At 56.9% G+C, this 57,671-nt stretch carries 51 protein-coding genes and 7 pseudogenes (1 of these 58 running past the window's edge); 40 read left to right on the top strand and 18 right to left on the bottom strand.

The annotated features are described in order from the left end of the window. The 3 genes from ACD590_RS37595 to ACD590_RS37585 form a co-directional block, all read right to left on the bottom strand. A protein-coding gene (locus ACD590_RS37595) for a hypothetical protein (RefSeq protein ID WP_179874269.1) crosses the window boundary here: on the bottom strand, window positions 1–511 show its 5' portion. Its footprint begins 62 nt before the window's first position; the window shows 511 of its 573 coding nt (coding positions 1–511); the start codon lies at window positions 509–511; its stop codon lies beyond the left edge, outside the window. Window positions 512–830: 319 nt separating this feature from the next. Then, window positions 831–1,403 (bottom strand): toxin-activating lysine-acyltransferase, encoded by a 573-nt coding sequence (locus ACD590_RS37590; protein ID WP_096772207.1) that lies wholly within the window; start codon window positions 1,401–1,403, stop codon window positions 831–833. Between the two features lie 262 nt (window positions 1,404–1,665). Next, complete coding sequence (locus ACD590_RS37585; protein ID WP_143540782.1) at window positions 1,666–2,367, bottom strand: hypothetical protein; 702 nt, start codon at window positions 2,365–2,367, stop codon at window positions 1,666–1,668. Window positions 2,368–2,968: 601 nt separating this feature from the next. Between ACD590_RS37585 and ACD590_RS37580 the strand changes: the two genes are divergently transcribed. The 30 genes and pseudogenes from ACD590_RS37580 to ACD590_RS37435 form a co-directional block, all read left to right on the top strand. Beyond that, a complete protein-coding gene (locus tag ACD590_RS37580; protein ID WP_096772210.1) occupies window positions 2,969–3,694 on the top strand; it encodes a DUF2726 domain-containing protein in 726 nt (241 codons plus the stop codon). Window positions 3,695–3,785: 91 nt separating this feature from the next. After that, window positions 3,786–4,658 carry a PGN_0703 family putative restriction endonuclease gene (locus ACD590_RS37575; RefSeq protein ID WP_096772211.1) on the top strand — a complete coding sequence of 291 codons (873 nt, stop codon included), beginning with the start codon at window positions 3,786–3,788 and terminating at the stop codon, window positions 4,656–4,658. Window position 4,659: 1 nt separating this feature from the next. Beyond that, entirely contained in the window at window positions 4,660–5,157 is a 498-nt protein-coding gene (locus ACD590_RS37570; protein WP_096772212.1) for a hypothetical protein, read from the top strand. A 181-nt stretch (window positions 5,158–5,338) separates the two neighbouring features. Continuing rightward, window positions 5,339–5,605, top strand: coding sequence for a DUF982 domain-containing protein (locus tag ACD590_RS37565; protein WP_096772213.1), 267 nt, complete (start codon window positions 5,339–5,341; stop codon window positions 5,603–5,605). Window positions 5,606–6,071: 466 nt separating this feature from the next. Further along, the gene (locus ACD590_RS37560) at window positions 6,072–7,358 is read left to right on the top strand and encodes an SIR2 family protein (protein ID WP_239619774.1); all 1,287 of its coding nucleotides are present in this window, start codon (window positions 6,072–6,074) and stop codon (window positions 7,356–7,358) included. After that, on the top strand, window positions 7,355–9,058 hold the full coding sequence (locus ACD590_RS37555; protein WP_096772214.1) for an ATP-binding protein: 1,704 nt from the start codon (window positions 7,355–7,357) through the stop codon (window positions 9,056–9,058). The genes ACD590_RS37560 and ACD590_RS37555 overlap by 4 nt, the downstream gene beginning before the upstream one ends. Before the next feature lie 241 nt (window positions 9,059–9,299). Next, entirely contained in the window at window positions 9,300–10,220 is a 921-nt protein-coding gene (locus tag ACD590_RS37550) for a hypothetical protein (protein WP_239619773.1), read from the top strand. Continuing rightward, window positions 10,210–10,698 carry a hypothetical protein gene (locus ACD590_RS37545; RefSeq protein ID WP_096772215.1) on the top strand — a complete coding sequence of 163 codons (489 nt, stop codon included), beginning with the start codon at window positions 10,210–10,212 and terminating at the stop codon, window positions 10,696–10,698. The genes ACD590_RS37550 and ACD590_RS37545 overlap by 11 nt, the downstream gene beginning before the upstream one ends. Further along, on the top strand, window positions 10,695–11,909 hold the full coding sequence (locus ACD590_RS37540) for a hypothetical protein (RefSeq protein WP_239619772.1): 1,215 nt from the start codon (window positions 10,695–10,697) through the stop codon (window positions 11,907–11,909). The genes ACD590_RS37545 and ACD590_RS37540 overlap by 4 nt, the downstream gene beginning before the upstream one ends. 53 nt (window positions 11,910–11,962) lie before the next feature. Further along, window positions 11,963–12,727: a hypothetical protein gene (locus tag ACD590_RS37535; protein WP_239619771.1), complete on the top strand. Its 765-nt coding sequence runs from the start codon at window positions 11,963–11,965 to the stop codon at window positions 12,725–12,727. A 90-nt stretch (window positions 12,728–12,817) separates the two neighbouring features. Further along, window positions 12,818–13,840 (top strand): hypothetical protein, encoded by a 1,023-nt coding sequence (locus ACD590_RS37530; protein ID WP_239619770.1) that lies wholly within the window; start codon window positions 12,818–12,820, stop codon window positions 13,838–13,840. Next, window positions 13,794–14,654, top strand: coding sequence for a hypothetical protein (locus tag ACD590_RS37525; RefSeq protein ID WP_141399591.1), 861 nt, complete (start codon window positions 13,794–13,796; stop codon window positions 14,652–14,654). The genes ACD590_RS37530 and ACD590_RS37525 overlap by 47 nt, the downstream gene beginning before the upstream one ends. Window positions 14,655–14,729: 75 nt before the next feature. Beyond that, complete coding sequence (locus tag ACD590_RS37520; protein WP_096772344.1) at window positions 14,730–15,122, top strand: hypothetical protein; 393 nt, start codon at window positions 14,730–14,732, stop codon at window positions 15,120–15,122. Window positions 15,123–15,185: 63 nt separating this feature from the next. Then, a complete protein-coding gene (gene tnpA, locus ACD590_RS37515; protein ID WP_096772345.1) occupies window positions 15,186–15,596 on the top strand; it encodes an IS66-like element accessory protein TnpA in 411 nt (136 codons plus the stop codon). Then, window positions 15,593–15,751 (top strand): IS66 family insertion sequence element accessory protein TnpB, encoded by a 159-nt coding sequence (gene tnpB / locus ACD590_RS37510; RefSeq protein ID WP_096772346.1) that lies wholly within the window; start codon window positions 15,593–15,595, stop codon window positions 15,749–15,751. The genes tnpA (ACD590_RS37515) and tnpB (ACD590_RS37510) overlap by 4 nt, the downstream gene beginning before the upstream one ends. 186 nt (window positions 15,752–15,937) lie before the next feature. Beyond that, window positions 15,938–16,318 (top strand): IS66-like element accessory protein TnpA, encoded by a 381-nt coding sequence (tnpA, locus tag ACD590_RS37505; RefSeq protein WP_096772384.1) that lies wholly within the window; start codon window positions 15,938–15,940, stop codon window positions 16,316–16,318. Beyond that, on the top strand, window positions 16,315–16,662 hold the full coding sequence (gene tnpB / locus ACD590_RS37500; protein WP_003574550.1) for an IS66 family insertion sequence element accessory protein TnpB: 348 nt from the start codon (window positions 16,315–16,317) through the stop codon (window positions 16,660–16,662). The genes tnpA (ACD590_RS37505) and tnpB (ACD590_RS37500) overlap by 4 nt, the downstream gene beginning before the upstream one ends. A 72-nt stretch (window positions 16,663–16,734) precedes the next feature. Further along, window positions 16,735–18,300: an IS66 family transposase gene (tnpC, locus tag ACD590_RS37495; RefSeq protein WP_096772372.1), complete on the top strand. Its 1,566-nt coding sequence runs from the start codon at window positions 16,735–16,737 to the stop codon at window positions 18,298–18,300. Then, entirely contained in the window at window positions 18,300–18,605 is a 306-nt protein-coding gene (locus ACD590_RS37490) for a hypothetical protein (RefSeq protein WP_096772371.1), read from the top strand. Before tnpC (ACD590_RS37495) ends, ACD590_RS37490 begins: the two co-directional genes overlap by 1 nt. 27 nt (window positions 18,606–18,632) lie before the next feature. Continuing rightward, complete coding sequence (locus ACD590_RS37485; protein WP_439021072.1) at window positions 18,633–18,986, top strand: transposase; 354 nt, start codon at window positions 18,633–18,635, stop codon at window positions 18,984–18,986. Further along, complete coding sequence (gene tnpB, locus ACD590_RS37480) at window positions 18,983–19,336, top strand: IS66 family insertion sequence element accessory protein TnpB (RefSeq protein ID WP_141399593.1); 354 nt, start codon at window positions 18,983–18,985, stop codon at window positions 19,334–19,336. The genes ACD590_RS37485 and tnpB (ACD590_RS37480) overlap by 4 nt, the downstream gene beginning before the upstream one ends. A gap of 68 nt (window positions 19,337–19,404) precedes the next feature. Beyond that, window positions 19,405–20,820, top strand: a pseudogene (gene tnpC / locus ACD590_RS37475) (IS66 family transposase); the annotation flags it as partial. A 504-nt stretch (window positions 20,821–21,324) separates the two neighbouring features. Next, on the top strand, window positions 21,325–22,215 hold the full coding sequence (locus ACD590_RS37470) for a site-specific integrase (RefSeq protein ID WP_439020950.1): 891 nt from the start codon (window positions 21,325–21,327) through the stop codon (window positions 22,213–22,215). Next, the gene (locus tag ACD590_RS37465; protein ID WP_086083856.1) at window positions 22,212–23,135 is read left to right on the top strand and encodes a tyrosine-type recombinase/integrase; all 924 of its coding nucleotides are present in this window, start codon (window positions 22,212–22,214) and stop codon (window positions 23,133–23,135) included. The genes ACD590_RS37470 and ACD590_RS37465 overlap by 4 nt, the downstream gene beginning before the upstream one ends. Further along, window positions 23,132–24,133, top strand: coding sequence for a tyrosine-type recombinase/integrase (locus tag ACD590_RS37460; protein WP_096772358.1), 1,002 nt, complete (start codon window positions 23,132–23,134; stop codon window positions 24,131–24,133). The genes ACD590_RS37465 and ACD590_RS37460 overlap by 4 nt, the downstream gene beginning before the upstream one ends. 114 nt (window positions 24,134–24,247) lie before the next feature. Beyond that, window positions 24,248–24,370, top strand: a pseudogene (locus tag ACD590_RS37455) (transposase domain-containing protein); the annotation flags it as partial. Window positions 24,371–24,558: 188 nt separating this feature from the next. Then, window positions 24,559–24,894, top strand: a complete 336-nt coding sequence (locus ACD590_RS37450) for a hypothetical protein (protein ID WP_096772308.1) — start codon at window positions 24,559–24,561, stop codon at window positions 24,892–24,894. Window positions 24,895–24,966: 72 nt separating this feature from the next. Then, window positions 24,967–26,487, top strand: a complete 1,521-nt coding sequence (gene istA / locus ACD590_RS37445) for an IS21 family transposase (protein ID WP_141399585.1) — start codon at window positions 24,967–24,969, stop codon at window positions 26,485–26,487. Further along, window positions 26,477–27,271, top strand: coding sequence for an IS21-like element helper ATPase IstB (gene istB / locus ACD590_RS37440; protein ID WP_096772310.1), 795 nt, complete (start codon window positions 26,477–26,479; stop codon window positions 27,269–27,271). Before istA ends, istB begins: the two co-directional genes overlap by 11 nt. Window positions 27,272–27,654: 383 nt before the next feature. Further along, a pseudogene (locus ACD590_RS37435) lies at window positions 27,655–27,929 on the top strand (transposase); the annotation flags it as partial. A 104-nt stretch (window positions 27,930–28,033) separates the two neighbouring features. Here the strand turns inward: ACD590_RS37435 and ACD590_RS37430 are convergent. Then, a complete protein-coding gene (locus tag ACD590_RS37430) occupies window positions 28,034–28,468 on the bottom strand; it encodes a hypothetical protein (RefSeq protein WP_376766383.1) in 435 nt (144 codons plus the stop codon). Here ACD590_RS37430 and tnpB (ACD590_RS37425) point away from each other — a divergent pair. Continuing rightward, the gene (tnpB, locus tag ACD590_RS37425) at window positions 28,452–28,712 is read left to right on the top strand and encodes an IS66 family insertion sequence element accessory protein TnpB (RefSeq protein ID WP_376766382.1); all 261 of its coding nucleotides are present in this window, start codon (window positions 28,452–28,454) and stop codon (window positions 28,710–28,712) included. The genes ACD590_RS37430 and tnpB (ACD590_RS37425) overlap by 17 nt on opposite strands. Here the strand turns inward: tnpB (ACD590_RS37425) and ACD590_RS37420 are convergent. From ACD590_RS37420 to ACD590_RS37410, 3 genes are all read right to left on the bottom strand, one after another. Continuing rightward, complete coding sequence (locus tag ACD590_RS37420; RefSeq protein WP_096772313.1) at window positions 28,683–30,800, bottom strand: recombinase family protein; 2,118 nt, start codon at window positions 30,798–30,800, stop codon at window positions 28,683–28,685. The two genes, tnpB (ACD590_RS37425) and ACD590_RS37420, sit on opposite strands and share 30 nt — an antisense overlap. Window positions 30,801–31,092: 292 nt before the next feature. Continuing rightward, window positions 31,093–31,521 carry a helix-turn-helix domain-containing protein gene (locus ACD590_RS37415; protein WP_245424676.1) on the bottom strand — a complete coding sequence of 143 codons (429 nt, stop codon included), beginning with the start codon at window positions 31,519–31,521 and terminating at the stop codon, window positions 31,093–31,095. Between the two features lie 227 nt (window positions 31,522–31,748). Then, the gene (locus ACD590_RS37410) at window positions 31,749–32,009 is read right to left on the bottom strand and encodes a DUF5372 family protein (RefSeq protein ID WP_239621142.1); all 261 of its coding nucleotides are present in this window, start codon (window positions 32,007–32,009) and stop codon (window positions 31,749–31,751) included. Here ACD590_RS37410 and tnpB (ACD590_RS37405) point away from each other — a divergent pair. Both tnpB (ACD590_RS37405) and tnpC (ACD590_RS37400) read left to right on the top strand, forming a co-directional pair. Next, complete coding sequence (gene tnpB, locus ACD590_RS37405) at window positions 31,973–32,248, top strand: IS66 family insertion sequence element accessory protein TnpB (RefSeq protein WP_170961542.1); 276 nt, start codon at window positions 31,973–31,975, stop codon at window positions 32,246–32,248. The genes ACD590_RS37410 and tnpB (ACD590_RS37405) overlap by 37 nt on opposite strands. Further along, window positions 32,245–33,765 (top strand): annotated as a pseudogene (gene tnpC, locus ACD590_RS37400) (IS66 family transposase); the annotation flags it as partial. The gene tnpB (ACD590_RS37405) and the pseudogene tnpC (ACD590_RS37400), both read left to right, overlap by 4 nt. 140 nt (window positions 33,766–33,905) lie before the next feature. Here the strand turns inward: tnpC (ACD590_RS37400) and ACD590_RS37395 are convergent. The 3 genes from ACD590_RS37395 to ACD590_RS37385 are packed head-to-tail and all read right to left on the bottom strand — an operon-like array spanning window position 33,906 to window position 36,714. Next, a complete protein-coding gene (locus ACD590_RS37395; protein WP_096772358.1) occupies window positions 33,906–34,907 on the bottom strand; it encodes a tyrosine-type recombinase/integrase in 1,002 nt (333 codons plus the stop codon). Then, on the bottom strand, window positions 34,904–35,827 hold the full coding sequence (locus ACD590_RS37390; protein ID WP_086083856.1) for a tyrosine-type recombinase/integrase: 924 nt from the start codon (window positions 35,825–35,827) through the stop codon (window positions 34,904–34,906). Before ACD590_RS37390 ends, ACD590_RS37395 begins: the two co-directional genes overlap by 4 nt. Then, window positions 35,824–36,714 carry a site-specific integrase gene (locus tag ACD590_RS37385; RefSeq protein ID WP_439020950.1) on the bottom strand — a complete coding sequence of 297 codons (891 nt, stop codon included), beginning with the start codon at window positions 36,712–36,714 and terminating at the stop codon, window positions 35,824–35,826. The genes ACD590_RS37390 and ACD590_RS37385 overlap by 4 nt, the downstream gene beginning before the upstream one ends. A 475-nt stretch (window positions 36,715–37,189) precedes the next feature. On the opposite strand from ACD590_RS37385, the pseudogene ACD590_RS37380 reads away from it, so the two are divergent. The 3 genes and pseudogenes from ACD590_RS37380 to ACD590_RS37370 all read left to right on the top strand — a co-directional run. Beyond that, a pseudogene (locus ACD590_RS37380) lies at window positions 37,190–37,330 on the top strand (transposase domain-containing protein); the annotation flags it as partial. Window positions 37,331–37,338: 8 nt separating this feature from the next. Next, entirely contained in the window at window positions 37,339–37,614 is a 276-nt protein-coding gene (locus ACD590_RS37375) for a hypothetical protein (RefSeq protein WP_096772376.1), read from the top strand. Between the two features lie 38 nt (window positions 37,615–37,652). Further along, window positions 37,653–38,171 (top strand): hypothetical protein, encoded by a 519-nt coding sequence (locus tag ACD590_RS37370; protein ID WP_096772377.1) that lies wholly within the window; start codon window positions 37,653–37,655, stop codon window positions 38,169–38,171. A 597-nt stretch (window positions 38,172–38,768) separates the two neighbouring features. On the opposite strand, the gene ACD590_RS37365 is transcribed toward ACD590_RS37370, so the two are convergent. Together ACD590_RS37365 and ACD590_RS37360 are read right to left on the bottom strand one after the other, a co-directional pair. Next, a protein-coding gene (locus tag ACD590_RS37365) for an IS3-like element ISRle4 family transposase (RefSeq protein WP_096772380.1) occupies window positions 38,769–39,958 on the bottom strand; the annotation gives its coding sequence in 2 pieces (ribosomal slippage) (window positions 38,769–39,709 and window positions 39,709–39,958; 1,191 coding nt in all). A gap of 42 nt (window positions 39,959–40,000) precedes the next feature. Next, window positions 40,001–43,942, bottom strand: coding sequence for a B12-binding domain-containing radical SAM protein (locus tag ACD590_RS37360; protein ID WP_096772335.1), 3,942 nt, complete (start codon window positions 43,940–43,942; stop codon window positions 40,001–40,003). 500 nt (window positions 43,943–44,442) lie between these two features. Here ACD590_RS37360 and ACD590_RS37355 point away from each other — a divergent pair, with 500 nt between their 5' ends. Continuing rightward, on the top strand, window positions 44,443–44,739 hold the full coding sequence (locus ACD590_RS37355; RefSeq protein WP_096772334.1) for a hypothetical protein: 297 nt from the start codon (window positions 44,443–44,445) through the stop codon (window positions 44,737–44,739). A gap of 227 nt (window positions 44,740–44,966) precedes the next feature. Continuing rightward, the gene (locus tag ACD590_RS37350; protein ID WP_096772333.1) at window positions 44,967–45,692 is read left to right on the top strand and encodes a hypothetical protein; all 726 of its coding nucleotides are present in this window, start codon (window positions 44,967–44,969) and stop codon (window positions 45,690–45,692) included. Window positions 45,693–45,744: 52 nt separating this feature from the next. Here the strand turns inward: ACD590_RS37350 and ACD590_RS37345 are convergent. Then, window positions 45,745–46,803, bottom strand: a pseudogene (locus tag ACD590_RS37345) (RHE_PE00001 family protein). A gap of 204 nt (window positions 46,804–47,007) precedes the next feature. Here ACD590_RS37345 and ACD590_RS37340 point away from each other — a divergent pair. Continuing rightward, the gene (locus ACD590_RS37340; RefSeq protein WP_376766415.1) at window positions 47,008–48,159 is read left to right on the top strand and encodes a site-specific integrase; all 1,152 of its coding nucleotides are present in this window, start codon (window positions 47,008–47,010) and stop codon (window positions 48,157–48,159) included. Between the two features lie 185 nt (window positions 48,160–48,344). Here the strand turns inward: ACD590_RS37340 and ACD590_RS37335 are convergent, their stop codons facing one another. Further along, window positions 48,345–50,201: an endonuclease NucS domain-containing protein gene (locus tag ACD590_RS37335; protein WP_064843629.1), complete on the bottom strand. Its 1,857-nt coding sequence runs from the start codon at window positions 50,199–50,201 to the stop codon at window positions 48,345–48,347. Between the two features lie 394 nt (window positions 50,202–50,595). On the opposite strand from ACD590_RS37335, the gene ACD590_RS37330 reads away from it, so the two are divergent. After that, window positions 50,596–52,593, top strand: coding sequence for a YraN family protein (locus ACD590_RS37330; RefSeq protein ID WP_141098791.1), 1,998 nt, complete (start codon window positions 50,596–50,598; stop codon window positions 52,591–52,593). Window positions 52,594–52,943: 350 nt separating this feature from the next. Here the strand turns inward: ACD590_RS37330 and ACD590_RS37325 are convergent. From ACD590_RS37325 to repA, 4 genes and pseudogenes are all read right to left on the bottom strand, one after another. After that, a pseudogene (locus tag ACD590_RS37325) lies at window positions 52,944–53,889 on the bottom strand (IS481 family transposase). 64 nt (window positions 53,890–53,953) lie between these two features. Next, window positions 53,954–55,168 (bottom strand): plasmid replication protein RepC, encoded by a 1,215-nt coding sequence (gene repC, locus ACD590_RS37320; protein ID WP_064843808.1) that lies wholly within the window; start codon window positions 55,166–55,168, stop codon window positions 53,954–53,956. Window positions 55,169–55,353: 185 nt separating this feature from the next. Beyond that, window positions 55,354–56,391, bottom strand: a complete 1,038-nt coding sequence (gene repB, locus ACD590_RS37315) for a plasmid partitioning protein RepB (RefSeq protein ID WP_064843806.1) — start codon at window positions 56,389–56,391, stop codon at window positions 55,354–55,356. Beyond that, on the bottom strand, window positions 56,388–57,671 hold the full coding sequence (gene repA / locus ACD590_RS37310; protein ID WP_096764644.1) for a plasmid partitioning protein RepA: 1,284 nt from the start codon (window positions 57,669–57,671) through the stop codon (window positions 56,388–56,390). The genes repB and repA overlap by 4 nt, the downstream gene beginning before the upstream one ends.

Below are 57,671 nucleotides of genomic sequence, written 5' to 3'. Positions count from 1 at the left end.
TGCGTGGGCGCGAGACCCCTGGAGGATCGCGTGGAAAAATTTTTCCGGGCGCCACGGCGGTATCGAGCCAGGGGAGCCGTTCTCGCAATTTATTGGTGATAGGGTCAGTCGTTATTTCGATATCGAGACCTGTGAAGTGGATACCTGGGAAGTATCGACCGAAATCCGCGGACTGGATTTCAAATATCGTTTTGGGATCGGTTTCGTTCTTGAACGAGACAATCACAGGCAGTCTGCCCGTTTTTAGCTTGAAGGGACGGCGACCGCTCGCATCGCGTAGTGTTGCAAAGTCCGCTTCCGACAGCGAACCAATGCTATTCTTGATGCCAAGGCTCGTCAGTACTCCGGCTTCGTAAACTTGAGTCAGAGTGTTGTTCGGATCATGCTGGACCGGCAGGATATAGGCCGTACTTTTGTCTCCGAGATCGAAAATCAGCGCCTCGCCGTACAGACGTGTGACGCCACCATTTCCGATAAGGCTGCGCGTTACCTTGGAATAGGTGATTTCCATCACCGAGGAACTCTCAATCGGTCGGCCATCCACCGTAGCCGACGCAATAACCTTAAAGCGAACAGATGCACTCTCACCCTGGCAAGACGCGAGAGGCAGTGCGCAAAGTGATGCCAAGAGCGACCGACGCTTCATTAGCTGCCCATTTTTCAATCAAGAGTTTTTCGCTACGATGAGGGGCACAGCCTTCATTATAAGCGACGCGAGCACGCTCACTGTCTGCATGTTGGTGCCAAACCCACCGCAACGGATATCGCACACCCGGTCGAGGCGCGCTCAAAGTTGACATTTGTTGTTGGAGTTTCGGCGGCCAGCTCGATCAGTTCATCACGTTGCCAAACTCAGCGCTGCTTGCAGCCGCTGACGTGACACCGTTAGTCAGTTTTCCCAAGATTTCCCGATCGACTAAATGGGCGACCATCGGGTGGATCTTGATGTCTCCTCGCTTGGCAACCTGATGAAAATTCGCCAGAACCATCGTTGCCAGCTCGCGTGTGGGCGCGATCACGTCGAGCAACCAAACGACCTCACCGCTCTTCCAGTCTTCCGGCTTCAGGCGGGCCGGGAACACTCCCGCCTTAGCCTGCTCCGAAATACGAGCATCAACCTCGGCACTGACAGTCGCCCAAATGGCGATCGCCGGCGGCTCAATGCCAGTGACGGCCTTGGGTGTCGCGATGGCGATACGATCATTAATTAAGGGATCCACAACCAGATGATGGAGGTCGGATAACATCTGACTGCGGTAGCGTGGCACCGAGCTCATCGCTAGAACAACCTGCCCAAATGTTGATTGCAATGCCGCCTTAGCTCCGGCAAGCTTCTTTTTGGTTTCATCAGATAATGGGTTTTGACTTGATTTAGCCGACGCTTCCGTCGCAATGTTATTCATGTATCCCCAGCCCCATGGGTTTCGAGCAAAATGGCTCGATAGAGTTGCAATCGGTCTATGCGCGACTGCCAGATGGACATTACAAATTGAATGTACAATTGCAAGTGAAATTGCCGCGCTATGCTCTCTTTGGGTGAAAATTTCGTCCGTGTCCTCTTCCGGCCCTTGACGGATGAGGCATACCCTCTCGTCAACAAGTCAGCGACCGAACTCAGTCGACTAGTCGGGCCGGGTCCCGACTCGGCCGCACGAGCCGCTACGGCTATTGCGTGCCAAGTCGCCCGAACTGACCCGGCCGACGTTTAGCCGATGTCGGCTGGGCCAACTTGTAACGGGCGGGTGGGCTGGAGTCCTCACCGGGAATGAAGGCAAGAACGAGAAGCATGCCGTAGAAGAAACAGGTAATTCCCTGGATCGCAAGCGTCGGCAAGGGAATTGCGAAAAACCTCGGTAAGAAGACGGGCGCGAGCAGCAGCCAAAGCAGATATTGAGACCAACCAATGTCGCGAAGCCGACTCGATACCATGTAGAGCAGGCCTACAATGGTGATCGCTGTCATCGCAATCGCGGCAACCATGTAAAGCGTTTCGAAGAAGGAGCGGCGGGCAACGAGCTTGGCTGTTTCGGCATCGCCCGCTCCAGTTCCCATGGCCATCTGTATAGCCCCTTTGGCCGCCATAGCACGGAAATTTTGCATGTCCTCTGCCGTCGGCTTGCGGCCGGAGGCTGCAACCTGCTTCACCAACTCTTCTTGCCCTTTGAACATCAGCGGCATGTTTTTGCCGCTGACCTCTCCTCCGACGGCGGTCCCTGTGCGTGGCGCCATTAACTCACGCGCTGCCTGATCATGTTCGGCCATAATCAGGCGCTCGATCGGGTCCTTCGCAAAATCGAAGCAGAACATGAGCAGAAGCAGCACGGCGTAGGTGATGCGTGTTAGGCGCGATTGGCCAAAAATGGTCATCAAGTCCAGATCCATCTCGAGGTGAGCGGACGATGCTCGCTGCAGCTCAAGGATTCGCTAACGCAATACAACTAGTTTTACGGATATAGGTGAAAATCATCGAGTTTTTCCTTCGCCGCTTGGTCTGTTCTCAATTTTCGCATTTGGTCCATCGGCGTTGGACGCGGGTTTTGATCTGAAGTGACGGATAGCTGTTTGGATTGCGAGAGTCCTCTGCCTGTGAAGCTCTTGAACGGGTCGAAAGCGGTGAGAAGGATTGGCTGGTGCCGCGCCTTGAACGGTTCGAATACGAACTGCATCAATAGCTATGTGCCTGCCATGCTTTATCTTTTGTTCACCTGCCGGCGGGTTCCCTTCGATCCTTTATGCGATCTTCCTGGCCCAAAACGTGAACCCCATAGCAACAAGCCAAGTGCTGGCCTCGAAAATCTCTCGCCGCGCCAGCGACGTAGGAACGTCCTGGGCCGAAGCGGATGTCGACTGCGGGCCAATATCGGTTCCCCGGGGGAAGCTTCATGCGTGCGAGCCCCCATTCTTTTGGATAACTTTCCGCACATCGTAAAAGCGTCATACTATCTTGGCGGGGAATCCGGAGAGGGGCATGCAATATCGCCAGAGGTCGGTGCTGTTCGCAGCACCTTGGCTGATCATCGGAGCTGCCGCAGTCGGCGTTTCGGGCGGTATAACCGTTGCAGACTTCGAAAAGCCGGAACTGTTAGTCGCTGCGCTGTTTGTCGGCATTATCATTGGGATGGCCATTGAGCAGTTCCTAACCGCGACGAGCAAACAGCCGGGGCGTGAGAGGAGCAGATCACGCCGGGAAGAAAGGCGCTGGAACGAGCGCGTCATACAGGGCCCCTGGCTTCAGACCCCAGCTGCTCAGCTATCGCGGCCAATCGATGCCACGGATCAACTGCGTATCGTGATGCGTTCGAAGTTCACCATCCAACCATTGCTGAACAAGAGTGAAGCCCGGGTGTTTCGAGAACTCGACAGTGTCGTGATCGGCTGCAATTCGTCCTGGCAGGTGATGGCTCAGGTTTCATTGGGCGAGATCCTTCGAAGTGCCGACTCAGAGGCCTACAGCTGCATCAACTCCAAACGTGTCGACTTGCTGCTCGTGGACGGCAATTGCCACCCACGGCACGTCATCGAATACCAGGGCGGAGCGCATCACCAAGGCACCGCGGCCGCGCGCGACGCGGTCAAGAAGGAGGCGCTGCGACGCGCCGGGATCGGCTATTATGAGGTGGTGGCTGGCCAAACGACGCCGTCGGAACTCAGACAATTGGTCGAGAAGCTGGTGGACAAGCCGAGTGTCACCTAAAGCGATCTCATCACGAACGCATGCAGGGTCGAGCCTCTTCGACCGAAAGAAACGATCGTCTTGCCTTGATGGAAGTGAGGCGCACCCGGGGATGATCTCCGATTTCCAGGCAGTTCGCGAAAATCTGTTTCCGGCCAGTCGCGCAGCGATCAAGGACTGGAAGGGGTTTCCCTGGCATCGTGATCGAACCAATCGAATTCAGGCCTATAAGGCGCATTCGTCGCAAGCCATCGCAATCGATGTGTTCGGCACACTTAAGATGAGCACAGATCGCGACCGCATTTTCGACGCCATCGCCGAGCGTGTGGGAGTGGCACCGGGTGGCCCATGGACAGTGACACTCGAGTGGACTGATACCGATCGGCTTCTGGGAGAACCCAGGCTCACGCAAGTCGATGCACTTGCCGTCGGCTCCGCGGCCGCACTCGTCATCGAGTGCAAGTTCACCGAACCCGGAGGACAATGTAGCCAAACGGCTGCTTCTCGCTCAGGCCAACGTCAATGCAACGGAAACTACGAAGACCAAATCAACCCGGGGAATGGCGTGCGGTCGCGATGCGCTCTGACAGGCAAGAGCATCCGCTATTGGGAATACATCCCAAAGGTCTTCGAGCTCGATCCGGTTGTCGACCATGCGCCCTGTCCTTTTAGGGGAGACGCCTATCAGTGGATGCGCAACGCCGTGCTGGCGGCAGCGATAGGCAAGCGCCGAAACCTTCAAGCGGCTGCCCTGGCAGCCTTTGCCGATCACCCAAGCTTTCCAACGGCGCGGAAAGCGATACGGGGCCTGATGGATCCGGGCCTCGCCGGCCAAGGGGCGATCACGCCTATCTCCTACCAGCAGATCATTGCGATCGCCTGCCAAGCCGGTCGAGACCGAGCGCTCTGGGACGCGCTTTCTGGATGGATAGATCATAAGATCGCACGGGCAGCGTCGCGAAAATCAGGCTTCCAAGAGGTTTGAAATGGATGCTGATATCTGGAATCGAGCCTTCTATGACGACGGCGAGTGGGTTTCCTGGTCCGACGTGGAAGAACAACTCCAATACCACGAGTGGCGCGCCAAATATCCCAATGCTATCCGACATCTGATCCCGTATTTTCAGGACCTCTTGGCACTGGCCGAAAGCTACCACCGTGAGACAAGTCGTCATCTTGATCTGTACGGCGTCATTGGCGAACTGTTCGGCGCCATCACCTACGGGATAAAGCTGAACAAGAACTACGCGCAGGGTGCCGACGGGCGGCTTGGCAACGATCACGTGGAGATCAAAACCATCACGCCGTTCAAGTCCAACGATGAGGTTTCCGTGAAAGTGTCGGGGAATTTCAGCAAGCTGCTCGTCGTGAAGATCAACGCCGACTTTGAAGTCTCATCGCGGATGGTTGATCGCTCGAAGCTTCCTAAAACGGCTAAACCTCTGCTGAGGATAAGGTGGAGCGATCTGCCCAAAGCCCAATGACGACTTCATGCGTGATCGCGCTAGTGGCGGCCTACCCCTCGTCGTCGAGCGCCCTCACTTCTCCGCGCGGCAGACTTTCATCGCTCGACGTGGCAGCCATAATTCTTAATTCGGATTTTTAGAATGCGCGCGTATAGTCCGCTTGGGATCGCAGCATCCGTGCCTTGAGGGGTCGGGGGCAATGAACTGGAATACATCGTCGACATTCACACCCGTTGGACTTACGCTGCGCGGTCAGCCAGCCCACAAGATCGTTCGCACGCTCGGCGACGCAGCGCATATGCTGATCACGGACTGGCCTTCCGATGATGGCGAGGAATACGTCAGCGCGGTGAAGGCCTGCGTTGATGCGATCAGCGGTCAGATTGCTCCGGAGCAATTCCGGGAAGCGTTTCTGCGTGCGGCCGATGAGGCTGGTATTGCTGCACTAACCGTCGTTCACCGATGAGAACTGTTGAAGAAGCGCAAAGCGACCTGTTCGCACCGCGTGGGGCGGCTCGCGCTGCGAACAGACTCAGGTTGCTGTCTTAGTGTGAGCAGAACCGGAGACCTCGATATTCGGCATCCGTGCGCCTTGAGCGGAATCGAACCCGCAACCTGCGAAAGTTCCAAAATCTCATCTCTCTGAAATCCATGGGCAATCCCAATGTTTGCCTACGGGCTTCCATTCTTGGTAAACACGCCGGCGAACAGCTTGTCGCCACGGCAATCGAGTGCATTCGCACTGAGCATCCGCTGTCTCGGCATGACCTCGCTCTCTAAGTCTGCGTAATGATCATGCAAAAATATCAGCGTCTTTCGCCTCGCGAACCCCTGCAAATATCTATCACCACACGCTTACACAGTTTATTTTGACGTGTAGTCTGCGGCCATGCTCCGATTACGGGCATAGCGCGATCGTACCGAGATCGCAAATGGAGGGATATTCATTGGGATACTGGAAGGATTTACCGGCATCTGCCGATCATCTGCGGCTGTTCAACCCAGCCAAGGGCTGGGTCGAGTTCGCCGATCAAGTTGACGGCGATGGCAAAACTACCAGTTTCGGCGCCAACCGCGATATCGATCTTGCGTTGAGCATCGCCATGAACGCCTCGAACCTGATGGTGCTGACCGGGGCCGGCGCATCATTCTGCGCACGAAATACCGCACAGAACGCTCTCACCGCGCCCGGCATGGGCGACCTTTGGGATGCGGTCAAAACCGCAGCCACCGACGACACATTCCAGGAAGTGATCAAGCTCATCCCCAAAGCCAAGGACATTGGAAAGAACATTGAGAAATTGCTGACCCAATGCAAAATTTATGTCGAGCTCTTCGACAACGCCCAGAGCGCCAAAATCACGAACTTCATTGGAACCGCCGAGAAGGCGATCTCCAAGCGCGTCAGCTTCGTCAACAAGGATACGGACCTCAAGGCGCACGGCACGATCATCCGTAAGATCGCGCGGCGCGGCGTGCGTAAGCCGCGCGCCAAATTTTTCACGACCAACTACGATTTGTGTTTTGAATACGCCGCGCGGACACAGCGCTTCTCCATCATCGATGGCTTTTCCCATTCCATGCCGCAAATCTATGATCGCGGCCATTTCTCGCACGACATCGTCCGCCGCGAGAATGCCAAGGAGGGGCCTGACTATATCGAGAACGTGTTCCATCTCTACAAACTCCACGGCTCGATCGACTGGAAGCGAAGCGGTGCCGATATCGTGCGGACTGAAGGCTCGGAAACGCCTCTCCTGATCTTTCCGCGCGACAGCAAATACCAGGAAGCGTTTGAGCCTCCTTATCTTGATATGATGGGCGCGTTTCAAAGCTCGCTGCGCGAGCCGGATACCGCCCTGATCGTCTCAGGCTTCGGCTTCAACGACGACCACCTGAGCAAGCCAGTGATGGCGGCACTGGAGGCCAATATGAGCCTCAAGCTGATCGTGTGTGACGTGGCTTTTCTCAGAGACGATGTCTTGGAGAAAGGCGATCATACCATCGCCGGGGAAAGCGCGGTGCGCGAGCATATCAGCGACTATTTCGAAAGGTTCAAGCACTTGGCGCGGATTGGCGATCAGCGTATCACACTGCTCAGCGGCCGCTTTGAGGATTTGGCGCTAGCCATCCCTGATCTTGTTGCGCAAACCGAACGCGAACGCCATCTTGACCGTATGCAGGCCGCGAGAGGCTTCGGCGATGGGGTACAGTCGTGATCAAACACAGCCTGGTTGATCCCGATCGCTATGTCGGCACGATTTCCGTCGTGACGGCGTCAACGGTGCAAGTGAACTTGCCTTACGCCACCGCCCGGCCGGAGCGCCGTGCCCTTGCGCGCGGCGCCGTCGGCGACTTCGTATTCGTGGATTGCGAGCTCGTGAAACTTCTCGGTCGACTGGTCGAAGTCAAACTGCCCGACGCCGAGCGATTGACCGTCGAGCCGACGCTGGGCACGCAACCCGACCCTCACCCGGTCGGCAGGGTGCAACTGCTGGCGTCAGTCGATCAACGCCAGAGCAAACTCATCCGTGGCATCCGCCACCATCCCCGCGTCGGCGACGCGGTTTACCTGGCCGATCCGTCGATGTTCGGCGAGCTCATGGCAAATTCACTGGTGGCGAGCGGTACGAGCGCGCTCGACATCGGCACGCTCGATGCGGGCAGCGGTGTACATTTGCGCCTGCCGCCTGAGAAGCTCTTCGGCCGCCACTGCGGCGTGTTTGGCGCCACGGGCGGCGGCAAGAGCTGGACCCTGGCCACCATACTCCAGCAGGTCAAAGCCGCTGGCGGTAAATGCATTCTCTTTGATCCCACCGGCGAATTTGCAGAAATCCCCGCCATATCGGAGCACTACGCCTTCGACCACGAAGAAGCCGGCAGCCAGCAGGTTCATTTCCCCTACCAGTTCATGACCGAGGACGATCTGTTTGCTTTGTTTCGCCCATCGGGCCAAAGTCAAGGCCCCAAACTCCGCGAAGCGATCAAGAGCCTCAAGCTTGTTAAGAAAAGTGAGGGACAGCTTGAAGGCGTGACGATCTATGAGAAAAAGCTGCTCCTTAAGAAGCAAAAGGACCGCCGCCCCTTCCTGAAAGCTTTGGAAGTGCATAGCGATGTGATTCACAGTCCGCTTTGCCACTTCGACATTGAAAACCTTCCCGACCAGGTTCAGCAGGAGTGCGTCCAGCCGACGGATTGGGACAATCCGACCCACTGGGGCAAGGTCAATGAGCAGGCCGTAGGCTACTGCGAAAGCCTGATCGCGCGCATGCGCACGTTGATCCATACCCCTGAGCTTGAATGCCTGTTCGGTAATCGTGGACAGTCCTTAGTAAAGGTTCTGGAAGCATTCTTTGCGTCCGAAAGGCAGGACATCCTGCGAATATCCTTCAAAAACGTCAGGTTCGAGCACAACACGCGCGAAATCCTTCTGAATGTCATCGGGCGCTTTCTCCTGGCCCGCGCCCGGCAGAACACCTTTCGAGACAAACCGATGATCACACTACTGGATGAAGCACACCAATTCCTAGGCCGAACCATCGGCGACGAATACGCCAGCGTGAAACTTGAAGCGTTTGGGCTTATCGCCAAAGAAGGTCGCAAATACGGACTGACGACCATCCTTGCCACACAACGCCCTCGCGATATTCCGGCCGATGTTCTCAGCCAACTTGGCACGTTGATTGTGCATCGTCTGACCAATGAAGACGATCGCAATGCAGTCGAGAAAGCCTGCGGCGATCTTGATCGCAACGCCGCTCTGTTCATCCCGACTCTCGCGCCTGGAGAAGCCATAATCGTCGGGCCAGACCTTCCCGCGCCGGTGCCTGTTTTGATTCACGAGCCCCCGTCGCCGCCCGATTCCAAAGGGCCAAAATACACGTCGTACTGGGCCAGTCGTCAGCCCAGGGCGGACTAAGAGCGATGGGGTGAAAGCATGCTTACAAATCTCAATCACCCAAAGAAGATGCGGAAGACCGCGCCTGCTGTCCAGGAAGCGAACCATCTCAACATGCCCAATCGGTCTGGGCGACGTGCCGCAGAGCGAACATTTACCAATGAGATCAAAAAGCAAAGTGATGCTACCTAAGGCCGACAATCTTCCATTGCACGCAACCGCCCTTCATGTAGATTACCTATACTGAATACTGGGGGAAGTCTTGCCGTCAACAACAACTATTTGGAATCCCGACGACTGGGAGATATTTGCGCTTGGCCTCCTGAATTGTCGGCATGGCGTCTTAAACGTTCACAAGGTACCCGCCAAAGATCAGGGCGACCTTGGTATCGACTATTACTGCAACAAGGACAGCGTCGCATATCAGTGTTACGCGGTAGAAGAGCCGATCGGAGTCGCTGAACGCGCGAAGAAGCAAAAAGATAAGATCACCAGGGATCTGGGTAAGCTTCAAAAAAACAACGTTATCGTATCGAAACTCTTCCTCGGCGCGCCGATAAAGAGATGGGTCCTGCTCAGCCCATTACACGACAGCAAGGACGTCAACATACACTGCGCGAACAAGACGACGGAGCTCCGATCGAAAGCACTGCCTTACCTCGACACTGACTTTGAGGTCCTTATTCATGATCAAGCATTTTTCGGCGCTGACGCCCTAACGCTGAATGCGGCGCAACTGTCGCTCATCAAACTTAGCATTCCAAATCCGACAAATCCGCAGATTAGCTCTTGGGAGAAGGAGAAGGGGTCACAGGATTTGCTGTCAACGGCTCGCACGAAGCTGGCGAAGCGTACAACTCCTCAAAAGCTTGAAGATGCGGTTGCGGATGCTACTCGTTATCATCTGCAGGGCGCGGCGCTTATGAGTGCACTTCGTTCTCAGGCACCAGAGTTACATGACAATCTTGCCACGGTGATTGCGAGCCGGAGGCGCCATTTAGAGTTTGCCGGCCCCACTGCAGTTACGGCCAGTGGCATCCTGAACGATGAGATTATGAACCTGAAGGAAGCAATCAAGGGTGCGGCGCCAAACCTATCACCTGAGAACGTCGATCAACTCGTGTTCGGAACCGTCTCTGAATGGATAATGCAGTGCCCATTGGATTTCCCAGATGTCCCGTGAAAGCCCTTTCTTAGACATCCTTAATACATCCAAGTTCACGTTCACCGTCCGCCCAGAGCCTGTCGCAGGCGACCTGCGGATGGCTTGGGGAATGGCGATACTGCTCCTAAGTGTATTTTACAGTCGAGGGAAAAAGGCGAGTTTTCAGAAGCTCCAATTTCTTGCTCATAATGTGCGACTCGAGGAGGGTCGAGAGGAGGCACTAGGATTGATCGCGGGACGGTATCGTCCACTCGACGTATCCGTAAGGGTCGAGCCTTGGCTAAACCGCGCGGTAGCGCTCAGCCATTCGATGGGTCTCGTTAGCGTTAACAAAGGATCGGTGGTTGTTTTGACGGACGAAGGTCGCAAAGCAGCTGAGGCAATTGCCAAAGCTAGCGGCGTACTTGACGCCGAGAGAGCCTTCCTTTCCGAGGTGGCGCCGAAGCTAACTGATGGCTTTATGAAAACGGTCTGGCGTCCGGAGAATCTTCTATGACTTTTAAACTGAGACGCCTAAGGCTTCGCGCGCTCACAGAGCGGGGCTGGTACGGAGTTGAACTCGGTTTCACCGACGGGCTAAATGTTCTTTGGGCCGACAACACCATGGGTAAATCAACCTGCCTTCAAGGGATGATTTACGTTCTTGGTTTGGAACGAATGCTGAGCCCTCGTCGAGAGATCCCTCTTCCACACGCGATGACAAGCCATCTTGTGACAGATAGTGGCGAGAGCGTGCGGGTCGTTGAATCTGACGTGATGCTCGAACTGGAAAATTCAGTCGGCACAATAGCGACAGTCCATCGCCCTGTCGTCTCAAAACTCGATGACCGCCTGATAACAGTAAAATTCGGCCCTGGTCTGTCTGAACCTGAAGGCCAGTATCGGACTCAGCAGTTCTTCGTGCGAGACCCGGGGGCTGCTCAACGTGAGGACGGTTTCCATCATTTCCTCGAGAATTTTCTTGGCTGGGAGCTTCCCGTCGTTCGAGGCTACGAGAAAGAAGATATCAAGCTCTATCTCGAAACCGTGTTCCCGCTGTTCTGGGTGGAGCAAAAGTCCGGGTGGTCCTCCATCCCCGCAGCCATTCCGACATATTTTCGCATTCGAGAGGTCCACAAACGAGCAGTCGAGTTCATCGCGGGGCTCGAAGCCTACGAGATTGAGCGCAAACGTGAACAGCTAAATCAACGCATCAACGTTCTTACCAGCAGATGGGAAACAAATTGGCATGACCTCAGCCAGCTGCTGAACAGATCTGCCTCACGCATTGAGGCACTTGGTACGAAGCCGATCGTTGATTTGAATGCGATCTCGAAAGCGTTCGTGTCAGTGGCAACACAAGTTGGCTGGACGCCACTTGATGACCATCTTAGATCGCTGAAGTCCGAACTCGACACTATTTCCCAAGCCGAAGTGCCGGTCGTGTCCGACAATGTCCCCGCCATAGAAGCCAAACTCGCCGAGGTGATCGCCCACGCGGAGAGCCTCAATGTCCAGCGCCTTTCGTTAAACGGCGTGAAGCAGGTAAAATTAGCAGACGTTGACGCCCTGACACGGCGGATCCAGACTTTGCGAGAAGATCTTCAAAAAAACCAGGATGTTCAAAAGCTACAGCGCTTTTCAGGCGTTCAATGGTCACTTAGTCCTGACCGGTGCCCCACCTGCGAACAAGGCTTGCAGGACACTTTACTTTCGCAAAATGCGTAGCATCGATCATGCCAATCGAAGATAATATCTCATACATCAAATCTGAAATCAGAATGTTTGAAGACATACTTCGGCGCGAAGAAGAGGAAAATCGAGAGCGTGAAGGATTACTCTCACAACTAAATCGAGATCTCAGCGAAGCGTACACGGTAATAAGAACACTAAGAGCTGATTTAGTAGCGCCGGCGACGAGCGTTTCGGCTTCAGCGATTGAAGAGCGAATTCTGATTGAACGGAAGATTCGAGATTTTTCCGAACTGCAGTCTTTCTTTGACGATGCGGTGAGCAGTTTCAGCACCCTGTCTGAGCAGTATACGACGCTTCTTCAACAGAGAAGCGCGCTTCCTGACGACGAGCTGTCCGACAGCGATAAGGCAAAGCTCAACCGTCTGTCTGAATTGCTACGTGCACAGGCGCGGCAGTTTGGATTTAAAACCTTTCAACCCGACGATCTTGCTATCTCCCAGGATACGTATCGTCCCGAGGTTGAGGGTTTTGAGATCGGTTTTGAAACATCCGCAAGCGACGCAATAAGATTGAAATGGGCGTATCAGCTTGGGCTGCTCGAACTCGCCGCTTCTTACAGCACGAACCATCCAGGTGTTTTGGTCTTCGACGAACCGCGCCAACAATCATCTTCGAAGGTCAGCTTCGAGCAGCTTTTGCGACGAGCAGCGACATCGAAGGCTCGTGGACAACAAGTGATTTTCTCCACGAGTGAGGATTTGTCGATCCTAGCACCGATAATAGGCGAGATTGACTGCACCAAGATCATTCTTAAAGGGCACGTCCTACAACCAATTTCGACAGGTGATTGACGCGAACCTGCCATGACGCCGGCAGGAGCCGAAGATGAACAACTTCTCTGTCGAGCGAGGTCGACGAGCGGCAGACGAGATTGACCTAAGATGACAGCTCTCAGCTTTTACGCGGCTCTCCTTGACCAGATGGATCTGGCCCTCGAACATCTCGACAAGGGCGGCGTTCATGATGCCCGGTTTGCGTTGATGCTGACCGACAATGCGGTAGAGCTGGCAATCCATAGGCTCGCTACAGAAAAGCATGCTCACCTCAAGAGCTGGCACCATTTAGAGGAGGCGTACCCCCATAAGCTGGAGTTGGCCGAGGCTGTCGGACAGTCTTTCGACGCGAAGCTAAAGTTTGCACGTATCGCGAAGATGGTCACAGAGGAACAGGCGCGGACAGTTGCAATAATGCATGAGTTCCGAAACGAGCTGTACCATGTCGGCCTCCAGCACGAAGCCATCCTGCCAGCCATTGCTAATTTCTACTTCTCGGTAGCCTGCGACATTCTGAAGGCGTTTCCCGGGCGTGGTCTTTACTACGGCAATAAGATGGTAATCCCGGAACGCGCGAAGAAGTATTTCAACAGCAGCAGACTCAATCCGGCCGAACTAGGTGACTTCGAGAAGGCGTGCGCAACGCTGAAGGATCGGTGCCATTTTGATAGAGGCAAGACGATCGGTGCGCTCGCGGACTATATGGATTATATCATCACTGAGAACAATGTTTACCTCGATGTCATCTCAACTGGCGTGTTTCCCAAGGGGAAGGGGATCACGCGAGATCAGGCGACAATCAATTGCCAGACATGGCGGCTGGCCTTCTCGCCTGTGGGTCACAAGTTCGCAAGCGAGAATGGCTTTTCCGGCAGATCTATCCATGACCTTGTTGATTGGCTCGCCGCCAACTACCGCCTGACGATCAAGAAGGATCCCGTTCCAGGATGGAAGCGGCGGGTTCAGCGCTTGCGCTCTAAGGCCAACACACATCTGGCCGTCGCCACCTATGTCGACTTCCTGAGAGACACCTTGCAATTCCGCGAGGATCTCGCGGAGAGTTGCGCAGCCGCCGAGGCTGAAATTGACCGTCAAATTGACGAAATTCGTGCGCGCCGTCGAAAGGATTGATCCTCCTATGCTGAGATTCACAGACCCACAGGAGCCAACGATCGCTGATCGATGTATCCGACCACTTTGTTTCGCCGCCCTTGGGGACGAATACTATGGTCTGGATGGGTTCGAGCTCACGCTGCAGGATGGCGCGGTTGCTCGCCGTTTGCTGTTTGGACTTCAGGGTAGTGCCGTTCTCTTCCAGTACCGAGGGCGACATTTCGCCGTCTTCACGCGCCACCAAATAGCAACGATCGCGGGTGAAACAGCAGCGGCTTTTAAGGACCGCTTGGACTATCTGGTAGTGCTGATGGACGATGGCACCGACAGCACCAATATTCCGTTCAACACATACCTATTCTCGCCTGGTTCCACAGAGGATGAAAGTGACTATGTGATCGGTGTGGTCGAGTATGAGATGCTACCATCATACTCACGACATCAGTTCTTCCCCGTCGAACGTCGCCACATCGGTCGCGCTGGTGATTTAGCTTTAGCCTCAGGCTTGCCAAGCCATCTCCAGCGAATGGTGATGGAGAATGGCGGGATGCGGATCCATCCGATCTGCAAGTCGGGACACCTAGAGTCCCGCAGTAACTGCGGCGTGTTGCGATATCCTGAGGACTTAGAGCCTTTGGATGGCATGAGTGGTGGAGCGGTCTTCGTTACTCGATTAGCGGGTGATGGTCATTCCTTCGAGATCTTCTTGGATGGCATTATCCAGCGGGGCGGAGGAGGTTACGTTCGCTATCTCGGTCTCGAAATCATTTTGGACCGGGTAGATGATTACATCTCTCGCCTTCGAAATGTGGCCGCGGCAGACGATGCCTGAGACCTTCGACACGTCCGAGAGTGAAGCGACCGGACGTGGTCCGCGTATTGAGATTCTGGGAGAATACGAAGAGCAATGACGCTGGAAAAACTATCGTCCCCGCAATCCGGAACGCTGGGCGAGCTGCTGACCGTACCAAAGCTGAACACACTCGGACTGGCCGCCTATATGAGCCCCGAAGGCGCACCTGGGCACGATGTCATTGTTGTCGTCGGTGGGCAGCCGAAATCGATCGAGGTGAAGACGCGGCAGTTCCTGCGCCGGCCGACTGAGATCACCCGCTGGCCTGTAGAAATGCACAAGAAAGGCGACGCGGACTTCTTCATCTTCATCGAACTCGATCTGAGGACGATGGCACCAACGTTCTACGTCCTGACGAACGAGCAGGCTCGCGCAGTCCACAGGAACTATGAGGGCGGAGGAAATTGCTATCCTCCAGAAGTTCGAAAGCAGGTAAGCCCACGGTGAGGGCCGTCTTGCGAGGTTTATGCGAACATCGGAAGTCCTAGTGCAAACACTAGGAGTAGTCCTATGACCAAGCATCCGATTGAAGTGATCACGTCTGTCGAGCGCCGTCGGCGCTGGTCTCGCGAGGACAAAGAGCGGCTGGTTGCAGCCTGCCTTGAGCCTGGTGCGGTTCTTTCCGAGATTGCCCGTGCGGCCGGCATCCACGTGAGCCAACTCTTTCGGTGGCGCAAGGAACTCTGCCGGATCGAGGAGCCGTCGACGCAGGTGTCGAGCACCTTGGTGCCCGTGATCGTTTCGGAGGCCGCGCCGGCAGCCCAGCCCGCTGCCTCAGAAGCGCCGGCCTCATCGCATCCCCGCCGGAAGCGCAGCGATGTGACGATTGATCTGGGCCGCGGTCGTCGTGTCCGTGTGGACAGCGACATCGACACGGAGGCACTTGGCCGCATTCTCGATTGTGTGCTGGGTCGGCGATGATCCCGGTTCCTGCTGGTGTGAAGGTCTGGCTGGCGACCGGCCATACGGACATGCGCAAGGGCTTTCCCGGTCTGTCTCTGATGGTGCAAGAGACACTGAAGCGCGATCCGATGTGTAACCGGTGTTCCGATCCCACATTGTCCTCGCCGCCCTGATCTGTGATCGCCTTTCCATGGACGAGCAACGGGAGTTTCTCCATGGAGAGTACATTGGAGTTTCTCACAACCAGGAAGTCTGGACGTGAGGTTCATCGTGAGCGTCCGGTGAGCGGATTTTGGTTAGGTGTGGGATTGGCGCAAGTTACGACACAGATGATTCATTTGTGACGTAACAGGGTATGAATGGCCAAGGTTGAGATCCTGACGGGTGCCGAGCGACAACGTCGATGGTCGACGGAACTGAAGCTTTCGATATTGCAAGAAGCGTTCAGCGCGGATGGCACCGTTTCGGATGTGGCGCGCCGGCACGACGTTCTTCCGCAGCAGATTTACGCCTGGCGAAAGAAGCTCTTGCCACCCGAATCTCCCCAGACCGCATCGTTCATCCCGGTATCGCTTATCGGAGCGTCGGAGTGCGTGAGTGAAGGCTCTAAGAGGAGCAGTGCTCGGCCGAGATGCAAAGACGTTGAAATCGTCCTGAGGAATGGCCGCTTACTGAGAATTGCAGCGGACATGGATCTCGAAGTGCTATCGTCACTGGTCGCTTGTGTGGAGGCGGCATGATCGGGCCTTCGGGGAATGTGCGGGTTTATCTGGCCTGCGGGGTGACCGACATGCGGCGTGGCATTGATGGACTGTCCGCGCTTGTCGAGACGGCTATCAAGGAGGTGCCGGGCTCCGGCGCAATCTTCGGCTTCCGCGGAAAACGCGCTGATCGGATCAAACTTTTATGGTGGGATGGCCAAGGGTTCTGCCTGTTTTACAAAATTTTGGAACGCGGATACTTTCCCTGGCCGACAGCGAAAGATGGGGTTGCGCATCTGACGCAAGCTCAGTTGTCGATGCTTGTTGAGGGGATCGACTGGCGCCGACCTGCGTGGACTTCCGCTCCCGGTCGAACGGGTTAAAAGCTATATTTTGCAAGGACATCCGGAGCATAATGCTAGCGCTTCCGGCGCAAATCGGCTACGTATGCGGGTATGGAAATAACGCCGCTGGACAGTCAGGAGGAGCTATCTGTTTTGCGCGCGCTCGTCGCTGAACAGGCGGCGAAACTTGAGCGCCAAGAAGCCGAAGTCAGCAAGCGAGACTCCATTATCGGGCTCCTGCGCGCGCAGTTGGATTTGCTCCGCCATCGGCAGCATGGCGCTTCTTCGGAAAAGATCGACCGGAAGATCGAGCAATTCGAACTGATGCTGGAGGAGATCGAAGCCGCCCGCGCCGAGGCTGAGATGCGCTCCGGGAAAGCTCCTTTGCCGGAGTTGGACGACGCGCCGGACAAGCCGAAGCGTAAACCATTGCCCGATGGTCTTCCAACCGAAGAACTGGTCTATGCAGCACCCTGCAGTTGTCCGACTTGTGGTGGCACATCGTTCCTGAAGGCCGCCGACAGGGTGATCCAGGTGATGGAGCACGTGCCGGCGTCCATCAAGATTGTCCGCCACGTCGAAAAGCGCATGATCTGCAGGGACTGCGATACGACGGTGGCAGGCGAAATGCCGACCCTGCCGATCGAGCGCGGCAAGCCCGGACCGGGGTTGCTGGCCCATATCATGGTCGCCAAATTCGACGATCACATCCCGCTCTACCGTCTATCCGAGATGTACGACCGGCTGGGGATAGATATCTCCCGATCCGTGATGGCCGACTGGGTCGGCCGCGTGTCAGTTCTGCTGGCTCCTCTCATCTTGCTGATCAGAGCCCATATCGCGGCGGTCGACCGAATACATACGGACGATACCCCGGTCGATGTTCTCGACCCTGGGCGAGGAAAGACAAAAACCGGGCGGGTCTGGGTCTATGTCTTCGATGGCAGCGGCTATCAAGATCCCACTCCAAGAGCCATTGCCTACTACTATAGCCCCGACCGCAAGGGCGCGCATCCAGCCGACCATCTCGCAAACTTCAGCGGCGTGATGCACGCGGATGGCTATGGTGGCTATAAGAAGCTTTACGGCAACCAGATCGTCGAGGCCGCCTGCATGGCCCATGTGCGCCGCAAGTTCCACGATGTGATCAAGCTGAAGCCATCTCCAATCGCTGACGAAGCGCTCTCGCGCATCGGTGCGCTCTACGATATCGAGGATCGTATCCGCGGCATGCCGGCTGACGAGCGGCGTACACTGCGCCAGCAACACGCCAGGCCCCTTCTGGCAGACTTCAAGAGCTGGATCGAGGAAAAGCTGCAGGCGGTACCACAGAAGCAGAAGCTGGCTGAAGCGATGCGATATGCCCTCTCGCGATGGGCAGCGTTGAGCGTTTACATCGACGATGGCCGTGTCGAAATCGATAACAACATAGCTGAGCGAGCCATGCGTCCGCTTGGAATCGGAAGAAAAAATTGGCTCTTCGCCGGGTCAGACAAGGGCGGTGAGCGCATCGCCAACATTCTGACTATCATCGAGACTGCCAAACTCCATGGCCACAATCCGGAGGTCTATCTCACAGACGTCCTGACCCGGATCCCGAGCCATCCCAAGGATCGGCTCCAGGAACTGCTGCCGTGGCAGTGGGTGCCGGCGAAAGACCGATACGAGGCTGCGTGATGGCACGCTCGAGGTTCATCTACACGCTCAAAGAAGTCGCCGTCATGATCGGCGAGAACCTTGAACTACTCGAGGAAGTCACCGCCAACTCGGACAATATCGCCGAGGGCGAATTGGTATATGTCCGCGATGGCAGTGAAGATGGCACAAAAGGCCTGACCGAAAATGGAATTGACGACCTTCGAGATCTCCTGGCCGACATACGGACGTGGGATGGTGGAATCCGCCAGTTCCTCGTCGATGAACAATGCGATCCCGAGGTGATCGAGCGCGTCATGGCAGATGAGCTAATCCGCAAGTCCTAAACCGTGCCTCGTTGACGCAAAAAATGCATTCGCCGGACGCTTACGGTTCATCGGCATTGGCCTGATGAGGTCAAAGCGCAGATCGTGTCTGAGAGCCTTCGGCCCGGTGCGAAGGTGAATGAGGTCGCTGAACGCTTTGGATTGCGGGCGAACCGCCTTTCGACTTGGCGGACGATGGCGCGGCAGGGCAAGCTTGTTCTGCCTGCACCCGAGAATGCTGTGGAGTTCGCAGCGGTAGTCGTCAATCCACCCGTTTTGGAGCCGCTGATCAAGACTAGCCGCCCCGAGATCATCGTCGGTTCGGTCACGATCCGCCTGGAAGAGGGCGCGTCTGCCGCCCGCATCGCTGCTGTCGCGCGTGCCTGCGCTGTTCCGGCATGATCTTTCCATCGAACCGGGTTCGGATCATGGTGGCGACCAAACCGGTCGACTTCCGCAAGGGCCACGATGGCCTGGCAGCGCTGGTCAAAAACGAGCTGCACAAGGACCCTTTTACAGGGACGGTCTTCGTATTCCGCTCGCGCAAGGCGGATCGCCTGAAGCTGATCTACTGGGATGGCAGCGGTCTGGTGATGGCCTACAAGCGGCTGGAGGAGCACACGTTCACCTGGCCGGGCATCAAAGATGGCCTGATGACGTTGGGCCATGCTCAGTTCGAGGCGCTGTTTGCAGGCCTCGACTGGCGTCGTGTCCGTTCCATGGAGGCAAGAGCGCCGGATGCCATCGAATAGATGCGGCACGATGACTCGGGCGGTAAATTCCAACGGCGAAGCGACGCTAGCTTTGATAGACTTCGGCCATGTTGGACGCCGCCAATCTTCCCGACGATATTGCTGCCTTGAAGGCGATGCTGATCGCGGCGCAAGCGCGTGAAGTTCGCAAGGATGAACGGATCGAGCGGCTAGAGAAGCTGGTCGCCGCCTTCAAGCAAGCCGCCTTCGGCCGCAAATCCGAGAAAGCTGACCCAGAGCAATTCGATCTTGCGCTGGAAGACCTGGAAACGGCCATTGCAACCATCCACGCCGAAGACGAAGCCGATAGCCCTTCTGGGAAGCCGCACCCCAAACCCCGCGCCATCAATCGCGGTTCTCTGCCCGCCCACCTTCCTCGCGTCGAGGAGATCATCAAGCCGGAAAACCTGATCTGCGCTTGCGGCGGAGGCTTGCATTGCATCGGCGAGGACGTCTCCGAGCGGCTGGATGTCATTCCGGCGCAGTTCCGTGTCGTCGTCACCCGTCGCCCCAAATATGCCTGCCGTTCTTGCACCGACGGCGTTACTCAGGCTCCGGCTCCCGCCCGATTGATTCAGGCCGGATTGCCGACAGAAGCGACCATCGCTCATGTGCTGGTGTCCAAATACGCCGATCATCTGCCGCTCTACCGGCAGGCCCAGATAATGAGCCGCCAGGGCCTTGATCTCGACCGATCCACACTCGCCGATTGGGTCGGTCGGGCTGCTTTCGAACTGCGCCCGGTCTTTGACGCATTGATTGCCGATCTGAAGCGGTCGACGAAGCTGTTCATGGACGAGACCCATGCGCCGGTCCTCGATCCCGGCTCACGCAGAACCAAGACCGGATACTTCTGGGCCCTGGCCCGTGATGACCGACCTTGGGGCGGAGGTGCGCCTCCTGGTGTAGCCTTCACCTATGCTCCAGGTCGCGGCGGGTTACATGCCGAGCGGATATTACAGGGGTTCACGGGCGTCCTTCAGGTGGACGGCTATGCCGGATATAATCGGTTGATCGCACCGGACCGTGTCGGTCCCGACATCCGGCTAGCCTATTGTTGGGCGCATGCCCGGCGTAAACTGGTCGAGATCACCCGCAACGGCTCGGCACCGATTGCCGCGGAAGGCGTGAAGCGGATCGGCGAACTCTATCGCATGGAAGACGAGCTGCGGGGTCGTTCCCCAGAGGCTCGCCTGGCCGGGCGACAGGAGCGATCAGCGCCATTGATCGCCGACATGCGGATGTGGCTGACGCAGCATCGCGCCCGCGTCGCTGGCAAGTCGCCGCTTGGCGAAGCTCTGGCCTATATCGCCAAATACTGGGACGGCCTCTGTGTCTTCCTGACTAATGGCCGCATCGAGATCGACAACAACACCGTCGAGAGAACCATCCGGCCGATAGCCCTCAACCGGAAGAATGCTCTCTTCGCCGGACATGACGCCGGGGCGGAGAACTGGGCGACCATCGCCTCGCTCATCGAGACTGCCTTATGCCGCGCGCGGCATAAGGCGGTTTATGCCGACCGGCGAACTATGCCGATTAATCAACTTTTTGCCAACGTTTCCAGCACCATAGCGGCCGCCTAGTCGGCATAGCTTAGGGTCTCTCCGTCGCAATTGTCGCGAAGGAGAGGACACATGAACGCAACTGACTATTTGAATCGCAGCGCCCTATACCGGAAGCTGGTCTACGGTCCGTATCGGGAGTTTGCGGGCGTTTACGCCGCCAAAATGTCGAACGAAGGTTTGGGGCGGCAATGCACGTGGCGGTCGCTGAGCCTGTTTCGGGATCTGATGGACTGGCATGTTGGCAATGGACATGCTCCGCAGGATTTGAATGAGGTTCACGCCGACCGCTTTCTTGAGCATCGTTTCAAACACTGGAAGCCCGACTCGGGCGATCGATCGGCGCTCCGCCGCTTGCTTTTGGCGTTACGGGAGAAAGGCTTAATACCAGCCGCGCTTCCGATTCAGCGCAGTGAGCACGAGATGATCGTCGATGTATTCGGGCAATATCTCTCGAATGAGAGAGGGCTCGCCGCCGCGACAGTGGGGAGCCACAAGCTTCTGTCGCTTCGATTTCTCCGGGAGGTGTGTCCTTTCGGCGCAGACGAGTTTGCAGCGCTCACCCCGGAGATCGTTATCGGTTATGTCGAGCGACATGCGCTCGACGGTTCCGCCGACAGTGGCAAAGCCATGTGCGGGGTTGTGCGTGCTTTCCTGCGCTATTTGCATCTGAAGGGCTTCATCTCGACGCCGCTCGCTGACTGTGTGCCGTCCATCCGCCGCTGGCGACTTGCCGGCCTTCCAACCTTCCTGCCGCCCGAGAAAGTCCAGAAGGTTCTCGATGCCTGCGATCGGACGACGGCAATGGGTCGTCGGGACTATGCGGTTCTGATGATCCTCGCCAAGCTCGGTTTGCGCGCCAGCGAAGTGGCCACCCTCAATCTTGACGATATCGACTGGCAGTCGGGCACGATCCTCGTACACGGAAAGGGACGACGACAAGCGACTATGCCGCTGCGTCACGACGTCGGAACAGCGATCGTCGCTTATATCCGGCATGGGCGCCCAGCTTCGGCATGTCGGCGAGTCTTCTTGCGAACACTTGCGCCGCATGTGGGCTTTGCCTCCGGCTGCGCCATCACGATGATCGCGAAGCAGGCACTCGAACGGGCAGGCATTGACGGCTATGCGCATCACGGTGCCCATCTTTTCCGCCACAGCCTTGCGACCGACCTTTTGCGGTCGGGCGCCAGCTTTGCCGAGATCGGTCAACTGCTCCGCCATCGAAGCATCGACAGTACAAGAATCTATGCAAAGCTCGATATTGAGAAGCTGCGGGAACTGAGCCTACCCTGGCCGGGAGGTGTCCAATGAGCCGGCTTCGCACCGCGCTTGAGCGCTACATCGGCATGCGCCAAGGGCTGGGATACAAATATGACGGTCCGGCAAAACGATTGTCGGAGTTCGTCGCTTTCATGGAAGCCCGCGGCGCCGAGACCATCACGGCGGACCTGGCAATGGAGTGGGTCACCTCGATGGGCCGGCAGCCGAGTTGGTCAATCCGACTGGCTGATGTGCGCTGCTTTGCCCAGCACCTCAGTCATTTCGATCCTTTGACGGAAGTGCCACCGAGCGACGCTGTGGCGCCGGCACGGCGGACAAAACCCTACATCTATAGTGAGGTCGAGATTCAGGCACTTCTGGCGGCAGCACTGTCGTTGCCGCCGGCCAACGCCCTGCGGCGCTGGACATATCACTGCCTGTTCGGGCTGATAGCGGTCGCCGGACTGCGCCATTCCGAAGCGCTCAGCCTGCTCCGGGCCGATGTAGATCTCGACCAGGGCGTCCTCACCATCCGAGAGACAAAGTTTGGCAAGTCACGGCTGGTGCCGCTGCATGCCACGACAATTGCTGTCCTTTCAGGCTATGCCGCCCGACGCGATGCACACCTTGGTACGCCGCGTAGTCCCTATTTCTTCGTCGCCGAACAGGGCGGCAGATTGCTGCATCAATACGTGCACCGCGTGTTCTGGCGACTATCTCGGCAAATCGGATTACGGCAGGAGGGGAAACGAGATGGCCCACGGATTCATGATCTTCGTCACCGTTTCGCCGTCCAGACCCTGATCAACTGGCATCGCGCCGGCGAAGATGTGGAACGCGAGCTGCCGGTTCTCTCGACCTTCCTCGGCCATGCGAATGTTCGCGACACCTATTGGTATCTGTCCGCCACGCCGGAACTGATGAACCATGCCGTACGGCGATTGAATAAGCGCTGGGAGGTACGGTCATGAGACGCACGAAAGACCTGGCCGTGCTGATCGAGCGGTGGTTCACAGATCGGCTCATGAAGCATCGAGGTGTAAGTTCTAACACCATCGCCTCCTATCGCGACACCTTCAGGCTCCTGTTTGCGTTCGCACAGACGCGCCTTGGGAGATCCCCATCGGAGTTGACGCTGCGGGATTTGGACGCTCCCTTCATCGGCGCATTCCTGGAGGATCTTGAGACGAAGAGATCCGCCTCGGTGCGGACCCGGAATCTCCGCCTTACAGCCATCCGCTCTTTCTTCCGATATGCGGCGTTCGAGGAGCCGGCACATAGCGCCCACATTCAGCGTGTGCTCGCGATCCCCAGCAAGCGATGTGACAAGCGGCAGCTTCAGTTTCTAACTAGGCCCGAGATTGAAGCGATCCTGGACTGCACGGATCGAAGCACGTGGCTGGGACGCCGCGACTACACTCTGCTGTTACTGGCCGCCCAAACGGGGCTGCGGGTCTCGGAGATCATCGACCTTGACCGAGATTCGGTAATGCTCGGCCGCGGTGCGCATGTGCAATGCATCGGCAAGGGCCGCAAAGAGCGAAGTACGCCGCTCACAAAGGTTGCACAGCAAGCCCTCCGTTATTGGCTCAAGGAACCAGGGAAGCGAGGCTCAACAGCCCTCTTTCCGAATACGCACGGTGGCAGGCTCAGCGCCGACGGCGTGCAGGCACTGCTGAACAAATATGTCGCCAAAGCACGTGAGCACTGCGTCTCCCTTCGCTCAAAGCGGGTGTCGCCCCATGTCTTGCGGCACTCTGCTGCCATGGAGTTGCTGCAGGCGGGCGTCGACTGCTCCGTCATTGCCCTGTGGTTGGGCCATGAAGCGATGGAAACGACGTTGACCTATCTTCATGCGCATCTCGAACTGAAGGAATCTGCACTCGCAAAGCTGAAGCCGTACGAAGGCGCCAAGGCCGAGCGATTTCGACCAAGCGACCGGCTTCTGGAATTCCTGAACACCCTCTGAGCATGAGAACTATGCCGAGTGCCAAACAACGGCGACCCGCCAAACTGGCTCGGAACGCACGGTTTGCCGTTCCTGCCAGAAGACGCACTCGGCATAGTTCGCCGGTCGGCATAAACGTGTAAGCTCAATACTGTCGATCCGCTTGCCTATTTGACCTGCACACTCACCGCCATTGCCAACGGTCACAAGCAGCGCCAGATTGAGGGTCTCCTGCCGTGGAATTACTCCTTAGCATAATGGGTGTTTGAAGGCTTTCGTCGGCCCGTTAGCGAAACGACGACGCAGCTATGTGTTTGGCTCTAGATTCGGTCTCCAGGAACTGGGTAAAATTGATCCTGTGCCTTTAACGACCTGTTTCTTGATCACCGTTACCCTGCCCAGGTGGCCGTTCGGCGCTAACCAATACAGTTCCAGAGAGGCGGAGCGTGCAGCAGATTCATTATCGCTTATTTCGCTGTGTGCTTTTTGCTGGCCTTCTCGTGGCGGCTTCGTGCTCGGACAACAGGGCGACCGCAGTAGTGAGCAAATTTGCCGAAAGCGAACTTCACTACATTGGGACTGGATGTGAGGGGCCATTCTGGGCCATTCGAGACGGCAACTTCGTCGCCTTCGACGGGGCGGCGTATCGGGTCCAGATGGAGAATGTCACCCTTGAGGATATCGGTTCGCATCGCGTTTCCATGTCCTCGCCATTGCCAAAAGGGAACCTTGTTACGACATTTGTTGGTTTCCACGCAGAACTGAGCCGGTTAGGCGCATAATTTCCATTGAGAATTGAGCCATGTGAACCTTCCCCCAACGCGGAGAGCGACGGGGGCAACGGAGTGATCCACATGGGACTTTTAAACATCATCCGTCGGATGGCGCTGCGCGAGAAGCAGTCGATCCGCGAGATCAGCCGGCGCACTGGACTGTCACGCAACACGATCGCGAAGTATTTGAGTGCCGGTACGATCGAGCCGACGTTCACGGTACCGGAACGACCGAGCAAGCTTGATCCTTTTGCCGACAAACTTGCTGGCTGGCTGCAGACCGAGGCCGGAAGGTCGCGCAAGCAGCGCCGAACGCTGAAGCAGCTTCATGCCGATCTGGTGGTTCTCGGCTTTACCGGCTCCTATGGACGGGTCGCCGCGTTCGCCCGTGAGTGGCGGGTTGAGCAGCAGACGGCGGGCCGCGGCATATTCGTTCCGCTGTCTTTCCGCCCAGGCGAAGCATTCCAATTCGATTGGAGTGAGGACTATGCCGTAATCGGCGGCGAGCGCACGAAGCTTCAGGTCGCCCATATCAAGCTATCACACAGTCGCGCCTTTCTGGTCAGAGCTTACCTGCTGCAGACGCACGAGATGCTCTTCGACGCTCACTGGCACGGGTTCCGCGTGTTCGGCGGCGTACCTGGTCGCGGCATCTATGATAACATGAAGACCGCGGTCGATCGTGTTGGCCGCGGCAAGGAACGGCAGGTCAACGTCCGCTTCCAGGCGATGACGAACCACTACGTCTTTGCGCCCGAGTTCTGCAATCCCGCCGCAGGCTGGGAGAAAGGCCAGGTCGAGAAGAACGTCCAGGATGCCCGACCACGGCTGTGGCAACAGATGCCGGACTTTCCAGATTTAGCGGCGTTGAACGCATGGCTGGAACAGCATTGCCAGGACCTGTGGCGCGAGACACCGCATGGCACCTTGTCCGGTTCGATCGCAGATGTTTGGGGTGATGAGCAGCCTGCCTTAATGGCATTGCCCGCCATGTTTGACGGCTTCGTCGAGCAGAGCAAGCGCGTCTCACCGACATGCTTGATCACCTTCGAGCGTAATCGTTACAGTGTGCCTGCATCATTTGCGAACCGGCCCGTCAGCCTGCGGATTTATCCCGAGCGGCTGGTCGTTGCAGCCGAGGGCAATATCCTCTGCGAACATCCGCGGATCATAGAACGCAGCCACGACAAACCACCACGGACGATTTATGACTGGCGGCATTACCTTGCCGTCATCCAGCGCAAGCCCGGTGCTTTGCGCAATGGCGCACCCTTCCTGGAATTGCCGCCGGGCTTTCGACAACTGCAGGATCAGATGCTTCGCCGCCCCGGTGGTGATCGGGAGATGGCCGACATCCTCGCTCTGGTTCTTCATCACGACGAACAGGTTGTCGTCAGGGCTGTGGAACTGGCTCTGGATCAAGGCGTCGCGACCAAGACGCATGTGCTGAACCTGCTGCATCGTCTGATCGATGGGAAGACGACTGATGGTCCTGACATCGACACGCCACAGGCGCTGACCTTGCTGCTTGAACCCAAGGCCAATGTAGAACGCTATGACGGTCTGCGGGTCCGGATCGTAGGAGGTCGTCATGCGTCATGATCCTGCCAGCGCCGCCGTCGTCATCATGCTGCGTAGCCTGAAGATGTATGGCATGTCTCAAGCCGTCACGGACCTGATCGAGCAAGGGGCTCCAGCGTTTGATGCAGCCGTGCCGATCCTGTCCCAATTGCTGAAAGCCGAAATGGCCGAACGCGAGGTCCGCTCCATCGCCTATCATATGAAGGCTGCCCGCTTCCCGGCCTACAAAGACATCTCCGGATACGACTTCGCCGCCAGCGAAGTCAACGAAGCGACGGTGCGCCAACTAAACCGATGCGAGTTCATCGACGGAGCGCAGAATATCGTGCTTGTCGGCGGGCCGGGCACAGGCAAAACACATGTCGCGACCGCCCTCGGTGTCCAGGCGATCGAGCATCATCGCCGAAAGGTCCGCTTCTTCTCGACCATCGAATTGGTCAATGGGCTCGAGCAGGAGAAGGCCAAAGGAAAAGCAGGCCAGATCGCCGAGACACTGGTTCGCCTCGATCTGCTGATCCTCGATGAGCTGGGATACCTTCCGTTCAGTGCTTCGGGTGGAGCGCTGCTCTTCCACCTCTTGAGCAAGCTTTACGAGCGCACCAGCGTCATCATCACCACCAATCTCAGCTTCAGCGAATGGGCCACGGTCTTCGGCGACGCCAAGATGACGACCGCTCTGCTCGATCGCCTGACCCACCGTTGCCATATCCTGGAAACCGGGAACGACAGCTTCCGCTTCAAAGCCAGCTCGGCCGCCGCGGCACAAAAGAGAGGAGAAAAGGCCAACCCATTGACCAAAGCATGATCAGAAAACCATACTTAGAGGTGGCTCACTTCTCGGTGGAAAAACCGGCTCAGTTCCGCGTGGAAACCAACAGACATTCTTGCTCAAGCACGATGATACAGTCGCCATAATCGAAGGCATTCGCCCGGTTCCAGATTTCACGCCTGAGCAATGGGCATCGGCTTATGGCGCTCAGATGCGACAAGCGTCAGAGACATTAAGAGCGAGCCCCTCATTGGTTTTATGCCCGGCTTCGAAAAGCTAGAGTAGGACTGCAATTGGCGCGATGCAGTCGTCCCCGGCCTCGCAAGACAGTTCGAAACGCCTAAAGCATCTTGATCGAGTGCGACCGGGACCCCGCTTACTCTTCCATCACTGATGAAACAACGTGACATCGCCCCCCCCCGGCGCGCAAAATACCACGCTCCATCCATGAGGGCGCTCGCGACATGGCTCGCGATATCGCCAAAACGGAAGCCTATGTCACTTCGAGGCGGGAGAGGAAAAAGGTCGAGATGCTCTTTGCTCACCTCAAACGCATCCTCAGATTGGATCGCTTGCGACTACGAGGGCCGAATGGAGCTAGAGATGAGTTCCACCTCGCAGCCGCAGCCCAAAACCTCCGGAAACTCGCAAAGCTACAAAGCTAATCCCGACGCCGATGCCGAAACCAGCATAAAGGGAGCTACACCTTGGCGCGCCAGCCGCAATCCAGATGCTGCCGCACGATCTCGACGCGACTTTATCAATGGTATCGGCCCATTACCGCCATCCCGACTATTTCTAGGGCATTGGCTTCTGATTGGGATTCGCGGCCAGGAATTCGCCAAGAGCCCGGTCCTCGGCATGGCGTTTCTGCTGATCGATAATCACGAAGTTGGTACCCAACTCGACCTGAAGCAAAAGCAGAAGCTGGTCCACATCGCTATTGAAGCGGTCGCACCTGGCTTGCGTCCAGAGGCTTGGATCAGGTGGATACAATGGGTTGAGGTAGCTAAGATATTCTTGATCAAGACGGTTGATGAGCGAGTGAACGTTGCTTGGCAATAAAAGCCGGGGGGGAAGTGCGACATCCCCTTGAAGGTCATACACGGTCGCATCAAGCGGTCCGACGCCTAATTTGGATCGGGTAGCATCATCACCCGCCCACAAGCATCCGCCAGCCCCAAAATCAAAGAAAAATCGTAGTGTACCTTTTGTCATGGTGGGAACAGTCATGTTTTACGAAATGTCCGCAAGTGGCGCATCGTTGCCATCTCTATCACAGCGGTATTACTCGAAACAGCAATACGCGCACGGTCAAGGTGCGAGGCAAACAGCGCTAACTCCGATGTGTGGGCGCCTGTTCGTGTTCCGCGGGCGTGGCGGCGGCCTGATCAAGGTCATCTGGCATGATGGTCAGGGAGCCTGCCTGTTCACGAACGATCGGCGTTCATACTACACCTCTTTCCTCGCCAGTTGATGTTTTTGGCTCAGTTTGCGTTTCTCGATACGCAGCAGCGCGATTCTTGAGGGGGTTCCATCGGCTGCATTGCTTTTGCGGCAGGTCTCCATCGGCGATTTCGTACAGGCTATAGTGCCCGTTATAGGCATGTCTGGTGATGAGGCCAAATTTGGCCCATCTGGCGACGGTTTGCTCGCTGATATTGAGATGCGCTGCCGCTTCCTGTCTTGTCAGCATTCCCCGCTGTCGCAGTCGATCATATCGTGATCGCAGCTTATATTCGTGGATGAGATAGGCGACTTTGAGGGGTGTAAAGCGGGCGTCCTGGCAGCCGCGACGTGCGGTTCCACCTGGGCGATGTCCCTGCTCGTTTAGAATCTCGGCGATCTCGGGATAAATGTAATCGTCGAGAAGCCTATCGACCAGTTCAATGATACTGGGCTTTGTCTTGATCTGCTGAGGAGAGGATTTTGGGTTCATGGTGGTGAGCGTCTGGATTTTGCCGCCCTTGAAGCGAACGTGAAGCTTGGTGGTTCCTTCCGCTGGCAGCTTTAAGAGAGTGACATCCTCAATGATGTGGGCCAGTAATCGCTTGCGTTCGCGGCTTAGGGTATCCGGCTCTTTCCAGAGCTGGTTGAAGTCGGCCGTCATCGCGACTAACCGTTCGTGGACAGCTTTATCGAGGATGAATTGATCGTGCTCTCGGCCACGTTCGCGCTCTTCGCGGGCACTGGCCAGCGTGCGAAGCTTCTCGTTCCATTCACCTTCGAGCGTGTCGGCGACGAGGCGGTTACTAGGATCGACAAGCATGAAGCGGCGCTGAGCGAGCTCGGCTTCCGTTTGGGCGCGTTCGATTGCGCGACAGCGCAGCCGGTCTGCTTCTTCATGCCGGGCTTGGATCTCCTTGCGGACTTCGAGAGCGAGTTCGACGGCCGCCGGCGTCATTTGCTCGGCAATCAGCATACCGATGGCTTCATCGACGGGAGGCCCGGCGATCGACTGACACATAGGCTCCCCACGATAAATGCGGGCACGATTACAAATGTACCAGGCTTCCTGCCGGCCACGCCGCGCCGCATAGCGAACCCTAAGATGGCTGCCGCACTGCCCACATACGGCCCGGCCTTGCAGCAGTGCCGGTCCCTCCCTTGGGATTGAAGCTCGTGCCGCTTCAAATCCACGGCCATTCGCCTTGAGGATCTTCAGATTCTCCTGATGTCGCTCCCAGCTGATATAGCCGGGATGAGCATCGGGAATGCAGGCCGGCCAGTCATCAATGTCGCGCGCACGCAGAGTCTTTTTGCCGTCGATGGTGCGTCGAAACTGTCGTCGGCCATAGGTATAGGCGCCAGCGTAGCGCGGATTGTTCAGGACACGCATCGCCGTCGATGCGGTCAGCGGCCGAAACAGCGTGCCGCCGTTGTGTAGGCGCGATGGAAACAATAGGCCTTCATTGCGAAAGACCTTGACGGTCTGGGAGGCGGACCCGAGGCGAGAGAACATCTCAAAGAAATGAATGATCGTTTCTCTGACTTGCATGTCTGGATCGAGCGTCACATTGCCGAAATGGTCATAGACCAACCCAGTCGGCAGGAGGCAACGAAACTCGCCGCGCCGCACCTTGTTGAGAATGCCGCCGCGTAGCCGGGCTTTGATCACATGCAGTTCGGCCTCACTCATTGTTCCCTTGAGGCCGAGCAGGAGCCGGTCGTTGAAACTTGCCGGATCATAGACGCCGTCCTCGTCGAGGATCAGGGTGTCGGCAAGGGCGCAAATCTCCAGCAGACGCTGCCAGTCGGCATTGTTGCGCGCCAGACGCGAGACCTCCAGGCCCATGACGATCCCGGCATGTCCCATGCCGACGTCGCTGACCAGCCGCTGAAACCCCTCGCGCCACACCGCCGATGCACCGGACTCTCCTTGATCGTTGTCGATGACGATAATCTGCTCGTCGCGCCAGCCGAGGGCGACAGCGCGTCCCCGAAGCGCATATTGCCGCCTGGCGCTCTCGACGTTCTCGACGACTTGCCGCATGGAAGACTGGCGGATGTAGAGGTAGGCGCCACGTTCGAGGTGATGAGGCTGGACTTTGAGATGTACATTCATGGTGACCTCCGATCGTTGGTGCTCATAGCGATTGTCGCAAGGACGTGAACGACGGCGCTGTGTCCGCCGCGCAGCGGCCAAGCCATTGACGATGGGTAATTCTGCTCTGGCGGGGTGACTGCTGTTGCGGTCAGCGCCTGAGCCCATCCCCACATGCCCCGGCGCAGAAAGAGCATCAGGCCGCTACGGGCCATAAGTGGCAGCGCTGCGCCGAAGGCGGCCTTGCGCAATACCTCGTACTGGGACGCGATGGTCGACGGTTGGGTCGGGCATGCCGCCGTCGCGGCAATGTTTACGTGTCGCTTTTTTTTAGAACCCGCTCGATCGATCTGGGATGAAGCTCGATATCGAGTTCCTGGCGGAGCAGCTTGGCCAGTTCCCGGGCGCGAACGGGTTCTCCTGGGGCGGTCTGCGCCTGCAGAAATGCCAGGACTTTGTCGTCGATCTTGTGGGGACCGCGGGGGCCCGGCTTTGTCGGCACCAGTCCGGCAATCCCGGCCATGTCGAAGTTCACCTTGGCCTGGTAATAGGTTGGCCTGGAAACACCGTACTCGTCGGAGGCCTCCGTCACCGACACCTTGTCGATGGACACGCGACGCAGCATCTCGTATTTGACCTGCACGGCGTCGTGCGGATCGAAGAACTCGCTGCCCCGAAACTTTGGATCGCGCACCTTCTCGGGGGTGGGATTGAACGTGCCCTCTTCGATGAGGACATCCATCTTTGTGCGCTTGCTCTCGTACTTCGCAGACATCAATGGCTCCGAGGACATGAAGCGGCGTTAGCGTAATGCTAATTATGCCGCATTCTGCTACCTCGTCAAGGCGATGTTTATGGTCTATCTGACGCGATATCTCGTATTTGCAGGCGTACCATCTCATAAAAACGACCTCTTGCGGCATAATCCACTTTACAGATGCGACATATTTACCTTTACACTTCAGCGCGTCAGCGCGGGCTCGATTTGCTCGAAAGGCGCTCCACCAGAGTGGCCAACTCCATTAAGTCGACAATCCGCAAGAGCAATCGTCCGTTGCTCATGACGACTTCGGGATCCAGGCTCACAAGATCAGTCCATTGCGGAGGAACCGACCAAACAGTGGCGTCCTCGGTCTGCAGCAAAAGGCGTTCACCATGCCGGTTGTAGCGCTTGCCGATGCACGGCAACTGTCGTGGGAATAAAGGATGAAACGGATGCGTTACCCGCACTAACTGCGTATCTGCGTTGGCAGTGGCTGCATTCTGTTGTGAGGTACAAGAAGTTGGAACGTGGACGTTTCATATGGCCGTCGGCGGCCGATGGAACGGTCGTGATTACGCCTGGGCAGCTCGGTTATTTGCTGGAAGGTATCGACTGGCGGATGCCGCAAAAGACCTGCGACCAACCTCGGTCGGATGAGCAAAAATACTGGAATAGCGGGGGCGAATATGATTCCATCTCGCCATGAACAGCCCTGTCGACCAGCTTCCAGATGACCTTGCCAGTGCGCTCGCACTGCTGGCCGAAGAGCGAGCGCTGCGTGTTGCTGCCGAGGTGGAAGCGGCGACAGCCAAGGCGGAAGCTGCCAGCGCAAAAGCGCTCGTGTCACATTCCGAGGCGCTGATCGCGCGGCTGAAGCTGGAGATCGAGAAGGTCCGCCGAGAGCTTTACGGCAGCCGCTCTGAGCGCAAGGCGCGGCTTCTCGAACAGATGGAACTGCAACTCGAAGAACTCGAAGCTGATGCCGGCGAAGACGAACTCGCGGCAGAGATGGTTGCCAAAAGCTCGACCGTCAGGGCCTTCGAGCGCAAGCGTCCGTCACGCAAGCCCTTTCCTGAACACCTGCCGCGCGAGCGCGTCGTTATTGCCGCCCCATCCAGTTGCCCATGCTGTGGATCGGCCAAGCTGTCGAAGCTCGGCGAGGATATCACCGAGACCCTGGAGGTCATTCCGCGTCAGTGGAAGGTTATCCAGACGGTGCGGTAGAAGTTCACCTGCCGCGAGTGCGAGAAGATCACGCAGCCGCCAGCACCCTTCCATGTGACACCCCGCGGCTTTGCCGGCCCGAACCTTCTGGCGATGATCCTGTTTGAGAAGTTCGCGCAGCATCAGCCGCTCAATCGCCAAAGCGAGCGCTATGCCCGAGAGGGGATCGATCTCAGCCTGTCGACGCTTGCCGATCAGGTCGGCGCGTGTGCCGCAGCCCTGAAGCCCATCCATTCGTTGATCGAGGCCCATGTCCTGGCGGCCGAGCGGCTGCATGGCGACGACACGACCGTGCCGATCCTGGCGAAGGGAAAGACCGATACCGGCCGCATCTGGACCTACGTTCCGGACGATCGGCCGTTCGGCGGACAGTCACCGCCCGCCGCCCTCTACTATTCCTCTCGGGATCGGCGGCAGGAGCATCCAGAGCGACATCTGAAGACCTTCACCGGCATTCTGCAGGCGGATGCCTATGGCGGCTATAACCCGCTGTTCAAAGCAGATCGCGATCCCGCGCCTCTGCGCCAAGCACTCTGCTGGGCACATTCGCGCCGCAAGTTCTTCGTGCTGGCCGACATTGCCACGAACGCCAAACGTGGCAGCAAAGCCGGACCGATCTCACCGATGGCATTGGAGGCCGTCAAACGGATCGATGCCCTGTTCGATATCGAACGGGAGATCAACGGTCTTAGCCCCGAGCAGCGCCAGGAGCGCCGCCGCAAAGACAGCCAGCCGCTCGTCGAAGAACTGCATGACTGGCTCCAAACTGAGCGGGCAAAGCTGTCGCGCAGTTCTCCTGTCTCTGAGCCGATCGACTACATGTTGAAGCGCTGGAACGGCTTCACGGCCTTCCTCGAAGACGGCCGGATTTGCCTGACGAATAATGCCGCCGAACGCGCGCTCAGAGGCTTTGCTCTCGGAAGAAAGTCATGGCTCTTCGCCGGATCGGATCGTGGCGCTGATCGTGCCGCCTTCATGGCCACGCTGATCATGACGGCATTATGCCGCGCGCGGCATAAGGCAGTTTATGCCGACCGGCGAACTATGCCGAGTGCGTCTTCTGGCAGGAACGGCAAACCGTGCGTTCCGAGCCAGTTTGGCGGGTCGCCGTTGTTTGGCACTCGGCATAGTTCTCATGCTCAGAGGGTGTTCAGGAATTCCAGAAGCCGGTCGCTTGGTCGAAATCGCTCGGCCTTGGCGCCTTCGTACGGCTTCAGCTTTGCGAGTGCAGATTCCTTCAGTTCGAGATGCGCATGAAGATAGGTCAACGTCGTTTCCATCGCTTCATGGCCCAACCACAGGGCAATGACGGAGCAGTCGACGCCCGCCTGCAGCAACTCCATGGCAGCAGAGTGCCGCAAGACATGGGGCGACACCCGCTTTGAGCGAAGGGAGACGCAGTGCTCACGTGCTTTGGCGACATATTTGTTCAGCAGTGCCTGCACGCCGTCGGCGCTGAGCCTGCCACCGTGCGTATTCGGAAAGAGGGCTGTTGAGCCTCGCTTCCCTGGTTCCTTGAGCCAATAACGGAGGGCTTGCTGTGCAACCTTTGTGAGCGGCGTACTTCGCTCTTTGCGGCCCTTGCCGATGCATTGCACATGCGCACCGCGGCCGAGCATTACCGAATCTCGGTCAAGGTCGATGATCTCCGAGACCCGCAGCCCCGTTTGGGCGGCCAGTAACAGCAGAGTGTAGTCGCGGCGTCCCAGCCACGTGCTTCGATCCGTGCAGTCCAGGATCGCTTCAATCTCGGGCCTAGTTAGAAACTGAAGCTGCCGCTTGTCACATCGCTTGCTGGGGATCGCGAGCACACGCTGAATGTGGGCGCTATGTGCCGGCTCCTCGAACGCCGCATATCGGAAGAAAGAGCGGATGGCTGTAAGGCGGAGATTCCGGGTCCGCACCGAGGCGGATCTCTTCGTCTCAAGATCCTCCAGGAATGCGCCGATGAAGGGAGCGTCCAAATCCCGCAGCGTCAACTCCGATGGGGATCTCCCAAGGCGCGTCTGTGCGAACGCAAACAGGAGCCTGAAGGTGTCGCGATAGGAGGCGATGGTGTTAGAACTTACACCTCGATGCTTCATGAGCCGATCTGTGAACCACCGCTCGATCAGCACGGCCAGGTCTTTCGTGCGTCTCATGACCGTACCTCCCAGCGCTTATTCAATCGCCGTACGGCATGGTTCATCAGTTCCGGCGTGGCGGACAGATACCAATAGGTGTCGCGAACATTCGCATGGCCGAGGAAGGTCGAGAGAACCGGCAGCTCGCGTTCCACATCTTCGCCGGCGCGATGCCAGTTGATCAGGGTCTGGACGGCGAAACGGTGACGAAGATCATGAATCCGTGGGCCATCTCGTTTCCCCTCCTGCCGTAATCCGATTTGCCGAGATAGTCGCCAGAACACGCGGTGCACGTATTGATGCAGCAATCTGCCGCCCTGTTCGGCGACGAAGAAATAGGGACTACGCGGCGTACCAAGGTGTGCATCGCGTCGGGCGGCATAGCCTGAAAGGACAGCAATTGTCGTGGCATGCAGCGGCACCAGCCGTGACTTGCCAAACTTTGTCTCTCGGATGGTGAGGACGCCCTGGTCGAGATCTACATCGGCCCGGAGCAGGCTGAGCGCTTCGGAATGGCGCAGTCCGGCGACCGCTATCAGCCCGAACAGGCAGTGATATGTCCAGCGCCGCAGGGCGTTGGCCGGCGGCAACGACAGTGCTGCCGCCAGAAGTGCCTGAATCTCGACCTCACTATAGATGTAGGGTTTTGTCCGCCGTGCCGGCGCCACAGCGTCGCTCGGTGGCACTTCCGTCAAAGGATCGAAATGACTGAGGTGCTGGGCAAAGCAGCGCACATCAGCCAGTCGGATTGACCAACTCGGCTGCCGGCCCATCGAGGTGACCCACTCCATTGCCAGGTCCGCCGTGATGGTCTCGGCGCCGCGGGCTTCCATGAAAGCGACGAACTCCGACAATCGTTTTGCCGGACCGTCATATTTGTATCCCAGCCCTTGGCGCATGCCGATGTAGCGCTCAAGCGCGGTGCGAAGCCGGCTCATTGGACACCTCCCGGCCAGGGTAGGCTCAGTTCCCGCAGCTTCTCAATATCGAGCTTTGCATAGATTCTTGTACTGTCGATGCTTCGATGGCGGAGCAGTTGACCGATCTCGGCAAAGCTGGCGCCCGACCGCAAAAGGTCGGTCGCAAGGCTGTGGCGGAAAAGATGGGCACCGTGATGCGCATAGCCGTCAATGCCTGCCCGTTCGAGTGCCTGCTTCGCGATCATCGTGATGGCGCAGCCGGAGGCAAAGCCCACATGCGGCGCAAGTGTTCGCAAGAAGACTCGCCGACATGCCGAAGCTGGGCGCCCATGCCGGATATAAGCGACGATCGCTGTTCCGACGTCGTGACGCAGCGGCATAGTCGCTTGTCGTCGTCCCTTTCCGTGTACGAGGATCGTGCCCGACTGCCAGTCGATATCGTCAAGATTGAGGGTGGCCACTTCGCTGGCGCGCAAACCGAGCTTGGCGAGGATCATCAGAACCGCATAGTCCCGACGACCCATTGCCGTCGTCCGATCGCAGGCATCGAGAACCTTCTGGACTTTCTCGGGCGGCAGGAAGGTTGGAAGGCCGGCAAGTCGCCAGCGGCGGATGGACGGCACACAGTCAGCGAGCGGCGTCGAGATGAAGCCCTTCAGATGCAAATAGCGCAGGAAAGCACGCACAACCCCGCACATGGCTTTGCCACTGTCGGCGGAACCGTCGAGCGCATGTCGCTCGACATAACCGATAACGATCTCCGGGGTGAGCGCTGCAAACTCGTCTGCGCCGAAAGGACACACCTCCCGGAGAAATCGAAGCGACAGAAGCTTGTGGCTCCCCACTGTCGCGGCGGCGAGCCCTCTCTCATTCGAGAGATATTGCCCGAATACATCGACGATCATCTCGTGCTCACTGCGCTGAATCGGAAGCGCGGCTGGTATTAAGCCTTTCTCCCGTAACGCCAAAAGCAAGCGGCGGAGCGCCGATCGATCGCCCGAGTCGGGCTTCCAGTGTTTGAAACGATGCTCAAGAAAGCGGTCGGCGTGAACCTCATTCAAATCCTGCGGAGCATGTCCATTGCCAACATGCCAGTCCATCAGATCCCGAAACAGGCTCAGCGACCGCCACGTGCATTGCCGCCCCAAACCTTCGTTCGACATTTTGGCGGCGTAAACGCCCGCAAACTCCCGATACGGACCGTAGACCAGCTTCCGGTATAGGGCGCTGCGATTCAAATAGTCAGTTGCGTTCATGTGTCCTCTCCTTCGCGACAATTGCGACGGAGAGACCCTAAGCTATGCCGACTAGGCGGCCGCTATGGTGCTGGAAACGTTGGCAAAAAGTTGATTAATCGGCATAGTTCGCCGGTCGGCATAAACCGCCAAGCTCAATGACATCGACCCACAGGCTTGGCTCGCCGACGTTCTCGCCAACATTGCCGACACGCCGATCAGCAGGCTGGAGCAATTGCTGCCGTGGAACTGGAAACCGACGCAAACAGCAGCCGTTGCGGCATAGGATCAACGATGGATCGCAAAGCCAACCGAGCTATCATTCGGAAAATATTGCTCACCGAGTGGGACCCCATCGGGGTGTCGGACATTCCTGAAGCGCAAGACGAATATGATGCCTATGCCGATACCGTCTATGGCATGCTGGCCAATCAAACCGCCTCAGTTGATGCCATCGCGCAGTATCTCTTCAAGATCGCGACCGAGCACATGGGGCTCTCATACCCAGAACTTTCAGAGCGCTGCGACAAGGCGGCAAGAGCCGTCGGGGCACTTCAGTCAGACCGCTGAACCTACACACCATCAGCGCCAGGTGCGGCAATCACCGGATGCTTACGAAAGCAGATCCGGCCCAACGACTTCTCCGTGTTGGGGTCCAGTATCGCGATTTCTTGAAAGCTAAGCGAACGAGCGAGACAACAAAGAGCCGTAGCCTGCAGATCAGTCCGAAGTACACGGTCGCGTTCTGGCGCGGCCTCGAACTGGATCCCGACAATCCGAAACAGGAGGAGTGGCTGAAAGCAGTCGATGTCCTAAGGGATCGCATACAGGGCCGATTTATCAAGCCAGCGCAGACCCTGATCGATGTCGATAAATCTAACCACCAGCAAACATATGGCTTTGCGATCCTCGCCCTGGATTGCCTCGTTCTCGAAACAATTCAAGGTTTCCGTGAGGGCATGACCAACCATACACGTCAAAGCGGTCGGCTGTTTAGAGAGTTCCTGAGCAACTGGCAGCCATTTATCAATTGTCTCGGCGCTGGCATGGTGGCGACGAAGAAGGCTGACGAGTTCTATAGCCAAGGGCGATGCGCACTCCATCACAGCGGGCGACCGAAAAGATGACGGTCGGGGTCAGCGGCCCAATAATGCGCTTCGATAATGGTCAAATCACTGTGAACCGCACACTATTCCACACAGAATTGGAAGCGGAGTTTGATCGATATCTGGCAACCTTGGCCGGCCCGCACTCTGTAGATCTTCGAAAGAAGTTTCTCCTAAAAATGAACACCATATGTGGACTATAATAGCTGCGACGGCATCCGGTCCGTCGCACCTGCCAACTTTGGAACCCAAGCCGTTGCCGTCGTAGCATTCTCATAGACCAATATATCACCGGACGGCCTTTGCCGAAGCCCCAAACGAGAGTAAGGATAAGGTGCCGGAACACCTGACCTGACGTCCGAGCAGGGCTCTAGTAGCCGTTCGCAACGAGGCTCTCATACTCCGAGACAAAGTCCTTTCTCAGATAAAAGCTGAGATATGCGTTCTTTAAGGTGTCGAAATACGCCTCCTTGTCCTGAAAAGCATTCCGCACCATCAAAGGCGCGGCCGGCCCTTCGTCACTATGATAGTCGTTGTACTTTACAATATCAGCAAAGCTGAAGCCAAGCTTCTGCAGATCGCGATAAATCGCAGACCTGCTGACCTTGCCCCCAAGTTTTATCCAGTTTTGCGTTCGCTCCAGCGGTTTTTGGTTGCTGTTGTTGGTTCGGTAGCGGCGGGTTGCGGTGCGGAGCCATTTCGGCTGCGCAGCACCGCATCACGTCGCGGGTTGAGTGTCTGAGCGAATTCGGCCGGTGTCAGCCAGCCAAGGCCTGAATGCGGGCGTTGATCGTTGTAATCGCTACGCCAGTTTGAAAGCGCAGACCGGGCGTGAGCGAGCGACGAGAACAGAGTTTCATTCAAGAACTCGTCTCGCAGCCGCCCGTTGAAGCTTTCGATAAAAGCGTTCTGGATAGGCTTGCCAGGCGCAATGTAATGCCAGTCAACCTTGGTCCGGTCCGCCCATTGCAGGATCGCGTTGCTGGTGAACTCGCTGCCGTTGTCGGAGACGATCATCCTCGGCTTGCCGCGCTCCTCGATAATCCGGTCAAGCTCCCGTGCGACGCGAAGACCGGAAAGTGATGTATCGGCGACGAGCGCCAGGCACTCCCTCGTGCAATCATCGACGACGGTCAGAATCCGCAGCCTGCGCCCATCGGTGAACTGATCCGACACGAAGTCTAGCGACCAACGGTCATTGGCCACCATCGGCACCAGCATCGGCGCTCGCGTGCCTATCGCTCGCTTGCGACCGCCGCGCTTGCGCACCGTCAGTTTCTCCTCCCGATAGAGCCGGAAGAGCCTCTTGTGGTTCACGAGGTGACCCTCCCGCCTCAGCAGCACATGAATGCGTCGATATCCAAAGCGGCGGCGTTCATGCGCCAACGCCTTCATTCGCTCGCGAAGCTCATGATCATCGTCGCGCCTGGTCTCGTAACGAATCGTCATTCGGCAAAAACCAATGGCTTTACACGCCCGCCGTTCGCTCATCTCATGATGGATCATCAGATGCGCGACAGCTTTCCGCTTGGCCGCGGGCGTCACCACTTCTTTCCCAAAAGGTCTTTCAAAGCGGCATTGTCGAGCATGGCATCCGCCAGAAGCCGCTTCAGCTTCGTGTTCTCGTCCTCCAGCGTCTTCAGCCGCTTGGCTTCGGATACCTCCATGCCGCCGAATTTGGCCTTCCATTTATAGATGCTGGCATCGCTGACGCCGTGCTTGCGGCAAAGCTCCGAGACCGGCGTGCCAGCCTCGTGCTCCTTCAGAATGCCGATGATCTGTTCGTCTGTGAAACGATTGCGCTTCATTCCCTGGTCCTCTCAATGGGCCAGAGCTTACTTCAAAATGGATTATTTCAACGGGGCAAGGTCACTGCTGTCGGACATTTCAGCAGGAGATGGGTCGCGGGAGTTCTCAGCAGGTAAGAAAATACCATCGAGATCTTGCGAGAGCTGCTTGTAGCTGAGGTAGGCTTCCACTTCTCTACGATCAGTCAAGGGACTGCTTCGGAGCTTCGAAGCCGCGTCAACAAAATCCTTGTAGATCGCAAAATAAGCGAGGCTGACACCTGACCGCAGAGCGAACGCAATTGTTTCGTTGGCGCTCTCGGCGCTGTCATGTTGCCCACCGAGGATGAAGTACCCTTTAGTCTTAATTCCTGCGGCTTTGAGGCGTAGAATCAATGCACATATGTCGTCATTACTGAGTGCCGTCGAAGTCTTGTTTGCTTTCAGCTTTTTCCGCTGCGTCTCATTGCCATGTTCGATCCCGAAGGCCAACATGCTACAGCCCGATCTAACAAGTTGGCCGATAAAGTCGGGAACCTGCTTCTCATATTCGATGAAATCCTCAAAGCGGAAGATGCCCCGCCAACCAAAGCCGCAGGGCGCGCCTTCACGAACGTCGACAAGACCCGCCAGGAAGTCCTTTGCCCATTTGAGATCGTGCAACACGGCAAGCTCACTGTCAGGAGGTCGAGCGGCGATCTGGGGCAGAAGATTGTCGTCGATGAACTGGATACGCAGGTCTTGATGCTCTTGTGCCAACGCCATCAGTTCACTCAGTACAGATCCGGTGGAGCGCCTTCTTTCGCCCCCGCTTAGATTCCTGCGTTCGGTGCAAAAAGTACACTTCCATTCGCAGCCTCGCGACATGACGACGTGCGCTTCTTTATAGGTGCGATTCTTCTTGCGGGTGGGCGCTGGCTCGTAAGCGCCATCTGGACCTCGGAAGACGCGCCTGTCGAGCATCGCAATCGGTTCCCAGGCGTCCGGCAAAGCGTTCTCGATTGCTTTAGGATAAAAGTGCCATTTCTCGCAGTGGGTGTCTAAGAGTCGTTGATTCTTTGGATTTGCGATTACGTCGGCGATTTCCGGCCACGCGCCTGCACTACCCGTCAGAGCCACCAGATCGACGAAATTCTGCTCCGCATTTCCCCTGACAATGAAATCCCAGTCAGCTTGGCCTGCTCCTGAAACCGAAGTTTGCCAGACGCCAAGATTTGCTGCCGGTCCGCCTATGGCAATCATGACATCGGGGGATCGAGCCTTGATGTCGGCAACGATTTGCTGAGTGGACTTTACGGTGCTCAAAACAACATTGAACCCTACCCAATCGAACTCGCCCGCTCGATCCGCTAACTCTTTGGTCAGTGATGGAAAGCGATGACAGTCGGCAATCTCGACAAAATGTCCGGCACGACTGAGCGCGCTCGCAATGAGACCGAGGCCCAACGGGGGCGTGGTGGTGCGAGATGCATTTTTTCGTTCGGCGCTACCTGCGATCTCGATCGGCGGTAGCACGAGCAAGATTCGCCTCACATCTGCAGCTGCGGCTTTTCGAACATCTTCGACTTCCGGGTGCAGCTTCGGTCGAGCTTTGTCCGTCGTCCGATAAAAACTCGCGCCCAGCAGCTCACGCGACCTCGGAAAGTCATTCAAAGTGAAAGGCGTGAAGCCGCCGCGCCAACCTTGCTTAACCTCCTCGTGATAGAGCCTAATGAACTCGCGCTGAAGCCACGGATGAGATCCATCGTAGCGTACAGCGGAGTCAATAATTTCGCCCAGACGCGTTGTCAGGTTCGTACCGGCTATGAACGGTCGGCTCTTATACGTAGCCTCGACACGCGAGCGAAACGAGCGCGAGAACGCTACATCGACGCACGCCCAGCGAATAGTCTCGTCTTCATCGGTTGAGAATGCCCCAAGCACGCGAAGCGCTTTGTCGACCGGCAGGGCACTCAGCATTGCCGCCACCGGGAAGCGCTTATCGCCTCGCCAACGTCTAGGAATTGAACCGGTTCCGAGCGCCTCCCTGATGAAGTCCAGCGTGAAGTCAGGGGAGTATATCCCTTGAAGGGCGCTTTCGCTTGCTAGCCACAGGAACGTAGCAAAGTGCTCAGGTTCGACTTCTGCAAAATCCAGCTGCTGAGCCTGAAAGGCAGTTATTACGGCGGCGAACCTAGGCAACTGGCTGTAGTAATCGCTCTGTCTCAACACGTCTAGCAAAACTGAATGCTTAAGGCCCAACCGGGCAAGCCGTGTCTGAAAATCGCCATCCGCCAGTCCCCGTCGAATGACCTCCTCGATTTTTGTGGTCACCTCATAGTCGTGGGACTGGAAGTCGTTGTCAAATCTGCAGAGGTAGAAAAAGAATTCCCGTAGCAGGAAACCATCGCTGCAAATCTGCCGCCAAACATTAGGCCTTACGAGATTGATAAAATCGTTGATCGATCCCGACACGCTTGACGCGGCCGCCAGGAAGCGCCAGATGACATCCAGTTCCCCCGAGCTGCGCAGGGAGAAGGTCACTCCCCGTTGACTTTCCAGCATTGTATCAAGCGTCAGCGACAATTGGTCGAGATATGCAAGAGCTTCAAGCCCGACTACTCCGTGTTCGATCTTTCCTCGCGCACTAAGTATGTTGAGGGCGGTACAAACGCGCTCCCACTCGGCATAGACCAAGCCGTTCGCGACGATTTCCTCCGCTTGGCGTATGAGCCCGTCTTCAGTTTCAGGATCCTGCAGGGTGATCTTGGCGACTGCCTGTCTTTCCTGCCATGCGACTGATGTCGCAAGTGGCCAATCGCACGCGCTCGCGAATGCTTTCGCGCAGGCTGACCATGTATAGTGCGCTCTCAAGAACGATGCGAGTTCCATGGCACCATGCTTGCGTCGGCTATAGTTCCCAGTGAGGCCAAGGATAGCTTTGCTCATGGTCTCAGCATCGACGGCCTTTTCGCCCGTGAGGGAAATTTCAACCACCCCCTCGCTGCTAACACCGACATTTCCGCCCCAAACGTTGGCCTTCAAGAACTGGAAGAGGCCGGAATGGCTGGAACAGATCAGTGGTACGCCGAGACTGAGAGCTTCCCAACCGGAAAGCCCAAAGCCCTCGTGCCAAGATGGCATCAAGGCGAAATGAGAATTCGCGAGTGTCTTAAATAGACGTCCCGCATCAGCTGTGTACGAAACCGGATCGAGTGAGATGTGCTCGCCATACTCAGAGAGGTTTGCCGGCTCGGCTGCTTCGGGACCAGCTCCGAACAACGTCAAGCAACCTCGATTTAGAAAACGGCTATCCCTGCCCTGATGGACCTCTTTCGCCTTTCGATAAGCAATGGCAACCGCAGAAATTGCTAGCTGCGCGTTCTTAACCCGGTCGTCCTGCTGGCCGAGACGGCCGCTCATAAAGATCTGCCAAGCCGGTTCGTTATTTTCCATGGCGGGCTCTAACGGCGGCACACCGGGGATGAGCATGCTTACGCGCTTTTTGCCAGTTGCGCCATAAGAGCTCTCAGCGAGAAGTGGCCCAACCGCCAGGACGAGGTCCGCACGATCAGCCAATTCAGTCTGCCGAGCTTCCTTCTCCCCTCGCTCTTCGAGGGAAAGCCCTTTCTGTAGGTCGTACTGCTTGTAATGCATATGCTTGATTACAGCAGATCGGACCGTCGGAAGCTTAAGCCCCCTCAGATAGCCAACGGTATCGATTGCCAGGAAACCTGTATGCACGTCATGTCCGACTACAATGACGTCGTTCTGTAAGTTATTAGAAGCCGCAAGTGCCGCGTGGATACGGTTCGCGATGGCCTCCGGGCACCCGAGTTCCTCTCCTGTTTCGACAATAACCTGATCCTCGACCGAGCTTGCCCTCGGCCCCATCACGAGACAGTGGCACAACCCGGTCGAGCCCAGCTCCGCGGCTACCGCCTTGGCAAGGTCCTGATTGAAGACGTTGATACCGCCGTGTGCGCGTCCCCAGTGCGTGGCGAGAAAAAATGCAGAATAACTCATCGTTTACCGCCGGCACCTGAACAATCATCGGATTCGCTTTCGATCGTGACTACCACAACCTGACTCGTGCGAAAATCCATTTGGCAAGCGAGTTTAGGCCAGAAGAAGAACCGGCGCATCGCGGAAATTGTGAGTATTTGTCCTCGGGTTGATTAGGGCCTGCCTTTTTTCTGCGCTCGAGTGCATCGACGGAATTTAGCTTCATGTGGTTTTCCGAAGGCGCGGCGGAGTGGATCGAGGAGGTGCTGCACGTAGTGTCGGACATGCGGCAGTGCCAATCCTGCTGAGCACCAAGACGTGCGCTGCGCCGTATGCGCCGTCCACGCCCCATTGATTTTTCAGTTTCCGCTACTGGGTAGTGCTGGCTGAGGGCTGGATGTGAGCTCACCGAATAGTATCTGACGAGCTCATTGTGAGGCTTTGATGCGGGCGTCATAGGCCATGGCATCAGGGCATCGATGTCTTTGGCGAGGTGGCCGTGGCGGCAGGAACTTCTAGGGATGGAAGCGCTCGATCCCGTCCGGCGGTATGTGAGGATCGGTGAACAACCGTCGACGTGGGGTTACTCCCGCCGCCGGCTCTACGCGCATGACGCACTGTTCCGTGAGAACTCCGATGTCTACGAGGTCCTTCACGAATTCGACTTCGTCTACACGGAAGACAAGAGGCTGTTCTTCTTTCTGGCGATCTTTGGAGAAGAATACGGGATCGATATGAGCGATCCCGACGCTGCCAGTTGTTTCGACTTTCTTGAAAAGCAAAATGGCGGAAGCCCGCTTTACCCTTCGACGGGCTAGCAATGGTCTAATTCTGAGAACCGGCGTTTGTATCAAAGGCATCACACGAACTCCAACACGAGGGGTGGGTTGTACTCCTTTTTCATTTTGAATCCTGGCCCTTTGCATCCGTGTCTGTACAGATGGTATAGTTGTGCGTACTCGGATACTGAGCAGGCGATCGATTGCCTGTCGAGCGCCTGGGCTGCCTTTCCCCAAGCTGACCGCCTATGAACACAGAAGCAAAGATGAAGATTACTGAACGTGCCGTCGCTAAGCTTGCCAATTCAATGCGTATCTACGCAGAAGCGAATGCCAGGTTCAACGAGCTAAAAAAAGTAGACCTAGAGGAAGCCATCGATAATCTCGATCGCGCATTCGAGGCGAAGCTAGAAGCTTTTCACAGCGTTTATGACGTAGATCGAGCGGTTTTCAATTATTTTGATCATGCCGACACCGCGCTTATTTTAATGCTTAGAAATGCGATCCATCACAGAGATCACGAACTGTTCTCCAGCTGGAACAATACGATGGCGCAGGATGGAGGCCCCCATCGGTTCAGCGGCGCCGAATTTTTGATCGCGAGCCACACCTTGGTAGGCGAGGCACATGTCGGACGCCAACTCTACAAGGCCGAAGATTTCCTGTTTCGCCTCGACCCCAGTCAAAATTCACCTGCTCTAGAAGGCAAAATGAGTGCTTTGAACAGAAGCAAGCTTCTGGGACAATTGAAAGCTGACCTCAGCTTCAGCGAATTTTTCTCGAAGGCACGGCGAGAGGGCTACCCTGACAAACAGCTCTATTTCAACGTTATACCTCTCTTCATATCGGCAGTTTGCCGCGTGTTTCGAAGCTTACGGGCAAGAGGCGTGCGGTTCGTGGGATACGATGCGAATGCATATGAGATGCATTTCACGGACGAGCTGAAAGTAGACTTGTCATCCCTGTCCTACGCTACCATCAGGATCAACTGAGTTGATTCGATTCATCGGCTCAATGTGGAGGTTATTTCGTTTAGCCACTTCGCTACGAAATCCCCCACGCTCGAAACCTCCCCCTGCCCGTCATCTCACGCAAGCCCAGCTCCAAAACAATCCGCCGCGCCGCCTGCGGCGTGACGTCGAGCGTCTTCGCCACCATCCCGGCCGACACGAGCGGCTTTGCCATGACGAGCTCGACCAGCTCCGGCAGCTTTGAAGACGTCCGGCGCCCGTCCAGCTTTCGGTCCATCATAGTCTTCGCCAGCACCAGCCGGTCATGCTCTTTCATGCCGATCTCGGCCGCCGCCAAAAGACCTCGCGCGATGGCGAGCATTCGAGTTTCCCGGTCGCGATGGCGGCGCCGATCGACGGGAATGGTTTTGAGGCCGAGGTTAATGGCGGCCAGATGGGCGCCGGTGGTGATGCCGGCCTGGCGCAGGATTGAGGCGCAAAACAGCCGGCCGAGCCAGGGCGCGTGCTGAAGGACGGAAAACTCGTTCCAGGCATCGAGGGCGACAATCGCCTGCAGCACCACCGGCAGGTGTTCGGCCTGGCGGAGCACCCCGCGCCATTCGTCGAGCCGGGCATCCTCGTCCCAGTCGAGATCATAGACCAACGCATTGCGTTCGCGGATCTCGGCTCGGCCCGGCTTTTTCGCCACCGTCGGCATCGTCCCCCTCCCCTTCCCGAACCGGAGCAGGCTCCACGTCGGCTTCCCTTTCAACCTCGCCACCGCCACCCAAAGATGGTCCAGGCCACGCCTGGCGCAGCGAGCGGATGCCGTCGGCAGAGAGCGCCCAATCAGGAGATTGGCCGGCAACCCGCCGGCGGGTGCGCAGCACGTCGCGGGCGATGGTCAGCTCATGGGTGGGTGTGCGAATATCGCGGGTGGCGTCATGGAGGACGAGGTCTTCCAAGTGGACGAGTTCACCATCGATCCACAGCGAGGCGCAGGCGTCGGTATAGTGCGATCGTTCGATCCAGCCTTGCCCGACCGGTGAACGGGCGATGCGCTCGTCGAGCCGCACCAACAGGTCGCGTCAGCAACCGGTCGCTGAAGGCTGGTCATGAGGATTTTGGACAAATCATAACGCATTGAATTCATGGTAAATGATTTGTTAAACGGACGCTATTGCGGAGTTAGCATCCGTCACTGGTCGACATCGTTGAGACGACGCCTCACTTCCGATAAGTACTGCTTATCGGAAGTGATTGCTATAACGCCGCAAATCAGCGAAAACGGTATCAATGGAGGGCCAATGCGGCCGTGCTGACACCCGGTTTTCGCGCCTCAGGAGGCATTTTGGACATTCTTGCTGCGAACACGGCACCAGACGCGATCGCCCGGCGGGCCGAAACCCTCGACACCATTGCCGCGGTGCTGCCGATCGACCGGCGCGACAAACTCGCCGAAATCCTGTCCGACCAGGACGTCGAGACGCTCAAACATCTGGTCAACGAAGGCATGGGTGCCAACACGCTTCGGGCGCTGACGTCCGATTTCGCTTACCTCGAGGCCTGGTGCTTAGCGGCGACCGAAAGTCCGCTGCCCTGGCCGGCACCGGAAGCGCTGCTGCTGAAGTTCGTCGCCCATCATCTCTGGGATCCGACGCGGCGCGAAAGCGATCCCCAGCACGGCATGCCGCCCGAGGTGGACCAGTCCTTGCGAGACGGGGGCTTTCTCCGGTCGGCCGGGCCGCATGCGCCGGCGACCGTCGGACGACGGCTCGCCAACTGGTCGACGCTGACCAAGTGGCGCGGCCTCGACGGCGCCTTCGCCTCCCCGACTTTGAAATCCGCCATTCGTCTCGCCGTGCGCGCCGTCCCCCGGACGCGCCGCCGCAAGAGCGCCAAGGCGGTCACCGGCGATGTTTTGGCCAAACTGCTGGCGACCTGCAGCGGCGACAGCCTGCGCGATCTGCGCGACCGGGCCATACTGATGGTCGCCTTCGGCTCCGGCGGCCGCCGGCGCAGCGAGGTGGCCGGCCTGCGGAAAGAACAGCTAACGATCGAGCCGCCGGTGACTGTCGAGGATGGAAGCCCCCTCCCCTCGCTCTCCATCCACCTCGGCCGCACCAAAAATTCCGGCGCCGGCCAGGACGAGGTCGTCTATCTGACCGGCCGGCCGGTGGAGGCGCTGCATGCCTGGCTGGCCGCCGCCAAGATCGACGGCGGCAGTGTGTTCCGGGCGATCGATCGCTGGGGCAATGTGTCTCGCCGGGCGCTCGATCCGAAGGCGGTCAATGATATCGTCAAGTTGCGCGTCGAAATGGCCCGATTGGAGGTGGGGGAGTTTTCGGCGCATGGATTACGGTCGGGGTATCTGACGGAAGCAGCCAACCGCGGCATCCCGTTACCCGAGGCGATGGAGCAGTCGAGGCACCGGTCGCTTCAGCAAGCGTCCAGCTACTACAACAACGCGACGCGGCGAAGTGGGCGGGCGACTCGCATAATGGGATGACGAAACATCCGTCCGACGGGCTTGGACGGGTTTAAGAAGTTCATTCTGCTGCCTCCAAGGCCTAAGCCGGATTATGCGAAGAGGCAGCGTTGGTCGACCGAGTTTAGCCGCCTCGTCTTGACTATGCGTGACTTGAGTCGTTGCGCGTCCAGACCAACAGTCTATGATTCCAACCCGGGGCTGAGTTACGCGATGACGGCCGAAAACTGGTCAGTCTCTACCAACTGCCAGCCCTTGCTCGTTGCGAAGTAAATCTCGCCGGTAAACCCGCCGCTTGAGCGGGTTTTGTCCACCAAACAAGCCGCACACCAGTTGCCAGAAGGTTCTCTTTTGAATGATCCGTCAGCCATATACCTTAGGTGTGCAAATGGGCGACCACAGTAGTCACACCCGGCTGGTAGTTGACCAAGCCAAAACTTGTCCGTTTTTGTCGCGCGAGTGGCCGATATGACCTGTTTGAGAAAGGCCTCAGCCTGAACTATTTTCTGATAGTGGTAACCTGCGATGGCGTTTTCAAACCCGGTGTCGGTCTCATCAAAAAACTGCGCCAATTCGGCGACGGCCTCCTGGGCATATGTGACAAAATCCGGAAGCCCTTCCTTTGCTGATTGTACGACCATTTCTTTGCCTTGCAGGCGAACGCGATGGAAACTTCTTTCGGAGGTCTTTCCGATCGAATAGCGCAGGCCAAGATCCGACATGACATCCATGTTCCGTGGTCGGTGCGAGCCCCAAAATTTCTCCGAAGCATAGTCGCGCGCGTGATCTCCGAAGTGACGACGTATGACGGATCGAACGTCTACCGGTGCTCCATCCCATTCCAGGAAGCCCTGGAACACCTCGCGGCGGGTCACAAACTCGATCTCACATTGGAGTGCAGGGGTGTAGAGGCTAGCCTCGTAGTACTCCGCTGCCAGAACGCGGAGAATATCGTCATTGCTGTAGATTTGAAGGCGTATCACCGCCGGTCCACCTGCACTCGCGTATTCGAAGAGCTCACGCAGGGTCGCATGCCACTCGTTGTTAAATTGAAGCGCACGCTTCACAGATGCGGCCAGCTCTCCCATCTGTGCATTCGATTCGGTCGTGGCAACAATATCGAGATCATTGAACGAATCCGTTACAACGAGTTCTTTGATCAGCTCCGCGTCAGTCATCGATACATCGATGAACCTGCCGTAACGCCTGATCTCGGCCTCGCTAATACGATCAGGCGTGAACCATTCGCCTGCCCGCTCCGGGTACGAGATCGTAGAGCTGATCGATCTCAATCTCGAATGGACAAGTTCGAAACCAGGTTCGTACATCCTATCAGCTGCGACAGCCTCTTGATCGATTTGGAGGACGTGACCCTCTACGTCATCCTTGACTTCTCGAAACGCCGCTCGCGAAAGTCGTCTCTCGAGATCGTTCAGATAGAACTCCTTCGAGTTTTGTTGCTGAGCAAAGTATAGGTAGTGCATGTCATCGGCGGGTATTTTGGAAAAAATCAGAATGAAATCTTCGACACCGCTGGTGTTCATGTGCTTTGCGATGAGCTTTATGGCTCGGTCGATGTCCGGTTGAGACCCAAACCGCCACATGTAGTGCCTTCGAGCAATGCGACGATTGAGAACACGCGGATTCGAAACAACCTTTTCGATGCGAGCCGGAAGTTTATTTTGCCCCAGCACAATTCGTCCAGCCGAAACGTCATAGGGGCAGTTCCGCATCCACTCGGAAAACGGGACATGCAGATCCACCCAGTCCACAGATAGAAGGATAAAGCGGTATTCCCGCTCCTTGACTAGAAGCTTGTGTCGAAGAAGTGCGGCATATTTGATCAGTTCATGCACTGCATCGCGCGATGCACTTCGCGTCCGTTTGATCTCAATGATTACATACTCACCTCCCGGTGCGACCGCGAATATATCGAGGAATCCGTCTGAGCCATTTGGGTTCCTGAGGTGGTGTTCCTTACCTAGAAATTTCAGGTTTGGTTCCACCAGATCCAAATTGTCGATCAAATAATCCCTGATTTGATCCTCATTCACACCAGACATGATCGACTCTCGCGAAACCGCTAAATGCCGATTCATATCGGGACAATTGTTACGATACAGCAAACTCCAGCCCAAAATGCCAAACGACGATCAAGCCGCGGGTGGAAACCGCTAGCCTGGATCGCGGGGAGTTTTCCCCTAATGGATTGCGGGCCGGATGATCACGGTGCCGCCAATCGTGGCTTTTCCTCCTCCCGTAGGCGATCGAGGAGACGCTGCATCGACAAGTGCTGCAAGCCTCAAGCTATTTCAATCACGCTGGCCGGCAGTGGGCAGCTGCCTGAATGCAGATTGCCTATTATTCGAGGCACGTAATCGGCCGCAGCTAAGACGCCTTGCAATTAGGAGTAGGGTAATAGAATTTCGGCTACATAAACTTTGATAGGGTTGCCCGATGTCCGAATCCAATAATTTCCGAGATTTTGTCCTCTACCTTGAAGCGGCATGGGACAATCCAGGAAGAACCGAGCTTCCTCCACCTGCCGTCGCGTTTCGTGACGAGGAGGAGCAACTTAACGCAATGCTAGCAAAAGTTCTTTTGGACGACGGAAGCCCCTTTTCAGTGGCCGACCTGCGAAAGCTTATCCGCTACGCAGCATTGTCAAACGCCCTCACGGGGAGAGACGGCGCGCTGCTCTTCGTGTTGGAAAAGATCGCGCAGCGCTTTCCTGTCTCACAAGGTCTTATCAAACCAAGCCACGAACGATGGCACATTGCGCTTGATGTAGGTAGGCGGTTGTTAGCCTTAAACAACTTCAGAACGCCCGATTCAAAGACGGAAAACATGGTCGCTGCCCTGCAACGCTTGCGTGATGGCGGCCACAGTTTCTCGCTCGACGAGACGGGCATTGACCGCAATTCGGACGGTTTCCTGACCGTCACACAGCAGATCCTTGCGCGATTGACAAGCGTTGGCCGGACAAAAGCTTTTTCCTTCTTGGAAGGCTTAGCAAGGCGCCTTTATGATTATGAGTTCGACCAAGTCCTATACTCACGCAATCCAAAACAGCACCCAAGAGAATCCTCCGTGCCCTTCGGATTTCTCTGGCAGCTGACGGCCCGCGTGGAAGGTTTGACGTCCATCGTAGCTGACCATAATGATGTCCTGCATCAGGCTGTGGCGCTGGCCCGCGATCTTGTAGCCCTGACCGGCATAGAGAGCTACGGCCAGTTTTGGGCGTTGAGCGTGTCGACTAGGGATATCGACCAGTGGCTCGCTGACGCGACGCTGCATGATCACCTATTTTCGCTGCAGCAATGGACGCCGTTCATTACTCCCATATTTCTCCGTAGCTTCTTTGGCACCGATCAGGATTCAAGGCTGCGCGGTCAGTTGGGATGGGGAGTGGAGGACGCAGCAACCGCATCAGAGGCCCTGATAAGAGAGGTAGCAACCAGTCCTGGCGTTTTAACTGAGAGCGCATTGGAGTCCGTTCTTCCTGCAGAAACGGTGTCTGCGTTGCTTCGTGACCTGACGCATCAAGCTCCAACCCCGAACAACAACTACGTATCTCCCTTCTCAGCACCCGAAGCAGATCTCATGTTCAAGCCTTTCTGCAGGGCAGGTTCGACCGCGGACGTGTTTATCCCGACTCGATCGGCATTTGGCCCTGCCTGCTACGAGGCCGTCGCTGCTGGCCTTCGCAAAGTGCTCACAAAAGATGAAATTGGCGCATTGACGGGTGAGGGCCTCGAGCGAACCACCGGCGCAATCCTGAAGTTTCGAGATGTCCATCCGACGATAGAAGCTAAATCGTACCAGATGGCCGGTGCCGATGGAGAGTGCGATCTGGTTCTCGAGGATGACAATACGATCATATTTATCGAGTGCAAAGCCAAACCCATTACGCGCACCGCCATGTCGGGCAACGCAGCCGACGCGATACTTCTTTATCTTGAGGGCATCGTTGCCTCACAAGCGCAAGCCCTCCAGCATCAATCCATGCTTGAGAGCCATGGCCGGATTGTTTTCGAGGACGGTTTCGTTCTGGAGCACCGCGCCAGGAAGATCATTCGTCTTTCCATGACCCTTTTCGACTATGGAACCCTGCAAGATCGATTTGTCTTCGCACAGCTTTCTGCTGCTCTAACAGATAGCGAGCTGGTGGCGAAAGATCCTTCGGCCAAGAAGAGAGTGAAGAAGGCAAACGAAACGCTCGAAAAGCTGCGAAAGACCCTGGCCATCGCTAATAATCTGAATGATGACGTATCGAGGCAGATTTGGATTCGCTCACTCCCTACGGCATCGCTCTCTATTGGGCAATTGGCTGCGCTCCTAGTCGAACAGAACGATGTCGCGAAACTCGCCCGCGTCCTTTCCCGACCGGCGAGTTTCGCAACGGGAAGCGTACTCAAGGAATACCACTACTTGCGAATGCAACAGCTAGTCTAACCATCCCGGTGTATCGCTCCAGTCCTTTCGCTGGTTCATTCACACGAACCCCCACCTCGAGAGTGCCGTATCGGAGTAAATCATACGTCCGTGACCCTGACCCTTTCTCGGCTTTTGCGACGAGCGCTTCATAAGGGGTCGCCGACCCGTAACGCCAGAAGTTCGTAGGTGAACCACGCAGCAAATGACTGCAATGCGACGCTCACGATTTCTCCGAACCGTTGCCATATCGGTGAAGGCCTGCATGTGTATCAGCCCATCACGCATCGCGGATCTTTGCCTTCAATAGGAGCGGGCGAAATGCGCTAACCAAAACCCTGACAGCTGTCAGGGTTTTGTCTGTGGGGGCCTTAGGTGTTTAGTCCCGGCATTTGATGGATGGGATCGATGATGAATCGATCTGGCTCCAAAGTCCATCGTTTGCATATGAACTCGTAAGGCGTGAGGCCCTTTAGCGTCTTGAGCCGGCGCCCGAAATTGTAGGCGTCGATAAAGTCGGCGAGATGTTTTTTTAATTGCGCATGATCGTCGTAGTGGAAGCGCTTGACGGTCGCCTCCTTGATCGTTCGGTTCATCCGCTCGACCTGTCCGTTGGTCCAGGGATGCTTCACCTTTGTCAGGCGATGCTCGATGCTGTGATCGTCGCAGACCCAATCGAAGATGTGCTGGAAGGCATTTCGATCACAAGCTCGGTTAGTGAACTGAATGCCATTGTCGGTCAAAACGGTGTGAATGGTGTAGGGCACTGCCGCGATCAGATTGCGCAAGAACTGGGCGGCATTCATCTTGTCGGCTTTGTTGTAGAGCTCTGCGAACGCGAACTTGGATGTTCGGTCAATTGCGACAAAGAGATAGAGCTTGCCCTCAGCCGTCTGCACCTCGGCAATATCGATGTGGAAGTAGCCGATCGGATAACTTTTGAACTTCTTCTTCGGCTCCTTGTCGCCTCCGACCTCCGGCAGACGTGAAATGCCGTGGCGCTGCAAACACCTGTGCAACGACGAACGCGTCAGATGTGAGATGGTAGGCTGAAGAGCGTAGAGGCAATCATCGAGCGGTAGCAACGTATGCCGGCGGAAGGCGACGATAACGGCCTCTTCTTCGAGGGAAAGGGTCGTCGAGTGCGGGTCCTTCGGACCTGTAGGAAGATCGACCAACGATGTCCGCTTCTTCCATTTCGCCACGGTTTTCTGGTTGATCCCGTATCGCTTCGAAAGCGTTCTCAGGCTCTTCTTCACTATTTTGTATTGCTCGACGGATTGCCTCTGTCGTCGTGGCGCTCCCGTGTAGAACTATGGCCCATAGTGCTTCCCTCCATGCCAAGAAAAATATTGCACCATCAAATGCCGGGTCTAAACAACTAGCCCACTGCGCGCTCGCCTTGTCCGTGAACTCTTAGCAGCGCCATGAGAACCGGCCCTAACGAAAATTCGCCCCGTGCCGCCTTGCGTGTTAAATCTCGGAGATATCCTCCTGGCGCGTTGATGTGCCCTGCCCGCTCGAGGATGCAAGCGATCGCCGTCGCCGCGTTTTCCGGCCCCATCACGTCGCATGCCTCTTGATAGGCCGACGGGCTGACGCCCAGCATCGATCGGGCGACCACCGCTGCAATCATCATTGCGCGCCAGCTGTCGATCGTACCGCCCGGCCCATACATCGAGATCTCGGGGCAAGCCCGCATCACCATGCCAAGCGGAAAATTCCGGACTGGCTCCCGCTTTGGCCGACCATCGTTCACGGCCTTTGCGCCCTGCTCGTTCCTAGAGCTAGGTTCAAATTCACAGCAAGATTCGGTATTTGAATTCTGTATGTGCTGCTCATGATGGTCACCATTGGTGCTAACATTTTCATCTTTTTGATGCATTTCCAGGATGTTGATGATCTCCTGCTGCAGAAGCTCCATCTCGTCCAGGATTGAATTCACATCACTGAGCGTCGGAGAGCGCGGAATCCTGCCCACGAGACCGGTGTAGATCGCTTCGATGCTTTCCCAGTTGCCCGACGCACCTTCCTCGATCGCAGCAGAAATGAGCTTTCGAACGTCGCGCCTGCATATCGTTAAATTTTCCTTCGCCCGACGGAGGGCAAAACGATCGGCAACGACTTGTTGCGCCATCATTGCAAGCTCATCCACCCGCATGAGCAAGGGTGACAGATCAAAGCCGAATGCGCTATCGATCTCACCTGCCTTGTCCTTCCGGGCATAGCGCTTCCCATTCGCGCTGTCCTTGCGAACGATCAGTCCGGCCTCTACGAGAAGAGCCAGATGTCTGCGAAGCGTGGCGCCAGCGATACCGTGCGCCCGAAGTGTCAACTGGGCGTTGGACGGAAAAACGATGAGCTGCGCATCTTGGCGCAATTCGTTGTCGGGATAAAAGCTCAAGAGTGCGTCGAGGACGGCGAGGCTGCGATCCTGCAACCCAAGCAACTCCCTTGCTTCGGAGGCGTCCCTAAAGACCTTCCATTTGTCCGCCGTCTTGCCTGGCTTAATCTCACTCGCCTCAATTTGCCGCTTCACCAAGGCAAGCGTCATCGGCCGTCGCCCAAAGGGCGTCGTCACACTTCCAATCTGCATTTTTTTCACCTTCAAAAAGGCAAAAGAAACCCGCTCACCAAAATTACGGTGCCAAAGACTCTTGACTGGGATTCGGGGAAATGCGATTCTCTAGTTGTCACACATTGAGAGAGGCTTCCACGACGGCAACGTTTGGGGGCCTTTTTCTTTTGCAGCGCTTCCTTTCTTCCGAACCCTGACAACTGTCAGGGTTCCTCGTTTTCTCGCAGGCGGGCAAAGCGCTCAGTCAGCGCTGGGAGCTCCGCCTCAACAAACTTCAAAAATTCAATCCCAAGCGTGCCCTCAGCCGAAATTCGAACCTCTTTCGAGGACATCGACAGGGTGCCGAGCTTCGTTCCGCTTTTGTCTTCAATCGGGATTGGCTCCCGACGACCCGTCGATACCGGCTTGATCGCGTTCAATGCACGCTGAAACCTCTGATCGGAGGTCTCTGCAGCATCGCCTTTTCTATCCAGCGCCGCCCGTAAGGCGTCGAGCGTTCCCGCGTCACCCGCAACCGTCTTGGCAAGATCGAGCCAACGTGGCCGCCCGATCTTTGGAGCCCGCCCAATGGCCTCGATGATATCTGCCGGAACGACCCTGTAGACATTCCGCATCCGAGCCAGTTCTGCGTCTTCGATCGAAAGCGCGGCGTATATGTGCCGAGGCTTGATCCCCGCATCATCCATTCGTGATGCAAATAGCGCGCGCTCGATCCAGGTGAGGTCTTGGCGCGCCGCGTTTTCAATACCTTGTGCGAGAACCAGGTCGAGGTCGGAAATCTCGACTTCGAGCGCGCGAACAGGCCTCTTAAGCTGCATGGCAGCGAGCCAGCGTCGATGCCCGTAGATGATCTGATAGCGACCCGGCGACGAGGGGTGTTTGCGGACTTGGACCGGAACCTTTTGCCCCTCAGTCTCGATCGACCGCTTGAACACCTCGAAGCTCGCCCCGTCATCGTCCGGCAGCCTGTCCGGATAAGGGGAGGGGTCGATGAGTGACGGATCCAACTCGCGAACCGCACCACCGCCCGACTCAACGATAGCCTTCAAGCGATCTCGCTCGGTTCGAATGTCGTCGATCGCTCGATGAGCAGCACCGATCACACCTGCTCCGACACGATTGCCGGGAGCCGGGGCAGGGGTCTGCGACGGCTGCTGTTGATCCGCAGCCTGATCACTCTCCAACTCCGCGGAAAGCAAACCGAAGCTGGCGACAATCGACTTGCGAGGAGATTTACTCATGTCCGCCCCCAGCTGTCATTGACGAGGCGAACAATCGCCTCGTTCACAGCATCTACTGCCTCGCGGGCACGCTTATGAGTATCGCGCCCGATCTGCCCCAATTCGAGCTCGTATACTGAACGTTTCGCCAAGCCGGCTGCCTCAACGGCGGTGCTTTCAATGGCGGTTGGCAATAGTACATCGGAGCCGAACAGGTGCCGAAGCATCGCAACGACTTGCGACTGTGGCGCGTCATTTGTGTCGTGCCGTGTGACCAGATACCGAATGAAGTCCTGGTCCAACTGAGCGCCGCTCTCGTTCAAAACACTAATCAGATCGCCCATCATGAGAAGAAACTGGCTCATTGACGCGACGTCCAGCATGGCCGGGTGGACCGTGATGATCATGCTAGTCGCGGCGTATATCGCGCTCAACGTCAGAAAGCCGAGCGACGGCGGAGTGTCGAGAATCACGATGTCGTAGTCCGCCTCGACTTCCGAAAGGGCGAGTTTCAGTCGCTCAAAGAAGATCGCGCCGGAGCTGGACTTGTTCGCCAATATCCGTGGCGTTTCGTGCTCATACTCCATGACTTCAAGATTGCCAGGAATGAGGTCGATGCCATCGAAATATGTCTTGCGAATTATCTCGCGGATTGGACGACGTTCGGCATCGTCGTAACGCAAAGCGGCATAGATCGTTTCATTCGAGCCGACGTCAACCTCGGGCTGAGCACCGAACAAAGCGGACAAGGATGCCTGCGGGTCTAGGTCGAGCGCGAGGACGCGATACCCATGCAGGGCGAGATAGTGGGCAAGGTGGACGCAGGTTGTCGTTTTCGCGCTGCCGCCCTTGAAGTTGGCTATCGCAAGAACCTGGAGGTGCTCGCCGGCACGACGTCGAGGAAGGAATCGCAAGGCGTCTGCAGGTTTCTGCATCGCGAACAATTCACGCAGTTCATTGATCTGGGCTAGCGTGTAGACGCGATGGTTATTCTCCAGCCTGCTGGGAACCGGACCACGTCCTTCGGTCGACATCAGCTTCAGGGTCGAATCGGGTATAGACGTCAGCTTCGACACTTCATTGGTCAGAAACGGACGCAGAGTCTTTTCTGACTTTGGCGGATACATACGAGTTCTGAGCTGCTGCAATTGCCCGGACAAGAGCCCGGCATGGCGCATGATTTTGCTGCCGGCATCTTCCTTCGAGCCAACAACAGTTTCTACTCGGTTTGCTATCGCCATCTGTCCCTCTTGGCGGCTTTCTACCGGTTTACCGGCCACTGCCCGCCAAAGATAGAACAC

The organism is Rhizobium sp. 862_C5_N1_2 (genome assembly GCF_051811205.1).
Classification (GTDB): Bacteria; Pseudomonadota; Alphaproteobacteria; order Rhizobiales; family Rhizobiaceae; genus Rhizobium; species Rhizobium leguminosarum.
This window is presented reverse-complemented; position numbering and strand designations above follow the sequence as displayed.

Coding starts and splice junctions, on each gene's coding strand:
- ACD590_RS37590 (WP_096772207.1), bottom strand. CDS start 1,403: ATGAATAACATTGCGACGGAAGCGTCGGCTAAATCAAGTCAAAACCCA.
- ACD590_RS37585 (WP_143540782.1), bottom strand. CDS start 2,367: ATGACCATTTTTGGCCAATCGCGCCTAACACGCATCACCTACGCCGTG.
- ACD590_RS37580 (WP_096772210.1), top strand. CDS start 2,969: ATGCAATATCGCCAGAGGTCGGTGCTGTTCGCAGCACCTTGGCTGATC.
- ACD590_RS37575 (WP_096772211.1), top strand. CDS start 3,786: ATGATCTCCGATTTCCAGGCAGTTCGCGAAAATCTGTTTCCGGCCAGT.
- ACD590_RS37570 (WP_096772212.1), top strand. CDS start 4,660: ATGGATGCTGATATCTGGAATCGAGCCTTCTATGACGACGGCGAGTGG.
- ACD590_RS37565 (WP_096772213.1), top strand. CDS start 5,339: ATGAACTGGAATACATCGTCGACATTCACACCCGTTGGACTTACGCTG.
- ACD590_RS37560 (WP_239619774.1), top strand. CDS start 6,072: ATGGAGGGATATTCATTGGGATACTGGAAGGATTTACCGGCATCTGCC.
- ACD590_RS37545 (WP_096772215.1), top strand. CDS start 10,210: ATGTCCCGTGAAAGCCCTTTCTTAGACATCCTTAATACATCCAAGTTC.
- ACD590_RS37540 (WP_239619772.1), top strand. CDS start 10,695: ATGACTTTTAAACTGAGACGCCTAAGGCTTCGCGCGCTCACAGAGCGG.
- ACD590_RS37535 (WP_239619771.1), top strand. CDS start 11,963: ATGTTTGAAGACATACTTCGGCGCGAAGAAGAGGAAAATCGAGAGCGT.
- ACD590_RS37530 (WP_239619770.1), top strand. CDS start 12,818: ATGACAGCTCTCAGCTTTTACGCGGCTCTCCTTGACCAGATGGATCTG.
- ACD590_RS37520 (WP_096772344.1), top strand. CDS start 14,730: ATGACGCTGGAAAAACTATCGTCCCCGCAATCCGGAACGCTGGGCGAG.
- tnpA (WP_096772345.1), top strand. CDS start 15,186: ATGACCAAGCATCCGATTGAAGTGATCACGTCTGTCGAGCGCCGTCGG.
- tnpB (WP_096772346.1), top strand. CDS start 15,593: ATGATCCCGGTTCCTGCTGGTGTGAAGGTCTGGCTGGCGACCGGCCAT.
- tnpA (WP_096772384.1), top strand. CDS start 15,938: ATGGCCAAGGTTGAGATCCTGACGGGTGCCGAGCGACAACGTCGATGG.
- tnpB (WP_003574550.1), top strand. CDS start 16,315: ATGATCGGGCCTTCGGGGAATGTGCGGGTTTATCTGGCCTGCGGGGTG.
- tnpC (WP_096772372.1), top strand. CDS start 16,735: ATGGAAATAACGCCGCTGGACAGTCAGGAGGAGCTATCTGTTTTGCGC.
- ACD590_RS37490 (WP_096772371.1), top strand. CDS start 18,300: ATGGCACGCTCGAGGTTCATCTACACGCTCAAAGAAGTCGCCGTCATG.
- tnpB (WP_141399593.1), top strand. CDS start 18,983: ATGATCTTTCCATCGAACCGGGTTCGGATCATGGTGGCGACCAAACCG.
- ACD590_RS37470 (WP_439020950.1), top strand. CDS start 21,325: ATGATCGTCGATGTATTCGGGCAATATCTCTCGAATGAGAGAGGGCTC.
- ACD590_RS37465 (WP_086083856.1), top strand. CDS start 22,212: ATGAGCCGGCTTCGCACCGCGCTTGAGCGCTACATCGGCATGCGCCAA.
- ACD590_RS37460 (WP_096772358.1), top strand. CDS start 23,132: ATGAGACGCACGAAAGACCTGGCCGTGCTGATCGAGCGGTGGTTCACA.
- istA (WP_141399585.1), top strand. CDS start 24,967: ATGGGACTTTTAAACATCATCCGTCGGATGGCGCTGCGCGAGAAGCAG.
- istB (WP_096772310.1), top strand. CDS start 26,477: ATGCGTCATGATCCTGCCAGCGCCGCCGTCGTCATCATGCTGCGTAGC.
- tnpB (WP_376766382.1), top strand. CDS start 28,452: ATGGTGGGAACAGTCATGTTTTACGAAATGTCCGCAAGTGGCGCATCG.
- ACD590_RS37430 (WP_376766383.1), bottom strand. CDS start 28,468: ATGACTGTTCCCACCATGACAAAAGGTACACTACGATTTTTCTTTGAT.
- ACD590_RS37420 (WP_096772313.1), bottom strand. CDS start 30,800: ATGAATGTACATCTCAAAGTCCAGCCTCATCACCTCGAACGTGGCGCC.
- ACD590_RS37415 (WP_245424676.1), bottom strand. CDS start 31,521: ATGGATGTCCTCATCGAAGAGGGCACGTTCAATCCCACCCCCGAGAAG.
- ACD590_RS37395 (WP_096772358.1), bottom strand. CDS start 34,907: ATGAGACGCACGAAAGACCTGGCCGTGCTGATCGAGCGGTGGTTCACA.
- ACD590_RS37390 (WP_086083856.1), bottom strand. CDS start 35,827: ATGAGCCGGCTTCGCACCGCGCTTGAGCGCTACATCGGCATGCGCCAA.
- ACD590_RS37385 (WP_439020950.1), bottom strand. CDS start 36,714: ATGATCGTCGATGTATTCGGGCAATATCTCTCGAATGAGAGAGGGCTC.
- ACD590_RS37375 (WP_096772376.1), top strand. CDS start 37,339: ATGGATCGCAAAGCCAACCGAGCTATCATTCGGAAAATATTGCTCACC.
- ACD590_RS37370 (WP_096772377.1), top strand. CDS start 37,653: ATGCTTACGAAAGCAGATCCGGCCCAACGACTTCTCCGTGTTGGGGTC.
- ACD590_RS37360 (WP_096772335.1), bottom strand. CDS start 43,942: ATGAGTTATTCTGCATTTTTTCTCGCCACGCACTGGGGACGCGCACAC.
- ACD590_RS37355 (WP_096772334.1), top strand. CDS start 44,443: ATGGAAGCGCTCGATCCCGTCCGGCGGTATGTGAGGATCGGTGAACAA.
- ACD590_RS37350 (WP_096772333.1), top strand. CDS start 44,967: ATGAAGATTACTGAACGTGCCGTCGCTAAGCTTGCCAATTCAATGCGT.
- ACD590_RS37335 (WP_064843629.1), bottom strand. CDS start 50,201: ATGTCTGGTGTGAATGAGGATCAAATCAGGGATTATTTGATCGACAAT.
- ACD590_RS37330 (WP_141098791.1), top strand. CDS start 50,596: ATGTCCGAATCCAATAATTTCCGAGATTTTGTCCTCTACCTTGAAGCG.
- repC (WP_064843808.1), bottom strand. CDS start 55,168: ATGCAGATTGGAAGTGTGACGACGCCCTTTGGGCGACGGCCGATGACG.
- repB (WP_064843806.1), bottom strand. CDS start 56,391: ATGAGTAAATCTCCTCGCAAGTCGATTGTCGCCAGCTTCGGTTTGCTT.